This is a genomic window from Burkholderia sp. BCC1644, from assembly GCF_902833225.1.
GTDB lineage: Bacteria > Pseudomonadota > Gammaproteobacteria > Burkholderiales > Burkholderiaceae > Burkholderia.
The window spans coordinates 55,921-111,087 of record NZ_CADFEI010000020.1 but is presented as its reverse complement, the minus strand read 5'-3'; the positions used below and the strand labels follow the sequence as shown (position 1 = coordinate 111,087).

General features: G+C 67.9%; 56 protein-coding genes (2 of these 56 cut by a window edge). 21 read left to right on the top strand and 35 right to left on the bottom strand.

Annotated features, from left to right (window positions below; translation table 11 throughout):
- The 4 genes from gatA to HWX87_RS31105 form a co-directional block, all read left to right on the top strand.
- A protein-coding gene (gene gatA / locus HWX87_RS31120; RefSeq protein WP_176050807.1) for an Asp-tRNA(Asn)/Glu-tRNA(Gln) amidotransferase subunit GatA crosses the window boundary here: on the top strand, window positions 1-794 show its 3' portion. It extends 697 nt beyond the left edge of the window; 794 of the gene's 1,491 nt are visible here — the last part of the coding sequence; its start codon lies off the left edge, out of view; it ends in the stop codon at window positions 792-794.
- A 3-nt stretch (window positions 795-797) separates the two neighbouring features.
- Window positions 798-2,273 carry an Asp-tRNA(Asn)/Glu-tRNA(Gln) amidotransferase subunit GatB gene (gene gatB, locus HWX87_RS31115; RefSeq protein ID WP_176050806.1) on the top strand — a complete coding sequence of 492 codons (1,476 nt, stop codon included), beginning with the start codon at window positions 798-800 and terminating at the stop codon, window positions 2,271-2,273.
- A 118-nt stretch (window positions 2,274-2,391) separates the two neighbouring features.
- A complete protein-coding gene (locus HWX87_RS31110; RefSeq protein ID WP_176050805.1) occupies window positions 2,392-3,231 on the top strand; it encodes a polyphosphate kinase 2 family protein in 840 nt (279 codons plus the stop codon).
- A gap of 41 nt (window positions 3,232-3,272) precedes the next feature.
- A complete protein-coding gene (locus HWX87_RS31105) occupies window positions 3,273-4,046 on the top strand; it encodes an exodeoxyribonuclease III (RefSeq protein WP_176050804.1) in 774 nt (257 codons plus the stop codon).
- Between the two features lie 86 nt (window positions 4,047-4,132).
- Here the strand turns inward: HWX87_RS31105 and HWX87_RS31100 are convergent, their stop codons facing one another.
- Entirely contained in the window at window positions 4,133-5,185 is a 1,053-nt protein-coding gene (locus HWX87_RS31100; RefSeq protein ID WP_176050803.1) for an NAD(P)-dependent alcohol dehydrogenase, read from the bottom strand.
- A gap of 227 nt (window positions 5,186-5,412) precedes the next feature.
- Here HWX87_RS31100 and HWX87_RS31095 point away from each other — a divergent pair, with 227 nt between their 5' ends.
- The gene (locus HWX87_RS31095; RefSeq protein ID WP_176050802.1) at window positions 5,413-6,357 is read left to right on the top strand and encodes an AraC family transcriptional regulator; all 945 of its coding nucleotides are present in this window, start codon (window positions 5,413-5,415) and stop codon (window positions 6,355-6,357) included.
- A gap of 9 nt (window positions 6,358-6,366) precedes the next feature.
- Here HWX87_RS31095 and HWX87_RS31090 read toward each other — a convergent pair whose 3' ends face one another.
- From HWX87_RS31090 to argB, 7 genes are all read right to left on the bottom strand, one after another.
- Window positions 6,367-7,431 carry a M48 family metallopeptidase gene (locus tag HWX87_RS31090; protein ID WP_176050801.1) on the bottom strand — a complete coding sequence of 355 codons (1,065 nt, stop codon included), beginning with the start codon at window positions 7,429-7,431 and terminating at the stop codon, window positions 6,367-6,369.
- Window positions 7,421-8,842, bottom strand: a complete 1,422-nt coding sequence (locus HWX87_RS31085; RefSeq protein ID WP_176050800.1) for an AmpG family muropeptide MFS transporter — start codon at window positions 8,840-8,842, stop codon at window positions 7,421-7,423. The genes HWX87_RS31090 and HWX87_RS31085 overlap by 11 nt, the downstream gene beginning before the upstream one ends.
- 119 nt (window positions 8,843-8,961) lie before the next feature.
- A complete protein-coding gene (gene metW / locus HWX87_RS31080) occupies window positions 8,962-9,570 on the bottom strand; it encodes a methionine biosynthesis protein MetW (RefSeq protein WP_166962431.1) in 609 nt (202 codons plus the stop codon).
- A complete protein-coding gene (locus HWX87_RS31075; protein WP_176050799.1) occupies window positions 9,567-10,712 on the bottom strand; it encodes a homoserine O-acetyltransferase in 1,146 nt (381 codons plus the stop codon). Before HWX87_RS31075 ends, metW begins: the two co-directional genes overlap by 4 nt.
- Before the next feature lie 275 nt (window positions 10,713-10,987).
- Entirely contained in the window at window positions 10,988-11,653 is a 666-nt protein-coding gene (gene slmA / locus HWX87_RS31070; RefSeq protein WP_176050798.1) for a nucleoid occlusion factor SlmA, read from the bottom strand.
- Window positions 11,620-12,411 (bottom strand): pyrimidine 5'-nucleotidase, encoded by a 792-nt coding sequence (locus HWX87_RS31065; RefSeq protein ID WP_176050797.1) that lies wholly within the window; start codon window positions 12,409-12,411, stop codon window positions 11,620-11,622. Before HWX87_RS31065 ends, slmA begins: the two co-directional genes overlap by 34 nt.
- The gene (gene argB / locus HWX87_RS31060) at window positions 12,408-13,307 is read right to left on the bottom strand and encodes an acetylglutamate kinase (protein WP_006754950.1); all 900 of its coding nucleotides are present in this window, start codon (window positions 13,305-13,307) and stop codon (window positions 12,408-12,410) included. The genes HWX87_RS31065 and argB overlap by 4 nt, the downstream gene beginning before the upstream one ends.
- Before the next feature lie 293 nt (window positions 13,308-13,600).
- Between argB and HWX87_RS31055 the strand changes: the two genes are divergently transcribed.
- The 3 genes from HWX87_RS31055 to HWX87_RS31045 all read left to right on the top strand — a co-directional run bounded on the left by HWX87_RS31055 (window position 13,601) and on the right by HWX87_RS31045 (window position 15,881).
- Window positions 13,601-13,825, top strand: a complete 225-nt coding sequence (locus HWX87_RS31055) for a cysteine-rich CWC family protein (protein ID WP_176050796.1) — start codon at window positions 13,601-13,603, stop codon at window positions 13,823-13,825.
- Between the two features lie 69 nt (window positions 13,826-13,894).
- The gene (locus HWX87_RS31050; RefSeq protein ID WP_176050795.1) at window positions 13,895-15,325 is read left to right on the top strand and encodes an ATP-binding protein; all 1,431 of its coding nucleotides are present in this window, start codon (window positions 13,895-13,897) and stop codon (window positions 15,323-15,325) included.
- A 13-nt stretch (window positions 15,326-15,338) separates the two neighbouring features.
- Window positions 15,339-15,881, top strand: a complete 543-nt coding sequence (locus HWX87_RS31045) for a response regulator transcription factor (RefSeq protein WP_021156278.1) — start codon at window positions 15,339-15,341, stop codon at window positions 15,879-15,881.
- A 70-nt stretch (window positions 15,882-15,951) separates the two neighbouring features.
- On the opposite strand, the gene hslU is transcribed toward HWX87_RS31045, so the two are convergent.
- The 8 genes from hslU to dapF all read right to left on the bottom strand — a co-directional run bounded on the left by hslU (window position 15,952) and on the right by dapF (window position 24,128).
- Window positions 15,952-17,295 carry an ATP-dependent protease ATPase subunit HslU gene (gene hslU / locus HWX87_RS31040; RefSeq protein WP_176050794.1) on the bottom strand — a complete coding sequence of 448 codons (1,344 nt, stop codon included), beginning with the start codon at window positions 17,293-17,295 and terminating at the stop codon, window positions 15,952-15,954.
- Window positions 17,296-17,305: 10 nt separating this feature from the next.
- Window positions 17,306-17,842: an ATP-dependent protease subunit HslV gene (gene hslV / locus HWX87_RS31035; RefSeq protein WP_006483683.1), complete on the bottom strand. Its 537-nt coding sequence runs from the start codon at window positions 17,840-17,842 to the stop codon at window positions 17,306-17,308.
- Between the two features lie 236 nt (window positions 17,843-18,078).
- Window positions 18,079-18,495, bottom strand: coding sequence for an RNA polymerase-binding protein DksA (gene dksA / locus HWX87_RS31030; RefSeq protein ID WP_006477498.1), 417 nt, complete (start codon window positions 18,493-18,495; stop codon window positions 18,079-18,081).
- A gap of 496 nt (window positions 18,496-18,991) precedes the next feature.
- Complete coding sequence (locus HWX87_RS31025; protein ID WP_176050793.1) at window positions 18,992-20,071, bottom strand: GTP-binding protein; 1,080 nt, start codon at window positions 20,069-20,071, stop codon at window positions 18,992-18,994.
- A gap of 199 nt (window positions 20,072-20,270) precedes the next feature.
- Window positions 20,271-21,485 carry a class I SAM-dependent rRNA methyltransferase gene (locus HWX87_RS31020; protein WP_176050792.1) on the bottom strand — a complete coding sequence of 405 codons (1,215 nt, stop codon included), beginning with the start codon at window positions 21,483-21,485 and terminating at the stop codon, window positions 20,271-20,273.
- A gap of 76 nt (window positions 21,486-21,561) precedes the next feature.
- The gene (gene xerC, locus HWX87_RS31015) at window positions 21,562-22,482 is read right to left on the bottom strand and encodes a tyrosine recombinase XerC (RefSeq protein WP_176050791.1); all 921 of its coding nucleotides are present in this window, start codon (window positions 22,480-22,482) and stop codon (window positions 21,562-21,564) included.
- Window positions 22,483-22,495: 13 nt separating this feature from the next.
- A complete protein-coding gene (locus HWX87_RS31010) occupies window positions 22,496-23,221 on the bottom strand; it encodes a DUF484 family protein (protein ID WP_176050790.1) in 726 nt (241 codons plus the stop codon).
- 37 nt (window positions 23,222-23,258) lie between these two features.
- A complete protein-coding gene (dapF, locus tag HWX87_RS31005; protein ID WP_176050789.1) occupies window positions 23,259-24,128 on the bottom strand; it encodes a diaminopimelate epimerase in 870 nt (289 codons plus the stop codon).
- A gap of 236 nt (window positions 24,129-24,364) precedes the next feature.
- Between dapF and HWX87_RS31000 the strand changes: the two genes are divergently transcribed.
- Entirely contained in the window at window positions 24,365-24,667 is a 303-nt protein-coding gene (locus HWX87_RS31000) for a HigA family addiction module antitoxin (protein WP_166962459.1), read from the top strand.
- 30 nt (window positions 24,668-24,697) lie between these two features.
- Here the strand turns inward: HWX87_RS31000 and HWX87_RS30995 are convergent, their stop codons facing one another.
- Window positions 24,698-25,582 carry a lipid A biosynthesis lauroyl acyltransferase gene (locus HWX87_RS30995; RefSeq protein ID WP_176050788.1) on the bottom strand — a complete coding sequence of 295 codons (885 nt, stop codon included), beginning with the start codon at window positions 25,580-25,582 and terminating at the stop codon, window positions 24,698-24,700.
- A gap of 265 nt (window positions 25,583-25,847) precedes the next feature.
- Between HWX87_RS30995 and metK the strand changes: the two genes are divergently transcribed.
- The gene (gene metK / locus HWX87_RS30990; protein WP_006482984.1) at window positions 25,848-27,035 is read left to right on the top strand and encodes a methionine adenosyltransferase; all 1,188 of its coding nucleotides are present in this window, start codon (window positions 25,848-25,850) and stop codon (window positions 27,033-27,035) included.
- A gap of 107 nt (window positions 27,036-27,142) precedes the next feature.
- On the opposite strand, the gene HWX87_RS30985 is transcribed toward metK, so the two are convergent.
- The gene (locus HWX87_RS30985; protein ID WP_176050787.1) at window positions 27,143-27,484 is read right to left on the bottom strand and encodes a hypothetical protein; all 342 of its coding nucleotides are present in this window, start codon (window positions 27,482-27,484) and stop codon (window positions 27,143-27,145) included.
- Between the two features lie 352 nt (window positions 27,485-27,836).
- Here HWX87_RS30985 and HWX87_RS30980 point away from each other — a divergent pair, with 352 nt between their 5' ends.
- The gene (locus HWX87_RS30980; protein WP_176050786.1) at window positions 27,837-28,610 is read left to right on the top strand and encodes a phytanoyl-CoA dioxygenase family protein; all 774 of its coding nucleotides are present in this window, start codon (window positions 27,837-27,839) and stop codon (window positions 28,608-28,610) included.
- A gap of 150 nt (window positions 28,611-28,760) precedes the next feature.
- Here HWX87_RS30980 and HWX87_RS30975 read toward each other — a convergent pair whose 3' ends face one another.
- Window positions 28,761-28,967, bottom strand: coding sequence for a DUF3185 family protein (locus HWX87_RS30975; protein WP_176050785.1), 207 nt, complete (start codon window positions 28,965-28,967; stop codon window positions 28,761-28,763).
- A 191-nt stretch (window positions 28,968-29,158) separates the two neighbouring features.
- Here HWX87_RS30975 and mgrA point away from each other — a divergent pair, with 191 nt between their 5' ends.
- Window positions 29,159-30,202, top strand: a complete 1,044-nt coding sequence (gene mgrA / locus HWX87_RS30970; protein ID WP_176050784.1) for an L-glyceraldehyde 3-phosphate reductase — start codon at window positions 29,159-29,161, stop codon at window positions 30,200-30,202.
- A 111-nt stretch (window positions 30,203-30,313) separates the two neighbouring features.
- Here the strand turns inward: mgrA and HWX87_RS30965 are convergent, their stop codons facing one another.
- On the bottom strand, window positions 30,314-30,499 hold the full coding sequence (locus tag HWX87_RS30965) for a hypothetical protein (RefSeq protein WP_011353526.1): 186 nt from the start codon (window positions 30,497-30,499) through the stop codon (window positions 30,314-30,316).
- 302 nt (window positions 30,500-30,801) lie between these two features.
- Entirely contained in the window at window positions 30,802-31,689 is an 888-nt protein-coding gene (locus HWX87_RS30960; RefSeq protein WP_176050783.1) for a DMT family transporter, read from the bottom strand.
- A gap of 657 nt (window positions 31,690-32,346) precedes the next feature.
- On the opposite strand from HWX87_RS30960, the gene HWX87_RS30955 reads away from it, so the two are divergent.
- Window positions 32,347-32,559, top strand: coding sequence for a hypothetical protein (locus HWX87_RS30955; protein WP_011353523.1), 213 nt, complete (start codon window positions 32,347-32,349; stop codon window positions 32,557-32,559).
- A 56-nt stretch (window positions 32,560-32,615) separates the two neighbouring features.
- Window positions 32,616-33,638 carry a serine/threonine protein kinase gene (locus tag HWX87_RS30950; protein WP_176050782.1) on the top strand — a complete coding sequence of 341 codons (1,023 nt, stop codon included), beginning with the start codon at window positions 32,616-32,618 and terminating at the stop codon, window positions 33,636-33,638.
- 81 nt (window positions 33,639-33,719) lie between these two features.
- Here HWX87_RS30950 and HWX87_RS30945 read toward each other — a convergent pair whose 3' ends face one another.
- Window positions 33,720-35,162: a coniferyl aldehyde dehydrogenase gene (locus HWX87_RS30945; RefSeq protein WP_176050781.1), complete on the bottom strand. Its 1,443-nt coding sequence runs from the start codon at window positions 35,160-35,162 to the stop codon at window positions 33,720-33,722.
- Window positions 35,159-35,665: a hypothetical protein gene (locus tag HWX87_RS30940; protein ID WP_176050780.1), complete on the bottom strand. Its 507-nt coding sequence runs from the start codon at window positions 35,663-35,665 to the stop codon at window positions 35,159-35,161. Before HWX87_RS30940 ends, HWX87_RS30945 begins: the two co-directional genes overlap by 4 nt.
- Window positions 35,666-35,890: 225 nt before the next feature.
- Between HWX87_RS30940 and HWX87_RS30935 the strand changes: the two genes are divergently transcribed.
- The gene (locus HWX87_RS30935; protein WP_176050779.1) at window positions 35,891-37,531 is read left to right on the top strand and encodes a GMC family oxidoreductase N-terminal domain-containing protein; all 1,641 of its coding nucleotides are present in this window, start codon (window positions 35,891-35,893) and stop codon (window positions 37,529-37,531) included.
- 29 nt (window positions 37,532-37,560) lie between these two features.
- Here the strand turns inward: HWX87_RS30935 and HWX87_RS30930 are convergent, their stop codons facing one another.
- From HWX87_RS30930 to fliF, 6 genes are read right to left on the bottom strand one after another with little or no spacing between them, the layout of a single operon-like run.
- On the bottom strand, window positions 37,561-38,919 hold the full coding sequence (locus HWX87_RS30930) for a flagellar hook-length control protein FliK (RefSeq protein ID WP_176050778.1): 1,359 nt from the start codon (window positions 38,917-38,919) through the stop codon (window positions 37,561-37,563).
- 31 nt (window positions 38,920-38,950) lie between these two features.
- Window positions 38,951-39,409: a flagellar export protein FliJ gene (gene fliJ, locus HWX87_RS30925; RefSeq protein WP_176050777.1), complete on the bottom strand. Its 459-nt coding sequence runs from the start codon at window positions 39,407-39,409 to the stop codon at window positions 38,951-38,953.
- 5 nt (window positions 39,410-39,414) lie between these two features.
- Complete coding sequence (gene fliI / locus HWX87_RS30920) at window positions 39,415-40,959, bottom strand: flagellar protein export ATPase FliI (RefSeq protein ID WP_176050776.1); 1,545 nt, start codon at window positions 40,957-40,959, stop codon at window positions 39,415-39,417.
- Window positions 40,953-41,636 (bottom strand): flagellar assembly protein FliH, encoded by a 684-nt coding sequence (gene fliH, locus HWX87_RS30915; protein ID WP_059232943.1) that lies wholly within the window; start codon window positions 41,634-41,636, stop codon window positions 40,953-40,955. The genes fliI and fliH overlap by 7 nt, the downstream gene beginning before the upstream one ends.
- Window positions 41,629-42,624 carry a flagellar motor switch protein FliG gene (gene fliG, locus HWX87_RS30910; protein ID WP_176050775.1) on the bottom strand — a complete coding sequence of 332 codons (996 nt, stop codon included), beginning with the start codon at window positions 42,622-42,624 and terminating at the stop codon, window positions 41,629-41,631. The genes fliH and fliG overlap by 8 nt, the downstream gene beginning before the upstream one ends.
- Window positions 42,614-44,377 (bottom strand): flagellar basal-body MS-ring/collar protein FliF, encoded by a 1,764-nt coding sequence (gene fliF, locus HWX87_RS30905; RefSeq protein ID WP_176050774.1) that lies wholly within the window; start codon window positions 44,375-44,377, stop codon window positions 42,614-42,616. Before fliF ends, fliG begins: the two co-directional genes overlap by 11 nt.
- A gap of 247 nt (window positions 44,378-44,624) precedes the next feature.
- Here fliF and fliE point away from each other — a divergent pair, with 247 nt between their 5' ends.
- The 6 genes from fliE (at window position 44,625) to HWX87_RS30875 (ending at window position 48,680) form a co-directional block, all read left to right on the top strand.
- On the top strand, window positions 44,625-44,969 hold the full coding sequence (gene fliE, locus HWX87_RS30900; RefSeq protein ID WP_034190274.1) for a flagellar hook-basal body complex protein FliE: 345 nt from the start codon (window positions 44,625-44,627) through the stop codon (window positions 44,967-44,969).
- 161 nt (window positions 44,970-45,130) lie between these two features.
- Window positions 45,131-45,565 (top strand): flagellar export chaperone FliS, encoded by a 435-nt coding sequence (gene fliS / locus HWX87_RS30895; RefSeq protein ID WP_176050773.1) that lies wholly within the window; start codon window positions 45,131-45,133, stop codon window positions 45,563-45,565.
- Complete coding sequence (locus tag HWX87_RS30890) at window positions 45,562-45,894, top strand: flagellar protein FliT (protein WP_176050772.1); 333 nt, start codon at window positions 45,562-45,564, stop codon at window positions 45,892-45,894. Before fliS ends, HWX87_RS30890 begins: the two co-directional genes overlap by 4 nt.
- A gap of 100 nt (window positions 45,895-45,994) precedes the next feature.
- Window positions 45,995-47,362: a flagellar hook-length control protein FliK gene (locus tag HWX87_RS30885; RefSeq protein WP_176050771.1), complete on the top strand. Its 1,368-nt coding sequence runs from the start codon at window positions 45,995-45,997 to the stop codon at window positions 47,360-47,362.
- Window positions 47,359-47,676, top strand: coding sequence for an EscU/YscU/HrcU family type III secretion system export apparatus switch protein (locus tag HWX87_RS30880; RefSeq protein WP_176050770.1), 318 nt, complete (start codon window positions 47,359-47,361; stop codon window positions 47,674-47,676). The genes HWX87_RS30885 and HWX87_RS30880 overlap by 4 nt, the downstream gene beginning before the upstream one ends.
- A 269-nt stretch (window positions 47,677-47,945) precedes the next feature.
- Window positions 47,946-48,680 (top strand): PepSY-associated TM helix domain-containing protein, encoded by a 735-nt coding sequence (locus tag HWX87_RS30875; protein WP_176050769.1) that lies wholly within the window; start codon window positions 47,946-47,948, stop codon window positions 48,678-48,680.
- A gap of 64 nt (window positions 48,681-48,744) precedes the next feature.
- Here the strand turns inward: HWX87_RS30875 and HWX87_RS30870 are convergent, their stop codons facing one another.
- From HWX87_RS30870 to HWX87_RS30845, 6 genes are all read right to left on the bottom strand, one after another.
- On the bottom strand, window positions 48,745-49,770 hold the full coding sequence (locus tag HWX87_RS30870) for an XdhC family protein (RefSeq protein ID WP_176050768.1): 1,026 nt from the start codon (window positions 49,768-49,770) through the stop codon (window positions 48,745-48,747).
- Between the two features lie 264 nt (window positions 49,771-50,034).
- Window positions 50,035-51,441: an amino acid permease gene (locus HWX87_RS30865; RefSeq protein WP_176050767.1), complete on the bottom strand. Its 1,407-nt coding sequence runs from the start codon at window positions 51,439-51,441 to the stop codon at window positions 50,035-50,037.
- Between the two features lie 231 nt (window positions 51,442-51,672).
- Window positions 51,673-52,329: a response regulator transcription factor RqpR gene (gene rqpR, locus HWX87_RS30860; protein WP_176050766.1), complete on the bottom strand. Its 657-nt coding sequence runs from the start codon at window positions 52,327-52,329 to the stop codon at window positions 51,673-51,675.
- 7 nt (window positions 52,330-52,336) lie between these two features.
- Complete coding sequence (gene rqpS / locus HWX87_RS30855; RefSeq protein ID WP_176050765.1) at window positions 52,337-53,152, bottom strand: quorum system sensor histidine kinase RqpS; 816 nt, start codon at window positions 53,150-53,152, stop codon at window positions 52,337-52,339.
- Window positions 53,153-53,568: 416 nt separating this feature from the next.
- Entirely contained in the window at window positions 53,569-54,339 is a 771-nt protein-coding gene (locus HWX87_RS30850) for a ferredoxin--NADP reductase (RefSeq protein WP_176050764.1), read from the bottom strand.
- A gap of 227 nt (window positions 54,340-54,566) precedes the next feature.
- Window positions 54,567-55,167: the 3' portion of a LysE family transporter gene (locus tag HWX87_RS30845; protein WP_176050763.1), read on the bottom strand. It continues 47 nt past the right edge of the window; only the last 601 of its 648 coding nucleotides appear in the window; the start codon falls outside the window, past its right edge; the stop codon is at window positions 54,567-54,569.

The window sequence follows — 55,167 nt, the reverse complement described above, 5'->3', positions numbered from 1 at the left end:
ACTCGACGAGCCTCGAGCGCGACGACGAAGATTTCACGCGCCACCTCGGCCAGCCGTGGGCAGCCGGCAACGACGCGGGCAAGCCGCTCGCGGGCCTGCGCATCGGTTTGCCGAACGAATATTTCGGCGAAGGCCTCGCCGACGACGTGCGCGCGACGATCGACGCCGCACTGAAGCAGTATGAAGCGCTCGGCGCGACGCTCGTGCCGGTGTCGCTGCCGAAGACGGAACTGTCGATCCCCGTGTATTACGTGATCGCGCCGGCGGAAGCGTCGTCGAACCTGTCGCGTTTCGACGGCGTGCGCTTCGGCCATCGCGCCGCGCAGTACGGCGACCTGCTCGACATGTACAAGAAGTCGCGCGCCGAAGGCTTCGGCCCCGAGGTGAAGCGCCGGATTCTGGTCGGCGCGTACGTGCTGTCGCACGGCTACTACGACGCGTACTACCTGCAGGCGCAGAAGATCCGCCGCATCATCGCGAACGATTTCCAGGAAGCGTTCAAGTCGTGCGACGTGATCATGGGCCCGGCGTCGCCGACGGTCGCATGGGATCTTGGCGCGAAGGGCGACGATCCGGTGCAGATGTATCTCGCGGATATCTACACGCTGTCGGTGAGCCTCGCCGGCCTGCCCGGCATGAGCGTGCCGTGCGGCTTCGGCGCGGGCGCGAACGCGAAGCGCCCGGTCGGCCTGCAGATCATCGGCAACTATTTCAACGAAGCCCGGATGCTGCAGGTCGCCGACGCGTTCCAGCGCGCGACCGACTGGCACAAGCAAGTTCCGGCAGGGGTGTAAGCAATGACTACGCAATGGGAAGTCGTTATCGGTCTCGAGACGCACGCGCAACTGTCGACCGTCTCGAAGATTTTCTCGGGCGCGTCGACGCAGTTCGGCGCCGAGCCGAACACGCAGGCCTGCCCGGTCGACCTGGCGCTGCCGGGCGTGCTGCCGGTGTTGAACCGCGGCGCGGTCGAACGCGCGATCCGCTTCGGTCTCGCGATTGGCTCGACCATCGCGCCGCGCAGCATCTTCGCGCGCAAGAATTACTTCTACCCCGATCTGCCGAAGGGTTACCAGATCAGCCAGTACGAGATTCCGGTCGTGCAGGGCGGCCAGATCACGATCCAGGTGCCCGCCAACGAGAAGGCCGGCAAGGCAGCGTACGAGAAGACCGTCAACCTGACCCGCGCGCACCTCGAGGAGGATGCGGGCAAGTCGCTGCATGAAGACTTCGCCGGGATGACGGGGATCGACCTGAACCGCGCGGGCACGCCGCTGCTCGAGATCGTCACCGAGCCGGAAATGCGCAGCGCGGCCGAAGCCGTTGCGTACGCGAAGGCGCTGCACGGTCTCGTCGTGTGGCTCGGCATCTGCGACGGCAACATGCAGGAAGGCTCGTTCCGCTGCGATGCGAACGTGTCGGTGCGTCCGGTCGGCCAGGAGAAGTTCGGCACGCGCGCGGAAATCAAGAACCTGAACTCGTTCCGGTTCCTCGAGGAAGCGATCAACTTCGAAGTCCGTCGCCAGATCGAGCTGATCGAGGACGGCGGCGAAGTCGTGCAGGAAACGCGCCTGTACGATCCGGACAAGCGCGAGACGCGTTCGATGCGCAGCAAGGAAGACGCGCACGATTACCGTTATTTCCCCGACCCCGACCTGATGCCGCTCGTGATCGGCCAGGACTGGATCGAGCGCGTGCAGTCCGGCATGCCCGAGTTGCCGGCCGCGATCCAGCAGCGCTTCGTCGACGAGTACGGCGTGTCCGCGTATGACGCGGGTGTGCTGACGTCGAGCAAGGCGATGGCCGCCTACTTCGAATCGGTGGTCGCGAAGGCCGGTGCGGCGAACGCGAAGATCGTCGCGAACTGGCTGATGGGCGACGTGTCGTCGCAGCTGAACCGCGACGGCATCGAGATCGACGCGATCCCCGTGTCGGCTGCGCAGCTCGCGCTGTTGCTGCAGCGCATCGCCGACGGCACGATCTCGAACAAGATCGCGAAGGAAATCTTCGCGACGATCTGGGACGAGAAGGCGACCGACGAAGGCGCGGCCGACCGCATCATCGACGCGAAGGGGCTGAAGCAGATCTCCGATACCGGCGCGCTGGAAGCGATCATCGACGAAGTGCTCGCGGCGAACGCGAAGTCGGTCGAGGAATTCCGCGCTGGCAAGGAAAAGGCGTTCAACGCGCTGATCGGCCAGGCGATGAAGGCCACGAAGGGCAAGGCCAATCCGCAGCAGGTCAACGAACTGCTGAAGAAGAAGCTCGGCTGAGCATGACCGCGCGCCAGAACCGCGCTTGACGGCGGGCCGCTCCGAACCAGTTCGGGGCGGCCCGTTGCGTTTGGTGGATGCGTTATCGTATGCACCACACCGTCCAACGGAGGAACGAATGGCGAAACAACCGTCGCTCGACGATTTCCGCGTGCCGTACAGCACGCGCGAGAAGGAAGCCGCCGCATTCAAGCTCGATGCGTTCGACCCGGCCGCGAAGCCGTTTTCGTCCGGCTCGAAGGACGCCGACCGCGAACGGCTGTCGGCCGTGTCGACCGAACTCGACACGCAGCAGGAGCGCCTGCACACGCAGCAGAAGAAGCGCGTGCTGCTTGTGCTGCAGGGGATGGACACCAGCGGCAAGGACGGCACCGTGCGCGCGGTGTTCCGCGACGTCGATCCGCTCGGCCTGCGGATCGTGCCGTTCAAGGCGCCGACGCCGATCGAGGCCGCGCACGACTTCCTGTGGCGCGTGCACGCACAGGTGCCGGCCGCGGGCGAGCTCGCGATCTTCAACCGCAGCCACTATGAAGACGTGCTCGTGCCGCGCGTGCTCGACCTGATCGACGCGAAGGAGTGCGAGCGCCGCTACCGGCAGATCCGCGATTTCGAGACGATGCTGTCCGAGAACGGCACGACGATCATCAAGTGCTTCCTGCACATCTCGAAGGACGAGCAGCGCGAGCGGCTGCAGGCGCGTATCGATGATCCGACCAAGCACTGGAAGTTCGACATCTCCGATCTCGATGCGCGCAAGCACTGGGACGCGTACCAGTCCGCGTACCGCGACGCACTCGCCGCGACGTCGGCCGAGCATGCGCCGTGGTACGTGATCCCGGCGGATTCGAAGACGCACCGCAACGTGATGATCGCCGAGCTGCTGCTGCGCGCGATGACCGACATGAAGCTGGAATTCCCGCCGCCGAAGCCCGAGCTCGAAGGCGTGAAGATCCGTTAAGCTGCCACCCTGTAAAAACATCGAATTGAACGGAACCCGACATGATGCGAGTGATTACCGCCAACCTGAACGGCATCCGCTCCGCCGCGAAGAAGGGCTTCTTCGACTGGCTCGGCGAACAGAACGCCGATTGCGTGTGCGTGCAGGAAATCAAGGTCTCGGCCGACGACCTGCCGGCCGAATTCGTCGAGCCGCACGGCTTCAAGAGCTATTTCCACCACGCCGAGAAGAAGGGCTACAGCGGCGCGGGCGTGTACAGCCGGCGCGAGCCCGATGACGTGATCATCGGCTTCGGCAGCAGCGAATTCGATTCCGAAGGGCGCTACGTCGAGGCGCGCTACGGCAAGCTGTCGGTCGTGTCGGTGTACGTGCCGTCCGGCTCGAGCGGCGAAGAGCGCCAGCAGGCGAAGTACCGCTTCATGGACGAATTCATGCCGCACCTCGCCCAGCTCAAGAAGAAGCGCGAAGTGATCCTGTGCGGCGACGTGAACATCGTCCACAAGGAAATCGACATCAAGAACTGGAAGAGCAACCAGAAGAACTCGGGCTGCCTGCCGGAAGAGCGCGAGTGGCTCACGAAGCTGTTCGACGATGTCGGCTACGTCGACGTGTTCCGCACGCTCGACCCGCGCGCCGAGCAGTATACGTGGTGGAGCAACCGCGGCCAGGCATACGCGAAGAACGTCGGGTGGCGGATCGACTACCAGATCGCGACGCCGGGCGTGGCCGGCACCGCGAAAAGCACATCGATCTTCAAGGACATCAAGTTCAGCGACCATGCGCCGCTGACGATCGACTACGACTACAAGAAGTGATTGGCGGCGCTGCGCCGCGTGCGCAGCCGCCGAATGCAAAACGGGCCGCATGTCCGACATGCGGCCCGTTTCGTTTGACGCGGCGCTTACTGCTTGATCGACGCCATGTCGATCACGAACCGGTACTTCACGTCGCTCTTCAGCATCCGCTCGTAAGCGGCGTTGATCTGCTGCATCGGAATCGTCTCGATATCCGACGTGATCCCGTGCTCCGCGCAGAAGTCGAGCATTTCCTGCGTTTCGGCGATCCCGCCGATCAGCGAGCCCGCGAGGCGGCGGCGCTTGAAGATCAGGTTGAACACTTGCGGCGACGGGTGATCGTGCTCCGGCGCGCCGACGAGCGTCATCGTGCCGTCGCGCTTCAGCAGGTGCAGGAACGGGTTCAGGTCGTGTTGCGCGGCGACCGTGTTCAGGATGAAGTCGAAGCTGTTCAGGTGCGCGTGCATCTGCGCTTCGTCCTTCGAGATCACGACTTCGTGCGCGCCGACGCGCTTGCCGTCCTCGATCTTCGACGGCGACGTCGTGAACAGCACGACGTGCGCGCCCATCGCGCGCGCCAGCTTCACGCCCATGTGGCCGAGGCCGCCGAGGCCGACGATGCCGACCTTCTTGCCGGGGCCGACGTTCCACTGCCGCAGCGGCGAGTAGGTCGTGATCCCCGCGCACAGGAGCGGCGCGGCGCCGGCCGGGTCGAGCGTCTCGGGCACGCGCAGCACGAACGCCTCGTCGACGACGAGCTGCGTCGAATAGCCGCCGAACGTGATGTCGCCCGTCACGCGATCCTGGCCGTTGTAGGTGCCGACGAAGCCGTTTTCGCAGTATTGCTCGAGGCCGTCCGCGCAGCTCGGGCAGGTGCGGCACGAATCGACGAGGCAGCCGACGCCGACCAGCTCGCCGACCTTGAAGCGCGAGACCTGCGCGCCGGTCGCGGTCACGCGGCCGACGATTTCATGGCCCGGCACGACCGGGTAGATCGTGTTGCGCCATTCGTTGCGCGCCTGGTGCAGATCCGAGTGGCAGACGCCGCAGTAGAGGACGTCGATCTGGACGTCGAGGTCGCGCAGCGCGCGACGCTGGAATTCGAACGGGGCGAGCGGCGACTGCGAATCGGTCGCCGCGTAGGCATAGGTTGTGCTCATGCGATGGGCTCCTTGTCCGGAACGGATCCGGCGAATCAGACTGCCGTCGCATCATGTGGCGATGCGGCGAGGCAGGACGTCATCGTACGGAGCGCGGCGCCGCGGCGAAATACACGAAGGTCTGGAAGATTTGCCTATTCCTCTTGAACTGCGCGCGAACTGCCGTTAAAACGCGTGCAAGGTGCTACATTGCGAGCCAGATTCTCTTGCCGGACAGGACCACGCCGATGAGCGTCCAGCCCCTTTTTGCCGATGCGGGCGACCGTGTGCAGCGCCGCATGATCGAGTTGCACACGCGCCTCGCGCCGAACGAAGGCGACACGTTCGCGGCGCTCGACGGCGTGCGCCTCTTTCGCGTGAGCCGTCCCGCGCCACGCATGCCCGTGCTGTACGAACCGAGCATCATCGTCGTGTGCCAGGGGCGCAAGCTCGGTTACCTCGGCGGCCGCTCGTTCGTGTACGACGCGCAGCAGTACCTGGTGCTGTCGGTGCCGCTGCCGTTCGAGTGCGAGACGTTCGCGAGCATGGACGAGCCGTTTCTCGCGATCTCGATCCGCGTCGACCTCGCGGTGATCGCCGAACTGGCGATCCTGCTCGACGAGACGCTCGGCGCGGCCGTCAGCGAACCGCTCGGTGTCTATTCGACGCCGCTCGACGCGCCGCTGGCCGACGCGGTCGTGCGGCTGCTCGAAACGCTCGCGTCGCCGCACGACACGCGCGTGCTGGGGCCCGCGATCATGCGCGAGATCGCGTATCGCGTGCTGACGGGCGAGCAGGGCGACGCGATGCGCGCGGCGCTCGTGCAGCAGCATCGCTTCGGCCGCATCGCGAAGGCGCTGCGGCGCATCCATGCGGAGCTGACGGCCGACCTCGATGTCGAGACGCTCGCGCGCGAAGCCGGGATGAGCCTCGCGGTGTTCCACGCGCAGTTCAAGCACGTGACGGCAACGTCGCCGATGCAGTACGTGAAGGCCGCGCGGCTACACCAGGCGCGGCTGATGATGGTGCAGGACGGTGTCGGCGCCGGCACGGCGGCCGCGCGCGTCGGCTACGCGAGCGCATCGCAGTTCAGCCGCGAGTTCAAGCGGCTGTTCGGCCGCAGCCCCGGTGACGAGGTGCGCTGGATGCGTGAAAGCGGTGTCCGCCCGGTCGCGGCCGACGTGGACGCGTAGCGCCCGGCGTCACCCGGCGGCGCGCCGGACGACTTTGCGCCGCTGCGCGCTGATGCCCGCATAGTCGGGCAGCGAGTCGACACGCTTGCCGATCGCCTTTGCATACAGCGGAATCAGGTCGGGCAGCCGGTTCAGCAGATCCTGGCGTCGCGCGGTGCTGTACGGGTGCGTGTAGATGAAGCCCGTCGCCTTGTTCGCGCGTGTCGCGACCGCGAGCTTGTCCCACAGCGTGATGGCCGCGCGCGGATCGAAGCCCGCGCGTGCGGCGATGTCGCCGCCGATCACGTCGGCTTCGGTCTCGTCGGTCGGCTCGTAGTGAAGCGATTGCAGGCGCTCGCCGAGATTCAGCGCCTGCGGCAGCGGATCGCCGACGCCGAACAGCGGCGGCAGCGCGGCCGCACGCAGCGACGTCTGCGACGTCGCGCTGAAGTTGCTGCGCGCGTGTTCGCGCAGCGCGTGCGCGATGCCGTGCGCGAGCAGCACGCCGAGCTCGTCGTCGTTCAGGCGGACGCGGTCGAGCATGCCGCCATACACGAGCACCTTGCCGCCCGGCAGGCAGGTCAGGCGGATGTCGCGCGAGCGGATCGCGTTGACGTCCCACGTCCAGCTCTTCACGCGATCGTTCCACTTCACCGAATACGGCGCGAGCTTCGCGACGATCGCGCGCAGGCGCTTCACGCGCGGCTGGTTCGCCGGCAGCAACCGGTTGCTGTCGGCGGCCGCCTGCACGATCTGCGTGTATTCGTTCGCGGTGAGCTGCTCGAGCAGCGGCGACGGGATCAGCGTGCGGAACGCGATTGCGTTGCCGTAGCGGACCTGCTGTTGCGGCGTCTGCGCATACGCCTTCGCCGGCACGGCTGCGCCGGTCGGCTGGGCGGCTTCGGCGGCGGACGGCGCGACGGGTGCGGTGGAAGCCGAAGGCGCGGGCGCGGTAGCGGGCGTGGCGGCTGGCGCTGAGCCCGCCGCCGTCGCGGCGGTGTCGGACGCGTGCGCGAACGTCGCGGCGAGTGCCGCGGCGCCGATGCCCAGCGAGGCCGCAACGCGCGCGACGCGGCGCAGGCGGCTACTGCGCACGGCTGGCCTCGCCGTTGCGTGCGGTGCCGTTCCACGGCGCGATCTTGAACAGCAGCAGCATGCCGGGAATCGCGAGCGCGGTACACACGATGAAGTAGTCGAACCAGCCGATCTTCGCGACGATGAAGCCGCTCGCGGCCGACGCGAGCGTGCGCGGCACCGACGCGAGGCTCGTGAACAGCGCGAACTGCGTGGCCGTATAGCGCGGGTCGGTCGTGCTGGCGATGTACGCGACGAACGCGGCCATCGTCAGGCCGGTCGTGAAGGTTTCGAAGCCATAGACCAGCGCGAGCGCGACGGTCATCGGGCTCAGATGCGGCGTGACCTCGAAGCCGAAGATCGACAGGAACGACGCGAGCGCGTGGCTTGCCGTGACCGTGAATTCGTAGAGCATCGCGAGCACCGGCGAGCTGGGGCCGACGTGCGCAAGCCACGCGAAGCCGAGCGTCGACACCATCTGCAGCGCGCCGAAGACCCACAGCCCGCGGCCGATGCCGATCTTCACGAGCCAGATGCCGCCGATGATGCCGCCGGCGACGCTCGCGACGAGCGCGGTGGTTTTCGCGACGATGCCGATCTCGGTGCGCGAGAAGCCGATGTCGAGGAAGAACGACGTTGACAGCGTGGTCGCCATCGTGTCGCCGATCTTGAACAGGAAGATGAACGCGATGACGAGCAGCGCACCGGCCCAGCCGTCGCGCTGAATGAATTCGCGGAACGGCAGCACGATGGCGTCGCGCAGGTTGCGCGGCGGCGCGCCGACCACTTCGGGCTCGCGCACCAGCAGCGTCATCAGGATGCCCGGCAGCATGAACGCGCCGGTGAGCGCGAACACGGCGTCCCACGGCATGTGGTCGGACAGGATCAGCGCCAGCGAGCCGGGAATCAGTGCGGCGAGCTTGTACGCATTCACGTGCACCGCGTTGCCGAGGCCCTGCTCGGTGTCGCGCAGCAGTTCGCGGCGATACGCGTCGATCACGATGTCGGAGCTCGCGCCGAAGAACGCGACGAGCGTCGTGAGCGCGGCCACCGTCCAGATCGAGTCGCGCGGCGACACGAAGCCGAGCGCGGCGATCGCGCCCGCGACCAGCACCTGCGTGAGCAGCATCCAGCCGCGCCGGCGGCCCGGCCGCCAGCCGGGCAGGCGCGGGATGTAGCGGTCCATCAGCGGCGCCCACAGGAACTTCCACGTATACGGGAACTGGATCAGCGCGAACAGGCCGATTTCCTTCAGGTTCACGCCTTCGGAGCGCAGCCATGCCTGCACGAGGTAGACGAGCGTGAACAGCGGCAGGCCCGACGTGAATCCCAGGAACACGCAGATCAGCATGTGCGTGTTCAGATAGGCTCGCCAGCCGGGGTGCTCCTCGTGAGCGGTGAGTGCGGGCGCCTCGTGTGGCGTTTTCGACATGGACTGGAACTGGGTAGCGTTGACTGATTGCGGCGGCAGCGCAGGCGGCGGCGCGGGTAGCACAGGAGCGCGGCCGCACGTGCGTGCGGGCCGTCGGCGTCCGTCAACGGCCCCCCGGCTCAGCTGCGCTTGACGCGATAGACAGCAAGACTACCACGCCAGTTCGCTCCCCATCGAATCGGCTGGCCTTCGTGCAGCACGACGCGGTCGAGGATCGTGACGCCGACTTCGGGCGCGAGCGCCTCGAAATCCTCGATCGTCAGTACCCGCACGTTCGGCGTGTTGTGCCACTGGTACGGCAGCGATTTCGACACGGGCATCCGGCCGTGCAGCACCGACAGCCGGTGCGACCAGTAACCGAAGTTCGGGAACGACACGATGCACTCGCGGCCGACGCGCGCCGTTTCGCGCAGGATCGCGGCCGTCTGGTGGATCGTCTGCAAGGTTTGCGACAGGATCGCGATGTCGAAGCTGTGGTCCTCGAACAGCCGCAGGCCGTCCTCGAGATTCTGCTGGATCACGTTGATGCCGTTCTTCGCGCTCGCGAGCACGCCCGCGTCGTTCAGTTCGATGCCGTAACCGGTGACGTCCAGCTCTTCCATCAGCAGCGCGAGCAGCGAGCCGTCGCCGCAGCCCAGGTCGAGCACGGTCGAGCGCGGCTCGACCCAGCGTGCGATCGTGCGGAAGTCCGCGCGCGCGGACAGGGAATTCAGCGCTTGCTGGTTCATGCGCCCACCTCGTTGGCGATTCGTTCGTAATACGCGCGGATCAGGTTGTGATAGCGCGCGTCGTCGAGCAGGAACGCGTCGTGGCCGTGCGGTGCGTCGATTTCCGCGTAGCTGACCGTGCGCTTGTTGTCGAGCAGCGCCTTCACGATCTCGCGCGAGCGTGCGGGCGCGAAACGCCAGTCGGTCGAGAAGCTCGCGATCAGGTACTTCGCCTGCGTGTGCGCGAGCGCGGCCGTCAGGTTGCCGTCGAACGCCTTCGCCGGGTCGAAGTAGTCGAGCGCGCGCGTGATCAGCAGGTACGTGTTCGCATCGAAGTAGTCGGCGAACTTGTCGCCCTGGTAGCGCAGGTACGACTCGACCTCGAATTCGACGTCGAAGCTGAAGTTGTACGCGTCGAGCGCACCGTCGGCGCGGCGCAGCGCGCGGCCGAATTTCTCGGCCATGTCGTCGTCGGACAGGTACGTGATGTGGCCGATCATCCGCGCGACGCGCAGGCCGCGCTTCGGCTTCACGCCGTGCGCATAGTAGTCGCCGCCGTGGAAGTCGGGATCGGACAGGATCGCCGAGCGCGCGACCTCGTTGAACGCGATGTTTTGCGCGGACAGCTTCGGCGTCGACGCGATGTCGATGCAGTGCGCGACGCGCTCCGGATACATCAGGCTCCACGCGAGCGCCTGCATGCCGCCGAGGCTGCCGCCCATCACCGCGGCGAAGCGCTCGATGCCGAACGCGTCGGCGACGCGCGCCTGCGCGTGCACCCAGTCCTCGACCGTGACGACCGGGTAGCGCGCACCGTACGGCTTGCCGGTCGACGGATCGACGCTCATCGGGCCGGTCGAGCCGAAACACGAGCCGAGATTGTTCACGCCGATCACGAAGAAACGGTTGGTGTCGAGCGGCTTGCCGGGGCCGACCATGTTGTCCCACCAGCCGGTGCTGCGCGGATCGTCCGCGTAGACGCCGGCGACGTGGTGCGATGCGTTGAGCGCGTGGCAGACGAGCACCGCGTTCGAGCGCGCGGCGTTGAGTTCGCCGTACGTCTCGACGACGAGCTGATAGTTGCCGATGACGCTGCCGCTTTGCAAGCGCAGCGGTTCGGCGAAGTGCATGGTCTGTGGAGCGACGATGCCGATCGATTCCATTCGTTCCGCCTTATGCCTTATGACTGGGCGGCTAAATGGTGTCGGCGAGGCGCGGAGTCGGAGGTGCGCGGCTGACGACCTCTTTAGCCGCATTTGTAGTGAACCGCCGGGACAAAGACACGATCAACGCCCCGGCCGGTTCGCGCGCCCGCAATCGAGTCAGCAAATCGGCGCGCTTCCGGCCTGCCGCCACGGGGGCGGCAAGTCGGCAAAGTATAGCGGAAATTGCGGGAGGCGGATTCCGGCGCGTGGCGCGGCATGCCGTCAGCGCCGCATCACTGCAGGATCAGCCGCAGATGCGCATCGGCCTGCTCGCCCGGCGGTTTCTGGAATCCGCCTTTCGCGAAGCGGTGCCACCGGCCGATCACATAGCTGACGAGCAGGCTCGCGCGCGCCGCAGGATCGTAGTCGGCCGGCAGGACGAACGGCGTCGCGCCGTCCTGCGGCGCATTCGCCTCCGTACGCGCGACCCGCAGGCACTGCTTGACGGTCGCCTCGATGCGGTCGAGCAGCTGGTTCACGCGCTCGGTGAGCCGCTCGTCCTCGCCGACCAGCGCCTCGCCGGTCAGCACGCGCGTCATCCCCGGGTTCTTCGCGGCGAAATTGAGCATCGTCAGCGCGATCGTGCGTGCCTGCAGCACGCCGTTCGGCTCTTTCGCGACGATCTGGTTGACGAGTCCGAACAGTGCCTGCTCGATGAACTCGATCAGCCCTTCGTACATTTTCGCCTTGCTGGTGAAGTGCCGGTACAGTGCGGCTTCCGATACCTCGAGCCGGGCCGCGAGCGCGGCCGTCGTGATTTTCTCGGGTTTCGGCGTTTCGAGCATCGCCGCGAGCGTCTGCAGGATCATGACGCGGCGCTCGCCCGGCTTCGGGCGCGGGCGGGAGGGTGTGGCCTGGCTTTCCGTTACGGCTTGGTCTTGCGGGTAAGTCGGCTGCATTTTTGTCGCCCCGATCGTGTGCCCAGTCGAAGCGATTTTAGCGAACGAATGCGCTGGTCGACATAGTGGGGACGCCCGGTAACCGGCAGATGGCCCGGCAAGTGGCCGGTGATCCATACCGTGCCGATGCCGAGACGCTTGTAGCGCTTCAGGTGGCCGCGCGTATCTTCGACGAGGATCGCGTCGGACAGGCGTGCATGCGCGGCGCGCAGCGTCCGGCGCAGCATCGTGTGATCGGGCTTCGCACGCCACGTGCGACGGTCGCGCATGTGCTCGATCGCGATCACGCGCTCGAACAGCCGCTCGATGCGCAGCTCGCGCAGCACCGCGCGCGCATAGTTCTCCGGCGCGTTGGTCAGGATCAGCTTGCGGCCCGGCAGCGCGGCGACGATGCGCGCGAGGCCGCGCTCGGCGCGGATCATGGCGGGCAGGTCGGAAAACGTGTGGACCACGCGCAGGAAGTCGTGCGGGTCGATCGGATGGTGGCGCGTGAGGCCGAGCAGCGCGGCGCCGTAGCGCTCGGTGTAGCCGGTGCGCAGGCGGTCGGCTTCGGCTCGCTTGACCTGCAGCGTGTCGATGATGTATTGCGTCATCGCACGGTTGATCTCGGGAAAGATCGCGTGCGATGCGTGGTGCAGCGTGTTGTCGAGATCGAACAGCCACACGGGCGAGCCGGCGCGCGGCCGGCTGCGCGAAATGCGCCGGCGTCGTAGCGGCGCCGGCAGATCGGGACGGGTGGTTTTGCGGCGTGCGCTCAATGCGAGCGGATCATCGTGCCGAACGGCTGCTCGGTCAGGATTTCCAGCAGCACCGAATGCTCGATCCGGCCGTCGACGATGTGCACCGACTTCACGCCGCTCTTCGCGGCGTCGAGCGCCGACGAGATCTTCGGCAGCATGCCGCCGGAGATCGTGCCGTCCTCGAACAGCGCGTCGATCTCGCGCGCGGACAGATCGGTCAGCAGGTTGCCGTCCTTGTCCATCACGCCGGGGATGTTGGTCATCATCAGCAGCTTCTCGGCGTTCAGCACGGTCGCGAGCTTGCCCGCGACGAGGTCTGCGTTGATGTTGTACGAGAGGCCGTCTTCGCCGAAGCCGATCGGCGAGATCACCGGGATGAACGCGTCGTCCTGCAGCGCCTTCACGACCGCCGGGTTGATCGCCTCGACTTCGCCGACCTGGCCGATGTCGATGTACTGGCCCGGGTTGTCGCGGTCCGGCATCAGCAGCTTGCGTGCGTGGATCAGGCCGCCGTCCTTGCCCGTCAGGCCCACCGCGTGGCCGCCGAAGTGGTTGATCAGCGTGACGATGTCCTGCTGCACTTCGCCGCCCAGCACCCACTCGACGACTTCCATCGTCTCTTCGTCGGTGACGCGCATGCCCTGGATGAAGGTGCCGGCCTTGCCGATCTTCTTCAGCGCCTGGTCGATCTGCGGGCCGCCGCCGTGGACGATCACCGGGTTGATGCCGACCAGTTTCAGCAGGATCACGTCGCGCGCGAAGCCCTGCTTGAGCCGTTCTTCCGTCATCGCGTTGCCGCCGTATTTGATGACCACGGTCTTGCCGTGGTAACGGCGGATGTACGGCAGCGCCTCGGCGAGGATTTCTGCTTTCAGCGTGGGGGCGATCTGCGAGAGGTCGATGGGCTCGGACATGGCGGCGGCTCTGGCTGGGAACGGTTGAAACACGGCGAATTGTACAGGAGTGGCGCAGCGCAGCATCGGGTTTTTGGGCGGGCCGGAACACCGGCGGCGCGAGGTGGCGCAGCGCGCGGCGGCCCGCCGGCTATGGCGCGGCGCGATTCCGGCGGCGGTGCGCGCTCGGTAGCGGCGGGGGGATGCGCTCGGGTTGGCGGCGGACGTCGGACGAGCGGCCGGCGTGCAAAATCCGCTCGCCGCGCTATGCTTGTCGCGTGGGGCGACTTCCCGCCCGTTTCCGCGATTGCGCCATGACCGATACCGCCGCCGACGCCCGTTCCGCTCCGCGCCGCGCGCGTTGCCCGCACTGCGGGCGCGGCTTCGACTGCGGCGCGCATACGCAGCCGTTCGACTGCTGGTGCGCGTCGATGCCGGTGCTGCCCGGCGGCGCCCAGCCGGCGGCCGGCGCGCGCTGCCGCTGCCCCGAGTGCCTCGCCGACGAGATCGCGCAGCGGATGGCCCGCGCGACGGGCTGACGGAACCGGCCCTGCGCGCCGATCCGGCCCCGCTGGAGGCGCCGCCCGCTAAACGGGTAAACTGCTCGGATGCAACGAATCACCACCACCGGGCGCGTCAACCTCAGTCACCTGTTCTGGCTTCGCAATCTTGCGATCATCGGCCAGCTCGTGACGATCGGTGTCGTGCAGACCTATTTCGGCGTGCATCTGCCGTTGCCAGCAATGCTGATGGTCATCGCGCTCGAAATCGTTTTCAACGCGCTGACCTGGGTGCGCGTGCTGCGCGCCCGGCCCGAGACCAATTTCGAGCTGCTCGGCCAGCTGTGGGTCGACCTCGGCGCGCTGTCCGCGCTGCTGTTCCTGTCGGGCGGCACGACCAACCCGTTCGTGTCGCTGTACCTGCCGTCGCTCGCGATCGCGGCGGCCGTGCTGCCGTGGCACCTGATGATCTGGCTCGCGGCGTTCGCGGTCGCGTGTTATGCGGCGCTCGGCTTCGATTCGGTGCCGCTCAACATGGACAATCCGGCGAACCTGTTCGACTACTACCGCACCGGCATGTGGGCGAACTTCATGGTGAGCGTCGGGCTGATCGCGTGGTTCGTCGCGCGCATGTCGAATGCGCTGCGCCAGCGCGATTCGGCGCTCGGCGAAGCGCAGCAGCATCTGCTGCGCGACGAGCGGGCCGTTGCGCTCGGCGTGCAGGCCGCCACCGTCGCGCACGAGATGGGCACGCCGCTGTCGACGATCGCGATGCTCGCCGAAGAGCTGCGCGACGCGGCACGCGCCGATCCGGGGCTGGCGCGCTACGAGGCCGACCTGAAGGTGCTCGAGGAACAGATGTCGCTCTGTACGTCGGCGCTCGCGCGCCTGCGCAGCCGTGCGAGCGCGCCGGCGAGCCGCCAGCCGGTGGACGACTGGCTCGACACGTTCGTCGAGCACTGGCGCCTGCGGCATCCGCATGTGCAGTTCGAGCTGCTCGGCGCGCGTCCGGCGGGCGTCGCGCTCGACGATACGGTCGCGGCCGGCCAGATCCTGACGATCCTGCTCGACAACGCCGCGCGTGCGAGCCCGCAGCGCGTGACGCTGGCCGCGAAGGTCGCGCACGGCGGCGCGGCCGACGAGATCGAATTCGAGGTATGCGACGACGGGCCCGGTATTCCGGCCTCGCTGCGCGAATCGCTCGGCGCGATGCCGGTCGACAGCACGCAGGGCGGGCACGGGGTTGGCCTGTATCTCGCGTTCAGTGCGGCCGCGCGGCTCGGCGGCGAGATCGAATTGTCCGATGTCACGCCGCGTGCGGCGGGCGGCAACGGGCGGGCCGGCGGTGCGGCAAATGGCCACGCCGCTGCCGTATCGGGCCCACGCGCGGGCCCACGCACGAGCGAACGTGCAGCCGAACGGACGGCCGGCACGCCGGACAGCCGCCCGGCCGCTGCCACTGCCGCGCGCGGCACGCGGGCCGTGCTGCGCCTGCCGGTCGTGCGCGTCGCGGCGCCGGCCGCCTCAACCAACACGTAGACGGAGAAACCACATGAGCGAGAACAATTTCCTGGTGATCGACGACAACGAGGTGTTCGCGGGCACGCTCGCGCGCGGCCTCGAGCGCCGCGGCTACGCGGTCCAGCAGGCGCATGACAAGGAGGCCGCGCTCCGGCTGGCCGCGGGCGGCAAGTTCCAGTTCATCACCGTCGACCTGCATCTCGGCGAGGATTCGGGCCTGAGCCTGATCGCGCCGCTGTGCGACCTGCAGCCCGACGCGCGGATCCTGGTGCTGACCGGCTACGCGAGCATCGCGACGGCCGTGCAGGCCGTGAAGGAAGGCGCCGACAACTACCTCGCGAAGCCGGCGAACGTCGAGTCGATCCTGGCCGCGCTGCAGACCAACGCGACCGAAGTGCAGGCCGACGAGGCGCTCGAGAACCCGGTCGTGCTGTCGGTCGACCGGCTCGAATGGGAGCACATCCAGCGCGTGCTCGCAGAGAACAACAACAACATCTCGGCGACCGCGCGCGCGCTGAACATGCACCGCCGCACGCTGCAGCGCAAGCTCGCGAAGAAGCCGGTGCGGCAGTAAGCGGCGCACCAGCGAAAACGGGCGACCCCCGATGAAGGGGCCGCCCGTTTCGCATCCGGCGCCGCGCGCGTTACAGCACGTAGCGCGACAGGTCTTCGTCCTGCGACACTTCGCCGAGTGCGCGCTCGACATACTTCGCGTCGATCGTCACGCGCTCGCCGGCATGGTTGCCGGCCGAGAACGACACTTCCTCGAGCAACTTCTCGATCACCGTGTACAGCCGGCGCGCGCCGATGTTCTCGGTCTTCTCGTTGACCGAGAACGCGATCTCCGCGAGGCGGCGGATGCCGTCTTCGGCGAATTCGAGCTGCACGTCTTCGGTCGCGAGCAGCGCCTGGTATTGCTTGACGAGGCTCGCGTCGGTCGCGTCGAGGATCGCTTCGAAGTCTTCCACCGACAGCGAGTCGAGCTCGACGCGGATCGGGAAGCGGCCCTGCAGTTCGGGGATCAGGTCGCTCGGCTTCGCGAGGTGGAACGCGCCGCTCGCGATGAACAGGATGTGATCGGTCTTCACCATCCCGTACTTCGTGTTGATCGTCGTGCCTTCGACGAGCGGCAGCAGGTCGCGCTGCACGCCCTGACGCGACACTTCGCCGCCGCTGCCTTCGTTGTTGCGCGACGTGATCTTGTCGATCTCGTCGAGGAACACGATGCCGTTCTGCTCGACGTTCTGCACGGCCTTCGTCTTCACTTCCTCGTCGTTCAGCATCTTCGCCGCTTCCTCGTCGGTCAGCAGCTTCAGCGCTTCCTTGATCTTCACCTTGCGACGCTGCTTCTTGCCGCTGCCGAGGTTCGAGAACATCGAGCGGATCTGCTCGGTCATCTCTTCCATGCCCGGCGGCGCCATGATGTCCATGCCGGCCGACGGCTGCTCGAGGTCGAGCTCGACTTCCTTGTCGTCGAGCTGGCCTTCGCGCAGGCGCTTGCGGAACGTCTGGCGCGTCGCGTTGTTGTCGTCGTTCGCGTGTTCGGCGTTGCCGCCGAAGCCCACCGCGCGCGGCTGCGGCAGCAGGATGTCGAGGATGCGGTCTTCCGCTTGGTCGGTCGCCTTGCTGCGCACCTTGCGCATCTCGGTTTCGCGCGTCTGCTTGACCGAGATCTCGATCAGGTCGCGCACGATGCTGTCGACGTCGCGGCCGACGTAGCCGACTTCGGTGAACTTGGTCGCTTCGATCTTGATGAACGGCGCATCGGCGAGCTTCGCGAGGCGGCGTGCGATTTCGGTCTTGCCGACGCCCGTCGGCCCGATCATCAGGATGTTCTTCGGCGTGATTTCCGTGCGCAGCGGGTCGGCGACCTGCTGGCGGCGCCAGCGGTTGCGCAGCGCGACCGCGACGGCCTTCTTCGCCTTGTTCTGGCCGATGATGTGCTTGTCGAGTTCCGAGACGATCTCGGCAGGGGTCATGGTGCTCATGGTGCGGTCCTTACTCGATCGTTTCGATGATGCGATTGTGGTTCGTGTAGATGCACATGTCGCCGGCGATCCCGAGCGACTTCTCGACGATCTCGCGCGGCGACAGGTCGGTGTTCTCGACGAGCGCGCGGGCCGCGGCCTGCGCGTAGGCGCCGCCCGAGCCGATCGCGCAGATGCCGCCTTCGGGGTCGAGCACGTCGCCGTTGCCGGTGATCACGAGCGTGGTGGTGGCATCGGCCGTGATCAGCATCGCCTCGAGGCGGCGCAGCATCCGGTCGGTGCGCCAGTCCTTCGCGAGCTCGACGGCCGCACGGGTCAGGTTGCCCTGGTGCTTCTCGAGCTTCGCCTCGAAGCGGTCGAGCAGCGAGAACGCATCGGCGGTGCCGCCCGCGAATCCGACCAGAACCTGGTTGTTGTAGATCCGTCGCACTTTCCGCGCGCCACCCTTCATGACGATGTTGCCGAGGGTTACCTGGCCGTCGCCGCCGAGCGCGACCTTGTCGCCGCGCCGGACCGAAACGATGGTCGTGCCGTGAAATTGCTCCATCTGCGTTCCTTGAGAAAAACGGGGAAGAGTCGGGCGGCGCGAGGCGCCGCCGCGTGAATCCGCAGTGCGCCGGGGAGCGGCCCGGCGCGCGTCCGTTTCATTTTAGGGCGGGCGCCGGGATATCAAGAGGCGGGGAGGCAAATCGGCAAGCCGGGAACCGGTGCCGGAAAAACAAAAAGCGCGCGGCAGGCCGCGCGCTTTCGGGAAGCAGCGTGTCTGAGCGGAACGCCGCTCGATCAGTCGCCGAACAGCTTCTGGCGCAACTCGCGGCGCTCCTGCGCCTCGAGCGACAGCGTGGCGGTCGGACGGGCGAGCAGCCGCGGAATGCCGATCGGCTCGCCGGTTTCCTCGCACCAGCCGTAATCGCCGGAATCGATGCGGGCGAGCGACTGCTGAACCTTCTTGAGGAGCTTGCGTTCGCGATCGCGCGTACGCAGCTCGAGCGCGTGCTCTTCCTCGATCGTCGCGCGATCGGCGGGATCGGGCACGATCACCGTCTCGCGCAGGTTCTCGGTCGTCTGGCCTGCATTCTTGAGGATGTCCGCCTGCAACTGTTCGAGCCGATTTTTGAAGAAGGCGAGCTGATCCTCATTCATGTAATCCTTGTCGCTCATCTTCAGGATTTCGGCTTCGGTCAAGAGTTTCTTCGTCATCTGCTTGCTTCTTCAATGTGCGGCAAATCGAGAGATATTGCCTGCACTTTGGGATTACCCGCAACCGCGCTTGCAATCATTTGCGATTTGCCGCCGCGGGGCCGAAAGCCTCTGGAAAACCGGTTCTCAAATACCAGGATAGGCCTGGCGCGGAGTTGCGCGCGCTGCGAACCGGTGTGCTGCGCGGCACATCGCATCGGCCGCGGCCGGGAGGCGGATTGGCGATCCGGCGCGGTTGCGATGCCCGGAAAACTGGTTCAGCAAGAACCGGGCCTGTTTGTTGCCGTACTCCAGCGGGCACGTATTGTAACTGAATCGCAAGCGGGCGCCGTATCGGGTCGATCCCCGTCGGCTGCGCCAATATCTAGAAAATATAACGCGCAAATCGCGAAAAAGCGATGACGGCGAAACCCTGCCCGAAAAGGGCGCCGCGCGGACGCCTCGGCCGCCGGGAAAGGCGGCCGGGCGACGCCGCGCGCGGCGGGCCCGGCGCGCGTCAGGCGAGGCAGGCGTCGAGGCCGTCGGTGATCAGGTCCTGCGGCAGATCGACGCCGATGAACACCATCTTGTTGGTCTTCTTCTCGACCGGCAGCCACTTCGCGGCGAGGTCGCTGCCCATCATCTGGTGCACGCCCTGGAACACGACCTTGCGGTCGACGCCCTTCATGTACAGCACGCCCTTGTAGCGCAGCATCCGCTCGCCGTAGATCTGCAGGATGCCGCCGAGGAAGTCTTCCAGCTTGTTCGGGTCGAACGGGCGGTCGTTGCGGTACACGAACGACTTGATCTTGTCGTCGTGGTGCGCGTGGTGGTGATGGTGGTGGCCGTGGTCGTGATCGTGCGCGCATTGACCGTGATCGTGGTCGCAACTGGCGTGATCGTGATCATGGTCGTGATCGTGGTGGTGATGCGCGTGATCGTCTTCGGCGAGGAAGTCCGGGTCGATCTCGAGCTTCGCGTTCAGGTTGAAGCCGCGCAGGTCGAAGATTTCCTTGATGTCGGCTTCACCGAAGTTCACGACCTTGATCGCGGCCTTCGGGTTCATGTGCATCAGGCGGTGCTTCAGGCCGGCGACGGTCTGGTCGTCGACCAGATCCGACTTCGTGATGAACAGGCGGTCGGCGAAACCGACCTGGCGCTGCACGACTTCGTGTTCGTCGAGTTGCGCGTTCGCGTGCTTCGCGTCGACGAGCGTGATGACCGCGTCGAGCAGGAAGTCGTCGGCGATTTCGCTGTCGATGAAGAAGGTTTGCGCAACGGGGCCCGGGTTCGCGAGGCCGGTCGTCTCGATCACGATGCGGTCGAAGTCGAGCTTGCCTTCGCGCTTCTTCGCGGCGAGATCGCCGAGCGCGCGGGCCAGATCGCCGCGGATCGTGCAGCAGATGCAGCCGTTGCTCATCTGGATGATCTGCTCGTTCGAATCCTGCACGAGAATTTCGTTGTCGATGTTCTCTTCGCCGAATTCGTTCTCGATCACGGCGATCTTCATGCCGTGCTGTTCGTTCAGGATGCGCTTGAGCAGCGTCGTCTTGCCGCTGCCGAGGAAGCCGGTAAGGATGGTGACGGGAGTGGCCATGTCGGTCGCCTGTGGTTCGTGAATCGGGGTCAAAACCAGGGTGTGCGTCGCGCCCTCGCACTGCGAGCCGGGGCGCACAACCATTTATTGAAACATACCTGTCAAGCCCCCGCCCGTCGTCCGAACGACAGGCGAAAGCGCGAATCCGCCGGGCGCAAGTTCGCGGCTGGCGGACGGTTACGCGCGTAGATCGGGGCGATCAGACGATTTGCAACAGCAGGCCCTTCAGATATTCGCCTTCCGGGAACGCGGCGAGCAGCGGGTGGTCGACGCCCGCGCCGAGCCGCTTCAGGATGCGCGCGTCGACCTTCGCGTCGGCGGCCGCGCCCGCGACGATCTTCTGGAACAGGTCCATGTCGATCGCCCCCGAGCACGAGTACGTGAACAGCAGGCCGCCCGGACGCAGCAGCTTGAAACCGCTCAGGTTGATGTCCTTGTACGCGCGCGCCGCGCGATCGACGCTGTCGCGGGTCGGCGCGAACTTCGGCGGATCGAGCACGATCAGGTCGAAACGCTCGCCTTCGTCGACGAGGCGGCGCAGCGTCTTGAACGCATCGGCGTCGAGCCAGGTCGCGCGTTCGGCGTCGAAGCCGTTGGCCACGACGTTCTGCTGCGCGAGCGCGAGCGCATCGCCCGACGAGTCGATCGACACGACGCGTTTCGCGCCGCCCTTGAGCGCCGCGAGCGAGAAGCCGCCGGTGTAGCAGAAGCAGTTCAGCACGTCGCGGTCGGCCGCGTACTGCGCAACCAGCGCGCGGTTGTCGCGCTGGTCGACGTAGAAGCCCGTCTTGTGGCCGTTCGGCACGTCGACGTGATAACGCACGCCGTTTTCGTTCGAGATCAGCGTCGCGGGCGGCGCATCTCCGGCCAGCACGCCGGTCGTCTGTTCGAGCCCTTCCTTGTCGCGGATCGACACGTCCGAGCGCTCGTACACGTTCGGGCAGCCGGTCGCGCCGGTGAGCGCCGCGACGATCGCGTCCTTCCACGCGTCGACGCCCGCGGCCATGAACTGGCAGACGAGCTGGCCGCGCGGCGCGGCGCCGGCTTCGGCGGTGTCCGCGACGTAGTAGTCGACGATCAGGCCCGGCAGCCCGTCGGCTTCGCCGAACACGAGCCGCACCGCGCCCGTACCGGACACCATCGTCGTGCGGTGCGCGACCGCGCGCTGCACGCGGCGCTTGAAGAAGGCGTGGTCGATCGGCTCGTTCTCGTCGAAGCTCCACACGCGCACGCGGATCTGCGATTCCGGGCTGTACGCACCGCGCGCGAGGAAGCGGCCGTCGTGCGCGCGCACGAGCACGGTCGCGCCGGGCGCGGGCTTGCCGTCGACGCGGTCGATCGCATTCGCGTAGACCCACGGATGGCGGCGCAGCAGCGATTTTTCCTTGGACGGCCTGAGGGTGACGGTTTGCATGATGAGATCGAAATGGGCCGCGCCGGAAGCCGACCGTGATCGGTCGCCGGGCGCGGCGGGTAACTCGGGAGGCGCGTCAGTCGCGCTTCTTCGCGCGCGGATGCGCGCTGTCGTAAATCTTCGCGAGGTGCTGGAAGTCGAGCGACGTATAGACCTGGGTCGCGGACACGCTCGCGTGGCCGAGCAGTTCCTGCACCGCGCGCAGGTCGCCGCTCGACTGCAGCACATGCGTCGCGAACGAGTGGCGCAGCACGTGCGGATGGACGTTGGCGGGGATGCCCGCGGTGAGCGCCGCGCGCTTCACGCGCTCGCGCACGACGCCCGGCGACATCCGGTTGCCGCGCACGGACACGAACAGCGGATGCGGGTCGTGCTTCACGAATTCGCCGCGCACCGCGAGCCATGCGTTCAGCGCGTCGATCGCCTTGCGGCCGACCGGCACCTTGCGCTCCTTGTTGCCCTTGCCGCGCACCGTGACTTCGGCTTCGGCGAGATCGAGCCAGCCGGTCGAACGGTAGCCGTCGGCCTGCGTGTACATCACGTCGAGCCCGATCAGCTCGGCGAGGCGCAGCCCCGACGAATAGAACAGCTCGAGGATCGCGTGATCGCGGATGCCTTCGGTCGTGCCGGCAAGCGGTGCGTCCATCAGCGCGGACGCGTCGTCGACCGACAGTGCCTTCGGCAGGGTTTTCGGGCGCTTCGGCGCGCGCACGGCGGCCACCGGGTTGGCGGGCATCTCGATGCGCTGCGCGAGCCAGCGGTAGAACGCGCGCCACGCGGACAGCCGGTGCGAGATCGACCGCGCGGACAGCCCGCCCGCATGCGCGCGCGCGACCGCGCCGCGCATGTCGGCGGCCGTCAGTGCGTCGAGCGGCCGGCCGGCCGCGATCTTCTTCAGCTCGTCGAGTTCGTGTGTGTACGCGCGCAGCGTATGTTCCGACAGCTGCCTGACGTGTTTCAGGTTCGACAGGTAGGCGGCGATCGGGTCGTCGGTCATCGCGTGCGGCGGATCAGTGCGGCAGCAGGCGCGTGAGCGCGGCGCTCGCGAGCGTTGCGATCTGCGCGAGGAAGTCGGTGGCCATCCCGTCGTGGAAGCGGCGCGGATCGGGCGAGCCGAGCACGAGCAGGCCGAATGCGGGCGCATCGGTGCCGGCGAGCGGCGTGCGCAGCGCGAGCAGCGCGACCGACGTGGCCGAACCGTCGCCGGCCGGTGCGGCTTCGGCGCCTTCCGCCGCATTCGCGGCCGGTGCGGCGACCGCGGGCGCGAGCCATTGCGCGGCTTCGAAGCCCGTGTTCGCGCCGCAGTACGGCGTCGACAGCCCGTTCGTGAAGAGGCGCACTTCCTCGCCGACCTGGCGGGCGAAGTCGGCTTGCGCGTAGGTGTCGGCGACGTCCCACACGCGCAGCGCCGTCTGCGGCACGTCGAACACGTCGGCGATGCCGTCGGCGATCGTGCGCGGCAGCGCGTACGGATCGCGCTCCGCGATCACGCGCGCGGTCCAGCGGCTGAACTTCGCGGACAGGCTGTCGTTCTCGTGGCCGTAGCGCACGAGTTCGGCGAGCCGGCGTTCGAGATGCTTGTTCTTGTCGCGCAGCATCTCCATCTGCCGCTCCTGCAGCGAGATCGCGGCCTTGCCGTGCGGGTTCGCGAGACGGATCGTCGCGAGCAGTTCGGCGTGCTGCGCGAAGAATTCGGGATTGGCGAGCAGGTAGTCGGCGACTTCGCGATCGTTCATGTGGCTGGAGCGTTCAGTTATCAAGGACGTTGCAGGGTCAGGCGTTCAGGTCGATCTCGCCTTCGAACACGGTCGCGGCGGGGCCGGCCATCATCAGCGCGGCGGTTTCGTCGCGTGTGCCGTCCCAGCCGATCGTCAGTGTGCCGCCGTGCGTGTGCACGGTCACGGGCGAATCGAGCAGGCCGCGCCGGATGCCGGCCGCGACCGCCGCGCACGCGCCGGTGCCGCACGCGAGCGTCTCGCCCGCGCCGCGTTCGTACACGCGCAGCTTCACTTCGTTGCGCGACACGATCTGCATGAAGCCGGCGTTCACGCGCTGCGGGAAACGCGCATGGAGTTCGATCAGCGGGCCTTCTTCCAGCACCGGATACGCCTCGACATCGTCGACGACCTGCACCGCGTGCGGATTGCCCATCGACACCGTCGAGATCCAGCGCGTGGCGCCGCCGACGTCGAGCGGCCACAGCGTGTCGCGGCCTTCGTGGCGGCCGTCGAGGCCCGCCGCGTCGAACGGCACCTGCGCCGGCGCGAACACGGGCGCGCCCATGTCGACGACGACTTCGCCGTTGTCCTGCAGCGTCAGCGTGATCAGACCCTTCATGACCTGCACGCGCACGCTGCGCTTGTCGGTCAGGCCGCGGTCGCTGACGAACTTCACGAAGCAGCGCGCGCCGTTGCCGCAGTGTTCGACTTCGCCGCCGTCGCAATTGAAGATCCGGTACTTGAAATCCGCACCGTCGACGGTCGGTTTCTCGACGAGCAGCAACTGGTCGGCGCCGATGCCGAAGTGGCGGTTGGCGAGTGCGCGTACCTGCGCTTCGGTGAGCGGCGGCAACGCGCGCGAATAGCCGTCGAGCACGACGAAGTCGTTGCCCGCGCCGTGCATCTTGGTGAACGAGAGTTTCACTGGGTCCGGAATTCCATGGCGAACAAGGCGGTCGGCACGGTGCGAACGGCCGGCGGCCACGCCGGGCGGCTTCGTTCGTCGTGCAGATCTCAACCGCAAATGATACATGCAGCCGACAGGGGCGTCCCGCGCGGGCGTTCCGGGCTTTTTCGTACTCGTTCAATTGATGATGCCAGCCGCAGATGCGTATTGTTTCGCTATACGCCCTGTAATCCTCCAGCGAGGTGATTCAAGCCATGACCCGCATCTTCAATCCGCCCCATCCGGGCGAAACGCTGCGCGACGACGTGCTGCCGGCGCTTGGCCTGACCGTCACCGAGGCCGCGTCGCAGCTGGGGGTGACGCGTGCCGCCCTGTCGCGGATCCTGCATGGCCATGCAGGCATCTCGCCGGAAATGGCGCTGCGCCTCGAGGCGTGGCTCGGCGAGGAAAATGGGGGGCGGGCCGATCTGTGGCTCGCGCAACAGTCGGCCCACGATCTGTGGCGGGCGCGCGCGAAGGGCGCGCCGAAGGTGGCACGAGCGCAGGCACGCGTATGACGGCACGCCTGCGAACGTCTTCCGGCAGGGTCAGTACAGGCTCGGCTCGCCGGGCGGGCGCGTCTTGAAGCGCTTGTGGACCCAGTAGTACTGCTCGGGCATCAGCGGGATCTGTTCCTCGAGGAATTCGTTCATCCGGCGCGCGTCGAGATCGTCGTCGCCGGTCGGGTAGTTGGCCCACGGCTTGAAGACCTTCAGCCGGTAGCCCTTGTAGTTGGGCAGCACTTCGCCGATAAAGGGCAGAACCTGCGCATGGCCGGTCTTGGCGAATCGGCCGACCGCCGTCAGCGTGCAGGCGGGTATGCCGAAGAAGGGCACGAACGTCGAGTTGCGCAGCCCGTAGTCCATGTCGGCGCCGAGCATCACCGGCTTGCGGTCGCGCAGCCAGCGCAGCACGGTGCGCGCGCTGTCGGCCCGGCTTGCGAGTTCCGCACCGAAGCGGCTGCGGCCGGCTTTGGCCGCGGCCTCGATTTCCGGGCTCTTCATCGGCGTATAGAGCGAGCCGCACGGGCGATCGAGAGCGAGATTGATCGCCATCGAGCCGGCCTCGATGCCGACGAAATGGAACCCGAGCAAGAGGGTCGGCGGCATGTCCGGATCGGTGAGGTCGACCTCGCTCTCGACCGTAAACAGCTTGCGGTAGGCCTGTTCCGACGCGAACCACTGGTAGCTGCGCTCGACGTAGCTGCGGATCGCATGGCGGAAATGCTGCCCCGCCACTTCCTCGCGCCGCGCGTCGCTCCAGTCAGGGAAGCAGAGTTTCAGATTGGTGTGTACGATGCGTTTTCGCCGGCTGGGGATCTGGTACAGCAGCCAGCCGAGACCATCGCCGAACCGTGCGGTCAGGCCGTACGGCAACAGGGCGAGCAGTTTCAGCAAGCCGATGGCGAGGTGCGTGCCTAGACGACCTAGCATGCGAAACCTCCATGGAACCGGCTGGCCGGCATGTCGAGAACAGGGTGGTAAGACAGCGGAAGATGCAGCACGGGCGGCGCTCTGTGACAATTCAGGAAAGCCGCTATAATACGGGCTTCGCCGAGTTAACTGACAACTTGCGGGGCGAAGCCGGCTGGTGCGACACGCGCTGCCCGGTCCTGGTAATCCGCTAAAGCGTCGCCGCTTCAGGCCCAACGAAGCTGGCTACGTGAAACCACCCGTAACCACACAGGAGCCTGAAAAAGTGGCAAACGATTATCTCTTCACGTCCGAATCCGTCTCCGAAGGCCATCCGGACAAAGTCGCGGACCAAATCTCGGACGCGATTCTCGACGCCATCCTCGAGCAGGACAAATATTCCCGCGTTGCGGCCGAAACGCTGTGCAACACGGGTCTCGTCGTCCTGGCCGGTGAAATCACCACGACGGCCAACATCGATTACATCCAGATCGCGCGCGACACCATCAAGCGCATCGGCTACGACAACACCGACTACGGCATCGACTACAAGGGTTGCGCGGTGCTCGTCGCGTACGACAAGCAGTCGCCGGACATCGCGCAGGGCGTCGATCGTGCACACGACGACAACCTCGACCAAGGCGCGGGCGACCAGGGCCTGATGTTCGGCTATGCGTGCGACGAAACGCCGGAACTGATGCCGCTGCCGATCTACCTGTCGCACCGCCTCGTCGAGCGCCAGGCCAGCCTGCGCCGCGACGGCCGCCTGCAATGGCTGCGCCCGGACGCGAAGTCGCAGGTGACGGTCCGCTACGTCGATGGCAAGCCCGATTCGATCGACACCGTCGTGCTGTCCACGCAGCACGCACCGGACATCGAACTGCCGGCGCTGCGCGAAGCCGTGATCGAGGAAATCATCAAGCCGACGCTGCCGGCCGACCTGATCAAGGGCGACATCAAGTTCCTCGTGAACCCGACCGGCCGGTTCGTGATCGGCGGCCCGCAGGGCGATTGCGGCCTGACCGGCCGCAAGATCATCGTCGACACGTACGGCGGTGCCGCACCGCACGGCGGCGGCGCGTTCTCGGGCAAGGATCCGTCGAAGGTCGACCGTTCAGCTGCGTATGCAGGCCGCTACGTCGCGAAGAACATCGTCGCCGCCGGCCTCGCGTCGCGCGCGCTGATCCAGGTGTCGTACGCAATCGGCGTCGCCGAGCCGACCTCGGTGATGGTCAACACGTTCGGCACGGGCCGCGTGTCGGATGCAGTGATCACGAAGCTTGTGCGCGAGCATTTCGACCTGCGTCCGAAGGGCATCATCAAGATGCTCGACCTGCTGCGTCCGATCTACGAAAAGACCGCTGCCTACGGCCACTTCGGCCGCGAAGAGCCGGAATTCTCGTGGGAAGCGACCGACAAGGCGCTCGCACTGGCCGAAGCGGCTGGCGTCGAGCCGACGGCACGCGTCGCGTAAGCGTCGTTCGCCCGCAAAGAAAAACCCCGGCTTGCCGGGGTTTTTTTATGGGTTCCGGTCGCCGGCGCAACGGCGGCGATCGTCGCGGGTCGTGCCCGCCGGCGCGTTCAGCGTGCGCCGAACCCGAACCAGCCGTTGCTGGCCGCGAGGCGGCGCGGACGGTTGACGCGGCGCTGGGGCCCAAGCGCACGGCGCAGCGCGAGCGCGCGCAGCGACGACGGCTTCTGCAGCAGCGAGCGCAGGCCGGTACGGCGTGCGAACGCCTGCGCGCTCATCATCGAGAAAAATGCGTGGAACCACGCACGGATACCGTCCAGCCGGCTGTGTGCGGGCGCACGCTCGGCCAGTGCCTGCGTGCGGGCGCGGTGATGGCGCAGCGAGCGGGCAGGAGCGGGCGGCACGACGCGCTTCGCAGCGCGGCTGAGACGGGAAGTCAGACGGAATGGCATGTGAACGATGCTTCGCTTGTATGGATGGCGCCCTTGGGAGCGCACTGGTATGAACGGCCTCGGATGGCGCAACGGATCTTACCGAAACTCGCTGCGCGCCGCGCCCGCCAGAATTGACAGGCCGCGACAGGCTACAGGGGATTCATGACGGGCAAAAGTCGCGATAAACCCTTGTGCCACAAGGCGTGTGCCGCATACCGCCTGTCGGTGAGGCAGGTGTCGCGACGAACAGTTCCCTTGCGCCGGATCAAATCAGCGATTGGCATGCCCCTGCGCACGACAATGGTGCTGTTCGCGGCATCCGGCGCCGATTTACAATCGTCACATTCACACAATAAACGTCTGGCATCCCATGTCGTCTCCATTGCAGTCGGAATCGATCCGCGCGCAAGTCGCGGAATTGCGCGAGCGCGGCTTCGTCGTCGCGCGTGGCCTCGTCAGCGAGCAGCAGTGCGCGACGCTCAGGCAGATCGCGGAGCGCCAGTTGCGTGAGGCCGCCGAGCCGATCGAATTCGAGGCCGACCTGCGCTACCCGGGCGCGCCCGAGTCGAAGCATGCGCCGGGCGGGCACACGGTGCGGCGGCTGCTCGATGCGTACTCGCGCGATCCGGCGTTCGCCGAGCGCGCGATCGCGCCCGAAATCGGCGCGTGGATGCGCGAGTATTTCGGCGAAGAGCCCGTGCTGTCGCGCGCGCATCACAACTGCATGATGACGAAGCATCCCGCGTACGGCAGCCTGACGGGCTGGCATCGCGATTTCCGCTACTGGTCGTTCGCACGCCCGGACATGGTGTCGGTGTGGCTCGCGCTGGGGCCGGAAACCAACGAGAACGGCGCGCTTTGGCTCGTGCCGGGTTCGCATACGGCCGAATTCGGGCCGGAAGCGTTCGACGATGCGAAGTTCTTCCGCGGCGACCTGCCGGAGAACCGCAAGATGATCGACGCGGCCACGTGCCCGTCGCTGCAGACGGGCGACGTCGTGTTCTTCCACAGCAACACGCTGCATTCGGCCGGGCAGAACCGCTCCGACCAGGTGAAGTTCTCGCTCGTGTACACGTATCACGGCGCGAGCAACCGGCCGGTGCCCGGCACGCGCTCGGCGTCGAAGCAGGAAGTGCAGTTCTAGGCGTGAATCGGGCAGCGCGGTGACGCCGCGATGCCAAGGCGATGCGGCGCATCGCCGGCGAACGAAGCAACGGGCGGCCTGGCCGCCCGTTTCGTTTGGCGCGGCCCGATCGGTCGACGCGGGCCGTGCGTACGTCGTGCGGCTAGGCGATCAGCGCTTGCCGCCCGGCATCGCGAGGCCGATCAGGCCGACGAACGATGCGACGGCGCCGCCGACGATCAGCAGGATCGTCTTCGTCGCGGGTGAACCGGTAAAGAAGCGCGACACGTTGTCGTTGATCGAATGGAACGACTGGCCGCCGAAGTACAGCAGCGCGACGCCGCCGACGAGCAGTGCAACCGAGATGACCCGGGACATACCAACCTCGCTGAAACGGTGATTCGAGACGCCGCAGTGTAGGCGACGACCGCGGTCGCGTCCATCGCCTTGCCCGCCGTGCGCGCGCGGGCCGCTTTCGTTACCATAGTCGTCGTATGACTCCTTCGCCGTCGCCGCGCCGTGCGCGCGGCAAGCGCGTCCCTTCCCCGATGTCCTGACGGAACAGACTCATGGCCTACGAAGCAGCTTCCGAACGTTATGCCGGCATGCAATACCGCACCTGCGGCAAATCCGGGCTCAAACTGCCCGCCCTGTCGCTTGGCCTGTGGCACAACTTCGGCGACTCGACGCCGATCTCGACGCAGCGCGAAATCCTGCGCACCGCGTTCGACCTCGGCATCAACCACTTCGACCTCGCGAACAACTACGGGCCGCCGTACGGCAGCGCCGAGACCAACTTCGGCCGGCTGCTGAAGGAGGATTTCCGGCCGTATCGCGACGAACTGCTGATCTCGACGAAGGCCGGCTGGGACATGTGGCCGGGGCCGTACGGCAGCGGCGGCGGGTCGCGCAAGTACGTGCTCGCGAGCCTCGACCAGAGCCTGCAGCGGATGGGGCTCGACTACGTCGACATCTTCTATTCGCACCGCTTCGATGCGCACACGCCGCTCGAGGAAACGGCGGGCGCGCTGGCCGCGGCCGTACAGCAGGGCAAGGCGCTCTACATCGGCATTTCGTCGTATTCGGCCGCGAAGACGCGCGAGATGGCCGAACTGCTCGCGCAGTATCGCGTGCCGCTGCTGATCCACCAGCCGTCGTACAACATGCTGAACCGCTGGATCGAGAGCGACCTGCTCGGCACGCTCGACGACGTCGGCGCGGGCAGCATCGCGTTCACGCCGCTCGCGCAGGGGCTGCTGACGTCGAAGTACCTGAACGGCGTGCCGGCCGACGCGCGCGTGAACAAGCCGGGTGGCGGCTCGCTGAAGCAGGATCACCTGAGCGCGGACAACCTCGAGCACGTGCGCAAGCTCAACGCGATCGCCGAACGGCGCGGGCAGAGCCTTGCGCAGATGGCGTTGGCGTGGGTGCTGCGCAATGGCCGCGTGACGTCCGCGCTGATCGGCGCGAGCCGCGCGGAGCAGGTACGCGAAAACGTCGGCGCGCTGAAGAACCTCGAATTCTCGGCGGAGGAACTCGCGGAGATCGATCGTTACGCGACCGAAGGCGGCATCAATCTGTGGGAAAAGCCGTCCACCGACCAGGCGATCTGACCGGGAGTCGATACGGCATGCGAAACAATATCGCGTGCCGTATCGCGGGCTTGCGGACAGCACATCGCATCGCTGCGCTGCAGCGATGCGCGTGAGACGCCGACAGTCGCGCTAGATCAGCGCGGGCAGCCCTTCAACGAGCAATACCGCGACGCCGACGCCGAGGATGACGCCGAGCACGCGTAGCAGGTTGTGACGGAATTCGGTTGCGCACGGTACCGCGCCGAGAAATAGCGCTCCGGCCAGCGCCATCGGAATCAACAGGATGAAGTCGCCGATCGTGAAGTAGGTCGTCATGCGTGTCTCCAGGTCTTGACCGAAGCCAGCGTGTCAGCGCTTGATTCGGCCCCATGCCGGGTGTTTCTAGTGTTGGTCCGACCCGTTTGCGAGCGGGCCGGTCAATTCGAGTATAGGCAACCGGCGGCGCTTTTCGCTATCCGAACCATTAAAAATCAGCGGAAAGCCGCGCGAATCACGCGTTTTTCCCGCGAGTTCGACGAACGCCTTGCATGCATCTTTCCCGTTCCTTTCGATTTGCGCGAAATGGTCGCATGTGTCGTGGCGGGCCGCCGCACCCGCAGGCGCGGCGGCCCGTCCGCTTACGCGCGCCCGGGTTGCGCGCGGGTGGCCGACGCGCGGAACACGAGCGCGAGCCCGGCGATGATCGCTCCCATGCCGGCGAGCGCGAGCGGCTCCGGCCGGTTGCCGAGCCACACGGCATCCATCAGCGTGGTGACGACGGGCACGAGATAGAACAGGCTCGTCACGTTGACGAGATCGCCGCGCTGCATCAACCGATAGAACAGCAGTTGCGCGATCACCGAAATCACGATGCCGAGCCACAGCAGCGGTACGACGAATGCCCAGCTCGTCTCGAACGACACCGGTCGGAACGGCACGATCGCGACGCACAGCGCGAGGCCGATCGCATTCTGCAGCGGCAGCACGTCGGCGGGCGCCGCGCGTACGCGTTTTTGCAGCAACGAGCCGGCGGTCAGCGCGACGAGTGCGGTGAGCGCGCATGCGATGCCCGCAGCCGACAGGCCGCCCGCACCGCCGCCCGCGCCACGGCACACGACGAGCGCGAGCCCGGCCAGCGACAGCGCGAGACCCGCGACGCGCACCGGCTGCCAGCGTCGCTCGACGATCGCGAGCGTGAGGATCGGCTGGACGCCGAGGATCGTTGCGAGCACACCGGGCGCGATTCCGCGCTCGAGTGCGAGCAGGTAGAAGATCGAATAGCCGCCCATCATCAGCAAGCCGGTCAGCGCGGCCATGCGCCGCTCGCCGCGCGGCGGCAGCCAGCGTTTGCGCATGACGGCCAGCGCGAGCAGCACGAGCGAGGCGAGTGCGAAGCGTGCGGTGAGAAAGGCGAACGCGGACGCGTGACGCAGACCGAGTTCAGAGAAGATCGCGCCGCTGCTCCACAGCAGCACGAAGAGCGACGTCGCGCCATGCGCGGCAAGCGCGCGTTTGAACGAAACCATGTGAATCCACCTGTCGAACGGATCGGAACGTTCCATTCGCGCGCGCAGCAACATGCGGTGCGTCACGATGCACGCACTGAAGCCAACGGGGGCGAATGGAAGACGAAACGGAAGCCGGCTGGTCAGCCGGCGCGCACCGCCGGAGGGGGCGGCGCGGCGCCGACGAGCGGCGGTGCGACAGGCGGGGGCAGGACCGACGGATGCGCGCACGCCTGCGGCCGCGAGTCGAACTGCGGCCGGGATTTTGCGAGGGCGGACGTGAGCGGATGCATCGTGTCGGAATGCGATTGAACGCGAATGAAGGCCAAAGGTACCGCAAGGCAACCATCGAGCGCAACCACCGTCGGCGGCTGCGCAGCGCGAACGACGCGATGCGTCGATCACGTGCGCGCCGCGGCGCCGGGCGCTTTCGGCGGGCAGTCACATTCGACAGGGTATGATGGGGGTAACCGGGCGGGCAAGTGCCTGCCCGGCGCAGTGGTTGATTGGAGACATTCGACGAATTCGCGGCGCTTCGCCTGCTTCTTCTTCTTTTCGCGCTTCGATAAACCGTGAACAATGGGATTACGCGCAACGCTCCGCCGAGGGCGGCGCGGATCGCGCATTTGCCAGCCCGCCAGCGGGCCGGGTTTCAAGATTCAAGAGTGGGGAACCATCATGCATGTCGGGTCGATTGTCTGCACTACCCATATCGCTGTGCCGAAGGGCGCGCGCGGCATCGTCCAGCGCGTTCTGGGCGACATGGCCATGGTGACCTGGTACGCGGGCGTGCCGGGTGAGTCGAAAGAACTCAACACCGAGCCGTTCTTTCTCGAGGACCTGATCGACACCGGCGAATCCGTACTGCCGGCCGGCGCGGCGCTTCACTAAGCGCGCTTAGCACCGGACGCTCGTCTTTCGGTCCGGCTGGCGGCACAATGCGGGGCATGACAGACGCCACTTCCGCTCCCGCTTCTCCCGCCAGCCCGCCGTTCGCCGGCCTCACGCCCGAGTGCGTGCTCGACGCGCTCGACAGCGTGCTGATACCGGCCGGCCTGCGCACCGACGGGCGCCTGCTCGCCCTCAACAGCTACGAAAACCGCGTCTACCAGGTCGGCATCGAAGACGGCCCGCCGGTCGTCGCGAAGTTCTATCGCCCGGCGCGCTGGTCGGACGACGCGATTCTCGAAGAGCATGCGTTCGTCGCCGAACTCGCTGCGCGCGAGATTCCGGCGGTGCCCGCGCGCGCATTCGACGGTCGCACGCTGCACGCGTTCGACGGCTTCCGCTTCTCGGTCTTCGAGCGGCGCGGCGGTCGCGCACCCGATCTCGACCGCCGCGACACGCTCGAATGGCTCGGCCGCTTCATCGGCCGGATTCATGCGGTAGGCGCGACCGAGCCGTATGTCGCGCGTCCCGTGCTCGACATCAATACGTTCGGCCATGAGCCGCGCGACTACCTGCTCGCGCACGATTTCATTCCGGATGACGTACGACCGGCGTACGAGACGGCCGTCAGGCTCGCCCTCGAAGGCGTCGAGGCCGCGTTCGAGCGCGCGGGCGACATCCGCCTGCTGCGCACGCACGGCGACTGCCATCCCAGCAACGTGCTGTGGACCGATGCCGGCCCGCATTTCGTCGACTTCGACGACAGCCGGATGGCGCCGGCGGTCCAGGATCTGTGGCTGCTGCTGCCGGGCGATCGCGAAGGCGCGTCGCGCGCGCTGGCCGACCTGCTCGCCGGTTACGAGGATTTCTGCGAATTCGAGCCGCGCGAGCTGCATCTGGTCGAAGCGCTGCGCACGCTGCGGCTGATCCACTACGCGGCATGGCTCGCGCGACGCTGGGACGATCCCGCGTTTCCGGCTGCATTCCCGTGGTTCAACACGCATCGTTACTGGGAAGCGCGCGTGCTCGAGTTACGCGAGCAGATCGGCGCGATGCAGGAAGGGCCGCTCTGGCCCGTGTGACGGCACGCGCGGCATCCACGCCGCGCGGCGGACTGGCGCGGGCCGCCGCGCGATGCGCGCGGCCCATCCGGTGCGACTACCTCAGAACTTCATCATCAGCTTGATCACCGCGGCGAAGCGCTTGCCGTACGGCGGCGCGATCAGGCCGCGCGTGTTCAGCCGCGCCTGCGTGAGCACGGGCTTCATCTTCGAGAACGTCACGAAGCCGTCGTAGCCGTGGTACGCGCCCATGCCGCTTGCACCGACGCCGCCGAACGGCAGGCTGCCGCATGCGATGTGCATCAGCGCTTCGTTTATCGTCACGCCGCCCGAGATCGTTTCGCGCATCACGCGATCGATCGTGCCGCCATCCTCGTCGAACAGGTAGAGCGCGAGCGGACGCGGGCGCGCATTCACGTACGCGATCGCCTCGTCGAGCCGCTCGTACGGCACGAGCGGCAGCAGCGGCCCGAAGATTTCTTCCTGCATCAGTTGCGATGCGGCCGGCACCTGCGTGACCGCGCACGGCACGAAGCGGCGCGACGCGGGATCGGACTGGGCGTCGGACAGCGGATGCAGTTGCGCGCCGGCCGCCTGCGCGTCGCTCGCGAGTTGCTGCAGGCGCGCGTAGTGACGCGGCGATACGATCGTCGTGTAGTCGCCGTTCGCCGACAGGTCCGGATACATCTTCGCGAAGCGTGCCCGCGCGCGCTCGATGAACGCGGCTTCCATCCCGCGCGGCAGCAGCACGTAGTCGGGCGCGATGCAGGTCTGGCCCGCGTTCAGCGTCTTGCCGGCGACGATCGCATCGACGGCCGCATCGAAGCGTGCGTTCGGGCCGACGATCGCCGGCGACTTGCCGCCGAGCTCGAGCGTGACGGGCGTCAGGTTGTCGGCGGCCGCGCGCATCACGTGGCGGCCGACGTGCGTCGAACCGGTGAACAGCAGGTGATCGAACGGCAGCCCGCTGAATGCGGCGCCGACCTCCGCATCGCCGTTCACGACCGCGACGTGGTCGCGCGTGAAGGTCTTGCCGATGAGCTGCTCGAACAGGGCCGACGTGCGCGGCGTCAGTTCGGACATCTTGATGATCGCGCGGTTGCCGGCCGCGAGCGCGCAGATCAGCGGGCCGGCCGCGAGCAGCACCGGATAGTTCCACGGCACGACGATGCCGACCACGCCGAGCGGCTGCGGAATCACCTTCGCGCGCGCCGGGCGCAGCCACTTGTTCATCGGCTTGCGGATCGGCTTCATCCAGCGCTTGCCGTGCTTCAGCGCGTCGTCGATCTCTTCCTTCGCCATCCAGATTTCCGACAGCAGCACTTCCTGCTTCGCGCGATGGCCGAAATCGGCACTGATCGCTTCGGCCAGTGCATCCGCGTGGTCGATCAGCATCGTGCGCAGCGCGCGCAGGTGCTGCACGCGCGTTTCCCATGCGGGATACGGCGCGCGCAGGTACGCCGCGCGCTGGTCGCGCAGCAACGCCGTCAGCGCGTCGGCCGACGGCAGTGCTTGCGGGGCCAGTTCGGGCAGGTCGTTCTTCATGTCGTCTCCTCCAGTTGGGCCTGGCTGGTCGGCCGGCCGTCACGCCGCACGCGCACGCTCGGCGAGCGCGGCGACGCGGATCGGGTGATGCGGGTCGCGCGGCGCGGGGCCGGATGCGACGTGTGCTCGAAAACCGGTTGCAGCGTGCGGCAGGCGTCGCATCCGCGCGACGGTGTACGCGTCGGGAAACCGTGTCGCGGCGCATGGACATGCAACGCGAGGCGACTGTTGCCGGGCGCGCGACGCTGCGGCGCGACTGCCCGCTGTTGCACCGAAGCAGGGCAGCGCGACGGGTCGATCAAATCGTGCCGCAGCGTATCGCGCCGCCGCGGCGGCAAACCATCCAAACGGTCGGCGACGACGCGTGCCGTTCGATTTCGATCGACTGCGCGCATGATGCCGAGCATCGCCGCGAGCGCAGCCGTTTGAAATGAAATGCGGGTCACGTGCGCTGCATCCGGAAAACCTGGCCGGCACACGGCCTGCAGAACCTGGCGCTGCATCGTCGTCCCTCCCGTTTCGCGACGAATCGGCTTCTCGTGGCCGACGTATTGCGCGAAGCGAATCGATACATCTTAAATTTAGTTCACGCGGGCGTTTAGAGGAATCGCTCTTGAATCCGCGCGCCGCGCGCGCGGCGGCCATTCCTACAATGCCCGAACATTACAAGAGGGGACGCGGTCGCGCGGCGGTGCCGGGCGCCTTCCATGACACGACGGAGACGTGACATGCAATACGACTACATCATCGTCGGCGGCGGTTCGGGCGGGTCGAGCCTGGCAGGCCGTCTCGCCGATGCCTGCCCCGATGCGACGATCGCGCTGATCGAAGCCGGCTCGCATACGGAGCGCAACCTGCTCGTCAACATGCCGGTCGGCATCGCGGCGCTGGTGCCGTTCAAGCTCGGCACGAACTACGGCTACGAGACGGTGCCGCAGCCGGGCCTTGGCGGGCGACGCGGCTACCAGCCGCGCGGGCGCGGGATGGGCGGGTCGAGCGCGATCAACGCGATGATCTACACGCGCGGCCACCCGGGCGACTACGACGAGTGGGCGCAGCTCGGCGCGACGGGCTGGGGCTGGCAGGACGTGCTGCCGTATTTCCGCCGCGCGGAAGGCAACGAACGCGGCGCGGATGCGTGGCACGGCGCGGACGGCCCGCTGTCGGTGTCGGATCTGCGCTTTCGCAATCCGTTCTCCGAACGATTCATCCAGGCCGCGCACGCGGCCGGCTATCCGCTGAACGACGACTTCAACGGCGCGACGCAGGAAGGCGTCGGCTTCTACCAGGTCACGCACCGCGATGGCTCGCGCTGCAGCGTGGCGCGTGCGTATATCTACGGCCGCAACCGGCCGAACCTGCACGTGATCACCGATGCGACGGTGCTGCGCGTCGGCTTCGACGGCAAGCGCGCGGTCGGCGTCGCGGTATCGCGCAACGGCCGCGTCGAGACGCTCGGCGCGCGCGCGGAAGTGATCCTGTCGGCCGGCGCGTTCAATTCGCCGCAACTGCTGATGTGTTCGGGGATCGGTCCGGCCGAGCAACTGCGCCGGCACGGGATCGCGGTCGTGCAGGATGCCCCGGACGTCGGTGCGAACCTGATCGACCACATCGACTTCATCATCAACACGCGCGTGAATTCGTCGGAGCTGGTCGGCGTGTGTCTGCGCGGAATCGCGAAGATGACGCCCGCGCTCGCGCGCTATTTCTCGAGCCGCACGGGGATGATGACGAGCAACGTCGCGGAGGCCGGCGGCTTCATCAAGAGCGATCCGTCGCTCGAGCGTCCCGACCTGCAGCTGCATTTCTGCACGGCGCTCGTCGACGACCACAACCGCAAGATGCACTGGGGGTTCGGCTATTCGCTGCACGTGTGCGCGCTGCGGCCGTTCAGCCGCGGCACGGTCGCGCTCGCGACCGGCGATGCGCGCGACGCACCGCTGATCGATCCGCGCTTCTTCAGCGATTCACGCGATCTCGATCTGCTCGTGCGCGGCACGCAGGCGATGCGCCGGATCCTGTCGCAGGCGCCGCTTGCGTCGCAGGGCGGGCGCGAGCTGTACACGCGGGCAGACCAGAGCGAAGCCGAGCTGCGCAAGACGATTGTCGAGCATGCCGACACGATCTATCACCCGGTCGGTACCTGCCGGATGGGGGCGGATGCGCGCGCGGTCGTCGATCCGCAACTGCGCGTGCGCGGCGTCGAAGGGCTGCGTGTGGTCGATGCGTCGGTGATGCCGACGCTGGTCGGAGGGAACACGAATGCGCCGTCGGTGATGATCGGCGAGCGCGCGGCGGACTTCATCGTCGCGGCGCGCAAGGGTAGCGTGCCGCGCGGCGAGGCGGCTGCCGCGGTGCACGGCCGCTGAGCGCGGCGCGCGCACGGCAGCGGCCATGCTCAGGCAAACGTATCGACGAGGCCGGCGCGGCTCACGCTCGCGGCGGCCGGTGCGGATTGCGCAACGTCGGCCGGTGCATCGACGGCTGACGATCCGCCGTTCCCGCGCCGCGACGACTGGCCGCCAGCGAAGGTCTGTTGCGGGTTCTGCTGCTGGGACGCGAAGCCGCCGTCGCTGACGGTGGTGCTGCCGAGCCCGAGCCCGCCCGCTTCCATCGCCTCGCGCAGCTTCGGCAACGCGGCTTCGACGGCCTCGCGCACCTGCGCGTGCTGCGATACGAACAGCGCGTGCGCATGGTTGTCCGCGACGCGCAGCACGACCTGCAGCGGCCCGAGATCGGGCGGGTTGAGCGTCAGCTCGGCGCTCTGCTGGTGCGCATTCGACAGGAACACGACCTTCTGGCTCAGTGCGTCCGTCCAGTCGGCGGTGCCGACGTGCGGCGCGAGCGCGTGCGCGTTGGCCGCGGCGATCGCACTTGCGGCCGGCGACAGCTGCAGGTTGGCCTGCGCGGCGGCCGCGGCCGTTGCCCCGGCCGCGAGCGTCGCGCTGGCGGCCGGATCGGTCGCGTCGCCGGCGGCCGCGAGTGCGTGCTGAGCGCCGGACTGCGCGTTCGCGTCGGCCTGCAGCGCCTGCGGCGTGGCCTGGGTCGTCGTCTGCTGGGTGGCGAGCGCGCCTTTCGCATCGGCGAGCGACCGGTCGAATGTCGGCACCTTCGGCGTCAGCGGTGCGGCGGCGGTCGAAGCGGTCGCTGCGGGTGCGGAAGTCGTCGCGGCGGCGGACGCGCCGGTCGCCGGCATCGCGATCGCGCCCGCGCCGCCCGTCAGCTTGGCGAGCGCGGCTTGCAGCGCGTCGCGGCTCGACGTCGGGTCGAGCGGCTGGGCGGCTGCATCCTTGGCGGCGTGATCGGCCAGCGTCGCCGTGGCGTCGGGCTGGCCGGACACGGCCGTCTTTTGCGCCGCGTTGGCGACAGCGGCAGCGGCGGTGGCCGCATCGGCCGGTGCCGCATTGTCCGTGCGTGCCTGCAGCTGTGCCTGCAGGGCCGCGGCGGCCGCGAGCGCGGCGGCGTCCGGATTGGTCGTCGCGTTCGCGTCGTCGGTCGACGTGTCGTCGTCCGTGCCGGACGGCTTCGTGCCGGTGGACGGCTTCGACGCAGCCTGCGTCGTCGAGGCATCGGGCGTGGCGGTATTCGACGTGTCGCGACGCGTGACGACGCTTTGCTTCAGCGTCTGCGCGAACGGCACGGCGGTCGCGGTCGCCGACGCATCGTTGCCGGCGGCGGACGAACCCGAGCCGCGGGCGGCCTTGAGTGCGGCGCTGGCGGTGTCGAGCAGCGCGCCGAGCAGGGGCAGGGGAGGCATGACGGTTCTCTCGTTCGAATGCGGTGGTCGGTTACGACGAGCGGGCCGCGTCGGCCCGCATGCGCAGGATCTTCGCGGCGTGTTCGTCGGCGTCGCGCTGTTCGCGCCGGGCCTCGCGCGTCGCTTCCTGCGCGACGCCGCGCGCCTGCAGGATTTCATACGAGCCGACGGTGCGTTTCTTTTGCTGCCAGTTCGGGCGCGCTTCGTCGATGCGGACTTCGGCGGCGGCCAGCACGTTGCGCTGCTGCGCGATCGCCGCGTCGAGCGTGTCGATGAACGCCTGGAAATTGCGCCAGTTGCCGGCAGGCATCCCGTGTTGCGCGGACTGAGCGAAGCGCGCGTGATATTCGTCGCGGTAGCGCAGCAACGCGTCGAGCTGTTCGGCGGCCGAGGTGCGGTCGCGCTGCGCGGCGCCGAGCTGCTTCGCGGCCGAATCGAGGTCGTCCTGCGCGCGGTCGAGCAGCAGTTGAAGGGGAAAGCTGTGAGCCATCGGGATCAGCCTCCGTAAGCGTCGAACAGCGCATCGAGCGCAGAGAGGCTCGATGCGAACGGCGCGCATTCGCGAAAGCCCTGCTGCAGGAATGCCTCGATGCGCGGGTAGAGCGCGATCGCGCGGTCGAGCTGCGCGTCGCGGCCGGGTGCGTACGCGCCGACCGCGATCAGGTCGCGATTGCGCTGGTAGCGCGACAGCATCTGCTTGAACTGCCGCACGTGGTCGAGATGGCCTTCGTCGATCAGCGCCGTCATCGCGCGGCTGATCGACGCCTCGATGTCGATGGCGGGGTAGTGGCCGGCCTCGGCGAGCGCGCGCGACAGCACGATGTGGCCGTCGAGGATCGCGCGCGCCGAATCGGCGATCGGGTCCTGCTGGTCGTCGCCTTCGGTCAGCACCGTGTAGAACGCGGTGATCGAGCCGCCGCCTTCCGGCCCGTTGCCGGTGCGCTCGACGAGCGCGGGCAGCTTCGCGAACACCGACGGCGGATAACCCTTGGTCGCGGGCGGCTCGCCGATCGCCAGCGCGATCTCGCGCTGCGCCATCGCGTAGCGCGTCAGCGAATCCATCAGCAGCAGCACGTGCTTGCCCTGGTCGCGGAAATACTCGGCGAGCGACGTCGCGTAGGCGGCGCCCTGCATCCGCAGCAGCGGCGACACGTCGGCCGGCGCGGCGACGACGACCGAGCGCGCGAGCCCGTCCTCGCCAAGGATCTGTTCGATGAATTCCTTCACTTCGCGGCCGCGTTCGCCGATCAGCCCGATCACGATCACTTCCGCGCTCGTATAGCGCGCCATCGTGCCGAGCAGCACCGACTTGCCGACGCCGGAGCCGGCGAACAGGCCCATCCGCTGGCCGCGGCCGACGGTGAGCAGCGCGTTGATCGCACGCACGCCGACATCGAGCACGTGGTGGATCGGTTCGCGCTCGAGCGGGTTGATCGACGGCGCCGACAGCGGCGCATCGATTTTTGCCGCGAGCGGGCCGAGGCCATCGAGCGGGCGGCCCGACGCGTCGACGACGCGCCCGAGCATTTCCCAGCCGACCGGCAGCCGCTTCGCGCCCGCGAGCGGATCGGCGACGGGCGCGCTTTCGAGCGGCCACACGCGCGCGCCGGGCAGGACGCCCGCGACATCGGTGGTCGGCATCAGGAACAGGCGGTCGCCGGCGAAGCCGACGACTTCGGCTTCCGCATGCGGCAGCGTGCTGCCGGGCGGCAATTCTATCGTGCATTCGGCGCCGACCGACAGGCGCAGCCCGATCGCTTCGAGCACGAGGCCGGCCGCGCGCGTGAGGCGCCCGCACGGCCGCAGCGGCAGCGCGCGGTGGCTGCGCGCGGCGAGTCCGTTCAGGTGCGTGCGCCAGTGCGCGAGATGGGGATTGTGCGGCGCGCGCGGCGCGGCGCCGGCGGTGTCGGCGGCCGTGTGCGGCGTCGCATCGTGTGCGGGGTCGTGCGCGGCAGCCGGGCCGAACGACGCGAGCGCGAGCTCGCGCTCGAGCGGCGTCATGCCGTCGTGTGCGAGCGCCTCGGGCGGCCGCGTTACCACGTGCTCACCTTGCCGATCGCGGCGGCGACGCGCTGCCAGCGCGTGGACAGCGTCGCGTCGACCTCGCCGGTCGCGGCGTGCGCACGGCAGCCGCCGCGCTCGATCGACGCGTCGGTGCGCACGTTCCAGCCGAGCGTATCGAGATCGTCCTGCAGATAGGCTTCGACGACCGGCAGGTCGGCCGGATTCACCGCCAGATGCGGCGCGCCGGACAGCGCGGGCTCGGCCGCGAGCACGTCGCGCACGGCCGCGACCAGCGCGGCCGGGTCATGCTTCACGTGCTGGCGCACGACCTGCTGCGCGATGTCGAGCGCGAGTTGCGCGATGTCGGAGGCGAGATCGTGTTCGACGGTCGAGACGGCTTCGCGGAACGACGCGGCGAGCGCCGCGAGCTGCGCAGCCTGCTCGCGCGCGTCGGCCTGGCCGGCCTCGAAACCCTGTTCGCGGCCCTGCTCGAAACCGGCCTGGTAGCCGAGCGCCTGGCCTTCGACGTGGCCGGCCGCATGGCCCTCGGCGTGCGCGGCGTCGCGCACGCGCTGCAGTTCCTCGGCGAGCGCGGCGGCAGCGGCCGCCGCGTCGTCGGGCGGCGGCGGGGGCGGCGGCGGGTCGAACGACGCCATCTCCCACCGCTGGTATGCGGTGAGGGTGCCCACGCGATCGCTCGCCGAATCAGACATAGGCGTCTTCCGCCTTGCCGCCGATCACGATCTGGCCGCTCTCGGCGAGATTGCGCACGATCTGCAGGATGCGGCGCTGCTGCGTCTCGACTTCGGACACGCGCACCGGGCCGCGCGCGTCGAGATCCTCGGCGAGCAGTTCGGCCGCGCGCTGCGACATGTTCGCGAGGAACTTCTGGCGCAGCGCGGGCGGCGCACCCTTCAGCGCGATGATCAGCGTTTCCGACTCCACTTCCTTGAGCACCATCTGGATCGCGCGATCCTCGAGCTCGAGCAGGTTCTCGAACACGAACATCTGGTCGACGATCTTCTGCGCGAGATCGGCGTCGTACTGGCGCACGCTTTCGAGCACGCCTTCTTCATGCACGCTCGTCATGAAGTTCAGGATCTCGGCCGCGGTGCGGATGCCGCCCATCGGGCTGCGTTTCAGGTTGTCGCTGCCGGATAGCAGGCCCGTCAGCACGTCGTCGAGTTCGCGCAGCGCGGCCGGCTGGATGCCGTCGAGCGTCGCGATCCGCAGCATCACGTCGTTACGCAGCCGCTCGGTGAAGCACGATGCGATTTCCGACGCCTGGTCGCGGTCGAGGTGCACGAGGATCGTCGCGATGATCTGCGGATGCTCGTTCTTGATCAGTTCGGCCACGGCGCCCGAGTCCATCCACTTCAGGCCCTCGATGCCGCTCGTGTCGCTGCCCTGCAGGATGCGGTCGATCAGTACGCCGGCCTTGTCCTCGCCGAGCGCCTTCGTCAGCACCGAGCGGATGTACTCGCTCGAATCGAGCGACAGCGCGGTGTGCTGCTCGGCTTCCTTCGCGAACTCCTGCAGCACGTCCTCGACCTGCTCGCGCGTGACGTTCTTCAGCGCGGCCATCGCGGCGCCGATCTTCTGGACCTCGCGCGGCGCGAGGAACTTGAATACCTGCGCGGCCTCTTCCTCGCCGATCGACATCAGCAGCAGCGCGCTCTTGGTCAAGCCTTCAGCGTTCATCGGACACCCAGTTCTTCACGACGGTGGCGACGATCTTCGGATCCTGGCGGGCGATCGTGCGCGCGTAGTCGAGGTTGCGTTCGTAACGGTTCTTCTCGGTTTCGAAGCCGAGCAGCATCGGGTCGGGCTCCTCAGTCTTGGCCAGCGCGGGCAGGCCGTCGAGCGCGACCGGATCGTCCGGTGCCGCGAGCGCCGGCGCGGCCGGCTCGGGCGGCGGGAACGCGCGGCGCATCGCCGGGCGCACGAACATGAAGTAGAGCGCCGCCGCGGCCGCCGCGATGCCGAGCCACTTCGCGGCTTCCTTCGCCATCGCGATCATGTCGGGCTGGCGCCACCACGGCAGGTCGGCGTACGGGTCGGCGACGGTCGAGAACGCGCTGTTCACGACGTTCACCGAGTCGCCGCGCTTCTCGTCGTAGCCCATCGCGTCCTTCACGAGCTGCTCGACCTGCGCGAGCTTCGCGGGCGGCAGCGGCTGCATCGTCACGTGGCCCTTCGCGTCGGCGACCGGCTGGTAGTTGACGACGACCGCGACCGACAGCCGTTTCACGTTGCCCATCGGCTGTTCGAGGTGACGGATCGTCTTGTCGACTTCGTAGTTGGTCGTCTGGTCCTTGCGGTCGCTGACCGGCGTCGTCTGCGGCCCGTTCTGGCCGTTGCCGGCGACGATCGGCGCGGAAGCCGGCTGCGGCGGCGTGTTCGACAGCGCGCCCGGCACGCCCGATGCGCCACCCTGCGCGAGTTCGGTCGCGCTGCTGGTCTGCTGGCTGCGGATCGCGGATTGCTGCGGATTGCCGTTCGGGCCGTAGCTTTCCGACGTCTGCTCGATCTTCGAGAAATCGAGGTCCGCGCTGACCTGCGAACGCGCGTTGCCGGCGCCGAAGATCGGCGCGAGGATCGCGTCGATGCGCTTCTGCGTGTTGTGCTCGACCTGCTGCACGTACTTGAGCTGGCTCGCGTCGAGGCCGGAGGCGGACGCGGTCTGGGTCAGCAGGTTGCCGTCCTGGTCGACGATCGTGACGTTCTTCGCGGGCATGTCGGGCACGCCGGACGACACCATCCGCGTGATCGCCTGGACCTGGCCCTCGTCGAGCACGCGGCCCGGGTAGAGGTCGACGAACACCGACGCGCTCGGCGCTTCCTTGTCGCGCACGAACACCGACGGCTTCGGGATCGCGAGATGCACGCGCGCGCCGCGCACGGCATTGATCGATTCGATGGTGCGCTGCAGCTCGCCTTCGAGCGCGCGCTGGTAATTGATCTGCTCGGCGAACTGGCTGATGCCGAATTTCTGGTTGTCCATCAGCTCGAAGCCGACCGAGCCGCCCTTCGGCAGCCCCATCGCGGCGAGCTTCAGGCGCGTTTCGTGGACCTGGTTCGACGGCACGAGGATCGCGCCGCCGGCATCGGCGAACTTGTAGGGAACGTTTGCCTGCTGGAGCGCGGTAATGATCGCGCCGCCGTCGCGGTCCGACAGGTTGCTGTACAGCACGCGGTAGTCGGGCGCGCGGCTCCACAGCACGAGCGCGATGATCGCGGCGATCGCGAACGCGACGACGATCAGGAACGGCAGCTTCGGGTTGCCCTTCATCCGCGAGATGCCGGGAATGCGTTCCGCGAAGCCGCCCAGCCCGAAATCAGCGCCGGCGACGCCCGCGCCCGGCAACGCGGCGGCCGCGGCGGCGCCTGGCGCCGGGCTGGCGAGGCCCGCGCGGGCGTCGGGGTTGATCAGCGAGTTGGCCTGCGAATCCATGCGTCGAGTTTCTCCGGAGCGGGACCACTGAGCTCGCTCGGGCGAGCGGGCGGACAATGACACGATGCGATTATCGTGATCCGCGCCGCACTCCGATCGACCGAAAAGAGCGGGGTTTCCCCCGTACTTTCTCGGCTTTGACGCGCGGCGCGCTGCTATCCTTTTTCGCGATCCGGCATGGTGCGCGTGGTGCGGCGCCGGCGGATCCGCCCGGTGCGTCCGGGTCTTCTCTAAGTCTGGGGACAGCATGACTGCGAACGTCAGCGGAATCGGTTCGGTGTTGCAACAGATGCAGTCGATGGCCGCGCAGGCGTCCGGCGGCGTCGCGAGCCCGACGGCGGCGCTTGCCGGCTCGGGTGCGGCGACGGCCAGCACGTTCGCGAGCGCGATGAAGGCGTCGCTCGACAAGATCAGCGGCGACCAGCAGCACGCGCTCGGCGAGGCGAAGGCGTTCGAGGTCGGCGCGCCGAACGTGTCGCTGAACGATGTGATGGTCGACATGCAGAAAGCCAACATCGGCTTCCAGTTCGGGCTCCAGGTCCGCAACAAGCTCGTGAGCGCCTACAACGACATCATGCAGATGTCGGTGTGACAGGCGTGCCGGGCGGGGCCGGCGAGCCGGCTTTCCGCGCCCGGCGGCGGCCGCGTGCGCCTAAAGCTTTTCAAATCCCTTCCGATAACTCCGGAGAAGGCCGCGCCGTGCGACGCACGGTGGCGGCGACCGTATAGCCAAGGCAGAACAAGGAGAAGCGCATGTTTTCCCCAGGACACGCTGGAGCCAGTGCATACGCGCGTGTCGGCGTCGAGACGGGGGTGATGGGCGCCTCCCCGCACCGGCTGATCGCGATGCTGTACCAGGGCGCGCGGCAAGCGATCGCGCTGGCGCGCATGCATTTGCAGCAAGGTAACGTGCCCGCGCGCGGCGAAGCGATCGGCAAGGCGATCGGGATCGTCGAGAGCGGCCTGCAGGCGTCGCTGAATCGCGACGCGGGCGGCGAGATCGCGGAGCGGCTGTACGCGCTGTACGCGTATATCGGCCGGCGCCTGCTCGACGCGAACGCGCAGGCGAGCGACGCGATGCTGGTCGAGGTCGACGGGCTGCTCGCGACGCTCGAGGAAGCATGGACGGGCATCGCCCCGGAAGTCGCGCGGATGGCCGCGCAACAGGCAGCGGAAGCATCACGATGAATCACAAGGCCGAATACTTCGCACGTTACGAGGCGCTCGCTGCCGTGTCGGGGCGCATGCTGTGCGCCGCCCGCGGCGCCGACTGGAGCGCGTTGCCGGGGTTGCAGGCCGAATTCATGCAGCTTGTCGACGGGCTGAAGGAAGCCGATCCGGGCGTCGCGCTCGACGAATCGGATCTCGGCCGCAAGCTCGACCTGATCCGCCGCATCCTGGCCGACGACGCGGCGATCCGCGATCTCGCGAGCCCGGACGTCGCGCGGCTGTCCGCGCTGTTCGAGGCGCGGCGCTCGACCAAGGTATTGACCGATCTCTACCGCGCGCGCGGGTAGGGCCCGTTTCCGGGGAGACGGACGCGCTGTACCCGTGGGCGGCACCGGCGTGCCGTGCCCGGATTCGCAACGATGTGGCTGAGGTGAGCAGGCTCCGATCATGACCGGTATCGACACCGTTGCGGCCGCGCTGCTGGCGAGCCGCCTCGACAGCCTGCTGACCGACACCGTATCGGCGCCCGCCGGCGGCGGCGCGACCGCGCAGGTCGGCACGCCGGGCGCCGGCGCGTCGTCCTCGCCTCAGGCCGGCAGCCCGCCGGCCGCGCCGCCGGCCTCCACGCAGACGGCGCTGTCCGATGTCGGACGCGTGCTCGACGCGATTTCGCGCGCGGGCGGCGATGCGACGCCCGCGATTGCCGGGCGCACGCCGCTGCTGGCCGATCCCACCGTGCTGCTGACCGATCCGGCCGTGCCGGCGCCCGTTCCCGCGACACCGACGTCGGCGGCCTCCGCCCCGGCCACGTCGTCTCCGCCTGCCTCCGCCGCGGCATCGTCCGCCGCGGCCGCACGCGAAGCGGCCGCGCCGCTGCCGGTCGCCGCGCTGCGTGCGGCGCTCGCGCAGGCCGTGAGCGAGAGCGGCCTCTTCTACGAATCCCATCTGGCGCAGTGGCTGGCCGGCCAGCGTCCGCTCGCGGCGCTGATGCGCGAGCCGCAGGCGCGCCTGACGGCCGCGCTCGCGCCGGCCGACCGCGATGCGTTGCCGCCCGGCGCGACCGACCTGCTCGACGAACTGCTGGCGCAGCGTCCGCCGCTACCCGCGACCGCGCGGGCGGCCGTGCAGCCGGGCACACCGGCCCAGGGCGGCGCGCCGGCCCGCGACCCCGCGCAGGCGATGCCGGCGGCGGCCCGGCAGGGTGCATCGTTGCCGCCCGAAACCGCCGATCCGCTGGCCGCGCATGCCGACACGCGCTGGACGCCCGCGCGGGCCGACCTGGCTGCCGCGTCGTCCGATCCGCAGGCGCAGACGCTCGCGACCGTCCATCCGGCCGCCGTACCGATCGTCAGGCAGCAGCTCGATGCGCTCGCGACCGACCAGTTTCGCTGGACCGGCGAGGCCTGGCCGGGCGCGCGGCTCGACTGGACGATCGAGCCCGACGAGCCGGGCAACCGTGGGCAGCGTGGCGGTGGCGATGACGCGGGCGACGGCATCGCCTGGCGCACGCGCCTGACGCTGACGCTGCCGTCGCTAGGCACGGTCGATGCGGAACTCGTGCTGAACGGCACGCAACTCGTCGCGCGGCTGCGCGCGAACCAGACGGGCGCCGACCGCCTCACGCGAAACGAGGCGGCGCTGCGGCAGCGGCTCGAGGGATCGGGGCTCAAGGTCGGCGGACTGTCGATCCGCGCGGTCGACGACGGGCCGGACGGCTTCGACCTGTTCGCGGCCCAGGTGGCGGCCGCCGCGTATGCGCGCGGGGCGGCCAGCGCCGAGCCGACGCAGGTGGCCGACGACGAGGCGCCGCGATGAGCATGACGTCCCGCAAGCGCGCGGCCGCGCTCGTCTACGATCCGAAGGGCGGCGATACGGCACCACGCGTGGTCGCGAAGGGTTACGGCCTGCTCGCCGAGATGATCGTCGCGCGCGCCCGCGATGCGGGGCTGTACGTGCATACGGCGCCGGAGATGGTGTCGCTGCTGATGCAGGTCGATCTGGACGACCGGATTCCGCCGCAGCTCTATCAGGCCGTCGCCGATCTGCTCGCGTGGCTGTACGCGCTCGACCGCACCGAGCCCGAGCCGGACGACGCCGCGCCGCGCTTTCCGCTGCCGCCGCTGCGCTGAAGGGGCCCGCGTCGCGCGGCTTCTTACGAAATGCTGTCTCGGCCTTGCAAGGTCGTTCTGGCGGCATATGCCGTCTATCTGCCGGCATTTCATCGCAACGTGCGCACATCGACTGCATTCCTCCGCTAACCCGGCCTGCCGCCGGGAAGCGTGACCGATTGAGCCTGCAATAGATTTATGTAATGATATCCATTCTCATTTTCATATTGCCCGGCCGGCTCGCACACATTGCGCGCCGGCCGTTGTTTTGAACGAATGGATACTTTCGCGTGAACGCGCCTGAAACGATCGACCCGCCCAAGACGGGCATGCCGCGCGCCGGCGTCACCGTGCTGCACCCGGCGGGCCGCCATCTGAGCGACGACGAACTGGCCGCGCGCCGCCAGCGCTCGCGCCGCGCCACCTTCATCAAGTGGCTGCGCAAGGTGCACGGCTGGGTCGGGCTGTGGGGCGCGGTGCTCGGGCTGCTGTTCGGCGTGACGGGCGTGTTGCTCAATCACCGCGCGCCGCCGCTGAAGATTTCGACCGGCGAGCCGCAGGTCGAGGAGATGCAGATCGCGTTGCCGAATCCGGTGCCGAAGACGCCCGCCGCGATGACGAAGTGGCTGCAGCAGGAACTGCATTTCGACGGCAAGCCGGGCCGCATGCGCAAGGAGCCCGCGCAGGCCGTCGCGTGGGGCGACAAACGCGTGATGCAGCCCGAGCACTGGCAGTTCGGCGTGTTCGGCCCGCACCAGAACCTGCAGGCCGAATACTGGGTCGGCAACGGCTACGTGTCGGTGAAGCGCACGGGCAATACGTTCCTGACGACGCTGAACAACCTGCATCGCGGCGTCGGGATGAACCTCGGCTGGGTGCTGCTGATGGATACGATCGCGGGGTCGCTGATCCTGCTGTCGCTGACCGGCGTGCTGCTGTGGACCGAGTTGAACAAGCGTCGCACGGTCGGTGTCGTGCTGGTGGTCGGTTCGGTCGCCGCGGCGCTGGCTGCCGGCCTGACCTGATCGGATTGGCGCGCGCGCCAGGCTGCCGGCGGCGCGAACCGGATGGGCGGCGCGCCGCGGCGGATCAGAGCCCGCAGGCCGCGCCGCTGTTCGCCGCGATCTCGCGGGCGGCCTTCGCGCCTTCGACCTGCAGGATCGTCGGCAGCGACACGTGATTCTTCGCGGCGGTGATCTCGGCGAGGATCGAGATCGCGATTTCCGGCGGCGTCCTGCTGCCGATGTAGATGCCGGCCGGCCCGTGCAGCCGGCCCAGTTCCGCTTCGTTCAGGTCGAATTCGCGCAGCCGTTCGCGCCGCGCCGCGTTGTTGCGCCGCGAGCCGAGTGCACCCACGTAGAACGCGGGCGTCTTCAGTGCCTCCATCAGGGCAAGATCGTCGAGCTTCGGATCGTGCGTCAGCGCGATCACGGCCGAACGCGCGTCAAGTTTCATGTCGAGCACCGTATCGTCGGGCATCGTGCGCACGACGCGCGTGCCCGGCACGTCCCACGCATCCGTGTATTCCTCGCGCGGATCGCACACCGTCACCTGGTAGTCGAGCCCGACCGCGATCTGGCACAGATAACGCGACAACTGGCCGGCGCCGATCACGAGCATCCGGTAGCGCGGCCCGTGGATCGTCACGAGCCGCTCGCCGTCGAACGCGAGCCCGTCGGCCGCCTGCGCGGGCGACAGCGACGCGCGGCCGGTCGCGAGCGTCATCGTGCGCGTGACGAGGCGGCCGGCCTCGACTTCCGCGCATAGCGCGGTTATTCCGCTGTCGCGCGTGAGCGGCTCGAGCACGAGCTGGATCGTGCCGCCGCACGGCAGCCCGAAGCGGTGCGCTTCCTCGGCCGTCACGCCGTACTTGAGCGCTTCCGGGCGCGCGTCGGCCGCGATCCCGCTCGCGTGCACGCGAGCGATCAGGTCGTCCTCGATGCAGCCGCCGGACACGGAGCCGACCACTAGGCCGTCCTCGCGCACCGCGAGCATCGCGCCCTCGGGGCGCGGCGACGAGCCCCACGTCTTCACGACCGTCACGAGCAGCACGCGGCGCCCTTCTTCGAGCCAGCGCGCGCTGGATTTCAGTACATCGAGATCGACGCTTTCCATCATCTTTTCCTGTTGCCGGACGGCCCGTTGCAGAGACCGTCGTTTGATGGCGGGATTATGAACCGCGCGGCGCGCGTGTGCAGGCGGCGTGCAAAACGTGCGCGCAAATCCGCAGGATCGGGCAAGACATCGCGACGATCGGACAGCGCGCGATCGCGGGAGCGGCGCAGCGGCCGGTTCGGGGGAGGCGGTTGCCGCGCGGGGCCGGTGGCGGCCCCGCGGGGTGTCGCGTCATCGCGCGCGGCATGCGCGCGACGACGGCGTTCAGTGCGCGTCGTGGTTGCCGTGCGCGAGCTTCGAGTGGTGGCGCGAGTACAGGAAGTAGATCACGAGGCCGATCACGAGCCAGATGCCGAATGCGGCCCACGTGACGGGCTGCAGGTTCAGCATCAGGAACAGGCACGCGGCGACCGCGAGGATCGGCACCACGGGCACGCCCGGGCAGCGGAACGCGCGCGGCAGGTCGGGATGCGTGCGGCGCAGCACGAGCACCGCGATCGACACCATCGAGAACGCCGCGAGCGTGCCGATGTTGATCAGCTCGGCGAGCACGTTGAGCGGCACGAGCGCGGCGATCAGGCCGAAGAACAGGCCGACGAGCCAGGTCGTCAGGAACGGCGTGGCGTAGCGCGGGTGCACGCGCGACAGCATCGCCGGCAGCAGCCCGTCGCGCGACATCGCGAAGATCACGCGCGTCTGGCCGTAGCTCATCACGAGGATCACGGTCAGCATGCCGAGCACCGCGCCGAGATCGATGAAGCCCGCGACCCACTTCTCGCCGGCGACCTGCAGCGCGTACGAGATCGGGTGCGAGATGTTCGCGTACTGGGCCGACGGCACGATGCCGGTTGCGACCGCGGCGACCGTCACGTACAGCACCGCGCACACCGCGAGCGACGCGATGATGCCGATCGGCAGGTCGCGTTTCGGATTCTTCACTTCCTCGGCCGCCGACGACACCGCGTCGAAGCCGATGAACGCGAAGAACATCACGGCCGCCGCGCCGAACACGCCGTTCCAGCCGTGCGGCATGAACGGCTTCCAGTTGGCAGGCGTCACGTGGAACACGCCGACCGCGATCACGAGCAGCACGACCGACACCTTGATGAACACCATGATGTTGTTGATGCGGGTCGATTCGCGGATGCCGATCGACAGCAGCGTCGTGATCACGATCATCACGAGGAACGCGGGCAGGTTGAACCACGTGTCGACGCCCGGCACCGCGCCGGGCGCGGCCGTCAGCACGGTCGGCAGCGACAGCCCGAAACCCTGCAGCAGCGACTGCAGGTAGCCCGACCAGCCGACCGACACGGCCGACGACGCGAGGCCGTACTCGAGCATCAGGTCCCAGCCGATGATCCACGCGACGAGCTCGCCGAGCGTTGCGTACGAGTACGTGTAGATCGAGCCGGCGACGGGGATCGTCGACGCGAATTCCGCGTACGACAGCGCCGCGAGGCCGCACGCGATCGCGGCGATCACGAACGACAGCATCAGCGCGGGGCCGGCCTGCACGGCGCCGGTGCCGGTCAGCACGAAGATGCCGGTGCCGATGATCGCGCCGATGCCGAGGAAGGTGAGGTCGATCGCGCCGAGCGCTTTCTTGAGCCCGGCGGCGTGCGCGCCGGCGATCATGCGATCGACGTTTTTCTTGCGGAAGAGAGACATTGCGGATGAATCGCCAGCGCGCGCAGGCGCGGGGGCGCTGACTGAGTGAAAACCCGTAATTTTAGCCGATTTGACGAACAAGACCCGCTGCGGCGCAGCGGCGCGTCGCGGAATCGTCCGATAAAACAAGCGCTTGCGCTTGATGCGGGCGGCAGTTGACGGAGACGCGGCGTGCGCCGCGTCATGGAATCGGACGAATCCGAGGTAGCGCGCGCAGGCGGGTCGGGCCGGTCAGGCGCCGGCCGCGGGCGCCATGTCGACGAGCCGGTTGCTCATCACGTAGAACGTGAGTTCCGCGTTGTTCGACAGCCGCATCTTCTCGAGCAGCCGCGACCGGTACACGCTCACCGTCTTCACGGACAGCGACAGCGTGTTCGCGATGTCGGTGAGCCGCTTGCCCGACGCGAGCATGCAGAGCGTCTGGAATTCGCGGTCGGACAGCTTCTCGTGCGGCAGCGGTTCGTTCTCGAACGACACGTATTCGGCGAGCGCCTCGGCCATCGCGGGGCTCACGTACTTGCGGCCGGCCGCGACCTGCTGGATCGCGCCGATCATCTGCGCGGCGTTGACCGTCTTCGACAGGTAGCCGGCCGCGCCGGCCTTCAGCGCGCGGACCGCGTACTGGTCCTCGCGGTACATCGAGAACATCAGCACCGGTGTGCGCGTCAGCTTGCGCTTGAGGCGCTTGAGCACCTCGATGCCGTTCGTGTCCGGCAGCGAGATGTCGAGCAGGATCACGTCGAATTCCTGTTTGTCGACGGCTGTCATCGCGTCGCCGCCGGTTTCGGCTTCGGTGACGTCGCGCGCGATGCCGCGGTCGATCAGCAGCTGGCGAATCCCTTGCCGGACGATCGCGTGATCGTCCACGAGCAGGATGTTCAGGCTCATGACGACCTCACGAAAGCGACGCGCGGCGGGCCGCGACGGGCACCGCGAGCAGCGAATCCCACGCGAAGCGCGCGGTGACGCGCGTGCCGTGGCCGGTTTCCGGCGTGGCCGTCTCGAAGCTGCCGCCGAACGCTTCGCAGCGGGCGCGCATGCCGGCGAGGCCGTAGCCGCTGCGGCGGCTGCGGGCGAAACCGGTCCCATCGTCGGCGACAATCAGTGACAGATGCGTGCCGTCGGTGACGATCCGCACGTCGACCGACGTCGCGCGGGCGTGCTTCGCGACGTTCGACAGCGCTTCCTGCGCGACGCGGAATAGCGCGAGTGCGCTGGCGCCGGCGATCTGCGTGAGGCGCGCGTCGGCCGCACACACGAAGCTCGTGCGCAGGCCCGTGCGAGCCGCGTGCGTGTCGATCCAGGACGACAGCGCGCCGATCACGCCCGCGTCGAGCGCCGGCGTGTCGCGTTCGTCGATCAGCCGGCGATTCGCGTCGGTGGCGGCGTCGAGCGCCTGCTGCGCCAGCTCCAGCGCACGCAGGCAGCCGTCCGGCGCATCGGCCGGCAGCCACGTTTGAACGTTTGCGAGCGCGAAACGCGCAGCGGTCAATTCGGCGCCGAGCCCGTCGTGCAGCTCGCCGGCCAGATGGCGGCGGGCTGCTTCGTCGGCGGCGAGCAATTGGGCGGACAGGGCTGCGATCCGTGCGGCGGAGGCGTCGCGTGTCGACGCGGTGTCGGCAACGGGCGGAGTAGCGGCGCAGCTGTGCACACGCTGCCGCGACGGGAACGGGGCGTGGGCGCCCGAGGGCGCGTTAAGCGACGTATCCATGACTCTCCCTGCTGTCAGAAAGCGGTTCAGACACCGGCTGGCTGCGTGGATCGGCTGCCGTTTCGATGACGGTCGCCGCCTGGGAATCGCTCCATGCCGAGGTAACAAAAGTTACACCTTGTAACACTTGCATCCGACCCTTCCACTCTCATTCAAACGGCAACCACGCGCGGCGAATAATATCTCAAAATTTCTGAAAAGGTCATGTCGGGCGGACATTTAAGGGTAAATGTGAATAATCGGAATGAACGTGTTGTAGGAAAAACACTGACACCCGAACACCCGGCGGTGACGTATCCAAATGTAACTATTTGAGATGAGATGGTCCCAGTTTGTTACGAATTCGCCAAGTAGGGACGAAAAAAAACCGGAGCTTTTGCTCCGGTTCTTGATGCCGCACAAATTTCGGGGGCAGATCAGTCCACGAATGCGCGCTCGATCACGTAGTGGCCCGGCGCGCTGTTCTTGCCTTCGACGAGGCCGGCCTGCTTCAGCAGGTCGGTCGTGTCCTTCAGCATCGCGGTGCTGCCGCACAGCATCACGCGGTCGTTTTCCGGCGAGAACGGCGGGACGTCGAGATCCGTGAACAGCTTGCCCGTCGCGATCAGGTCGGTGATCCGGCCTTCGTTGTCGAACGCTTCGCGCGTGACCGTCGGGTAGTAGACGAGCTTGTCCTTGATGATGTCGCCGAGGTACTCATGGCCCGGCAGGTCGTGCTTGATGAAGTCCATGTACGCCAGCTCGCCCTTCAGGCGGCAGGTGTGCGTCAGGATCACCTTGTCGAAGCGTTCGTAGATCTCCGGATCGCGGATGATCGACATGAACGGCGCGAGGCCCGTGCCCGTCGACAGCATCCACAGCGTCTTGCCCGGCAGCAGGTTGTCGGCGACCAGCGTGCCCGTCGGCTTCTTGCCGATCAGCACCGTGTCGCCCACCTTCAGGTGCTGCAGGCGCGACGTCAGCGGGCCGTTCTGCACCTTGATGCTGAAGAATTCGAGATGCTCTTCGTAGTTCGGGCTGACGATCGAGTAGGCGCGCGCGAGCGGCTTGCCGTCGACCTCCAGGCCGACCATCGTGAATTCGCCGTTGTTGAAGCGCAGGCTCGCCTCACGGGTGCAGGTGAAGCTGAACAGCGTGTCGGTCCAGTGATGGACGGATTGGACGGTGGCGGTGTCGTATTTGCTCATGGCTTTGAAAACGGACGCGCGTAGCGGACGCGTGTAACGGGCCCAAAAATGGGCAAAAAAACCGAGTGCGACGGCCCGATCGCGGATCGGCCGGCCGGCGCGTCGGACACGCGCCTTCTCGATGACAGACGTTTGAGGAACTCGTTATTTTACCCTGTTGGCGCGGATCGCGGGCTTGACCCCCGTGGCTGCGCGGATTTGGCGCAACAAATCCTTGCAAAAAGCTTTCATCGATCGGCTGCGAGTTTCGCGCCGAGACCGACGAGCGCGACGCCGCACAGCGCGTCGAGCGGGCGCCGCACGCGCCGGTAGCCGCGCTGCGCGCGGGGGCTCGCGAACAGGTACGCGACGCACGAATACCAGCCGGCCGACAGCACGCCGATCGTCACCAGCACCGCGCCGTTGAACCACAGCGGCACGTGCGCGGGCAGCATCGCCGCGAACACGCTGGTCCAGAACGCACACGATTTCGGGTTCGTCAGGCACGTGAACAGGCCGCTGCGATACGCGCGCAGGTAGTCGCGCGCATGCGGTGCGGCCAGCGGCGCGGCGGCGTCCGGCGCATCGGCCGGCGCCGCGTCGCGGCGCACGCCCGAGCGCAGCAGCTTGAAGCCGAAATACACGAGATACACGGCGCCGCCGATCCGGATCGCCTCGTACAGCCATTCGACCTGATGCAGCACGGCCGCGAGGCCGAGCATCGCGAGCGTCGCCCACGCGACCGACGCGGTGCCGACGCCCAGCGCCGACGCGGCGCCCAGGCTGCGGCGACCCGCGAGCGACAACTGCGAAATCATGAAGAAATTCGGGCCGGGCGTGATCGCCGCG

Bases quoted from the DNA above. Each gene is read 5' to 3' on its own strand.
- gatB (WP_176050806.1), top strand. From the start codon at position 798: ATGACTACGCAATGGGAAGTCGTTATCGGTCTCGAGACGCACGCGCAA.
- HWX87_RS31110 (WP_176050805.1), top strand. From the start codon at position 2,392: ATGGCGAAACAACCGTCGCTCGACGATTTCCGCGTGCCGTACAGCACG.
- HWX87_RS31105 (WP_176050804.1), top strand. From the start codon at position 3,273: ATGATGCGAGTGATTACCGCCAACCTGAACGGCATCCGCTCCGCCGCG.
- HWX87_RS31100 (WP_176050803.1), bottom strand. From the start codon at position 5,185: ATGAGCACAACCTATGCCTACGCGGCGACCGATTCGCAGTCGCCGCTC.
- HWX87_RS31095 (WP_176050802.1), top strand. From the start codon at position 5,413: ATGAGCGTCCAGCCCCTTTTTGCCGATGCGGGCGACCGTGTGCAGCGC.
- HWX87_RS31085 (WP_176050800.1), bottom strand. From the start codon at position 8,842: ATGTCGAAAACGCCACACGAGGCGCCCGCACTCACCGCTCACGAGGAG.
- metW (WP_166962431.1), bottom strand. From the start codon at position 9,570: ATGAACCAGCAAGCGCTGAATTCCCTGTCCGCGCGCGCGGACTTCCGC.
- HWX87_RS31075 (WP_176050799.1), bottom strand. From the start codon at position 10,712: ATGGAATCGATCGGCATCGTCGCTCCACAGACCATGCACTTCGCCGAA.
- slmA (WP_176050798.1), bottom strand. From the start codon at position 11,653: ATGCAGCCGACTTACCCGCAAGACCAAGCCGTAACGGAAAGCCAGGCC.
- argB (WP_006754950.1), bottom strand. From the start codon at position 13,307: ATGTCCGAGCCCATCGACCTCTCGCAGATCGCCCCCACGCTGAAAGCA.
- HWX87_RS31055 (WP_176050796.1), top strand. From the start codon at position 13,601: ATGACCGATACCGCCGCCGACGCCCGTTCCGCTCCGCGCCGCGCGCGT.
- HWX87_RS31050 (WP_176050795.1), top strand. From the start codon at position 13,895: ATGCAACGAATCACCACCACCGGGCGCGTCAACCTCAGTCACCTGTTC.
- HWX87_RS31045 (WP_021156278.1), top strand. From the start codon at position 15,339: ATGAGCGAGAACAATTTCCTGGTGATCGACGACAACGAGGTGTTCGCG.
- hslU (WP_176050794.1), bottom strand. From the start codon at position 17,295: ATGAGCACCATGACCCCTGCCGAGATCGTCTCGGAACTCGACAAGCAC.
- hslV (WP_006483683.1), bottom strand. From the start codon at position 17,842: ATGGAGCAATTTCACGGCACGACCATCGTTTCGGTCCGGCGCGGCGAC.
- dksA (WP_006477498.1), bottom strand. From the start codon at position 18,495: ATGACGAAGAAACTCTTGACCGAAGCCGAAATCCTGAAGATGAGCGAC.
- HWX87_RS31025 (WP_176050793.1), bottom strand. From the start codon at position 20,071: ATGGCCACTCCCGTCACCATCCTTACCGGCTTCCTCGGCAGCGGCAAG.
- HWX87_RS31020 (WP_176050792.1), bottom strand. From the start codon at position 21,485: ATGCAAACCGTCACCCTCAGGCCGTCCAAGGAAAAATCGCTGCTGCGC.
- xerC (WP_176050791.1), bottom strand. From the start codon at position 22,482: ATGACCGACGACCCGATCGCCGCCTACCTGTCGAACCTGAAACACGTC.
- HWX87_RS31010 (WP_176050790.1), bottom strand. From the start codon at position 23,221: ATGAACGATCGCGAAGTCGCCGACTACCTGCTCGCCAATCCCGAATTC.
- HWX87_RS31000 (WP_166962459.1), top strand. From the start codon at position 24,365: ATGACCCGCATCTTCAATCCGCCCCATCCGGGCGAAACGCTGCGCGAC.
- HWX87_RS30995 (WP_176050788.1), bottom strand. From the start codon at position 25,582: ATGCTAGGTCGTCTAGGCACGCACCTCGCCATCGGCTTGCTGAAACTG.
- HWX87_RS30985 (WP_176050787.1), bottom strand. From the start codon at position 27,484: ATGCCATTCCGTCTGACTTCCCGTCTCAGCCGCGCTGCGAAGCGCGTC.
- HWX87_RS30980 (WP_176050786.1), top strand. From the start codon at position 27,837: ATGTCGTCTCCATTGCAGTCGGAATCGATCCGCGCGCAAGTCGCGGAA.
- HWX87_RS30975 (WP_176050785.1), bottom strand. From the start codon at position 28,967: ATGTCCCGGGTCATCTCGGTTGCACTGCTCGTCGGCGGCGTCGCGCTG.
- mgrA (WP_176050784.1), top strand. From the start codon at position 29,159: ATGGCCTACGAAGCAGCTTCCGAACGTTATGCCGGCATGCAATACCGC.
- HWX87_RS30965 (WP_011353526.1), bottom strand. From the start codon at position 30,499: ATGACGACCTACTTCACGATCGGCGACTTCATCCTGTTGATTCCGATG.
- HWX87_RS30960 (WP_176050783.1), bottom strand. From the start codon at position 31,689: ATGGTTTCGTTCAAACGCGCGCTTGCCGCGCATGGCGCGACGTCGCTC.
- HWX87_RS30955 (WP_011353523.1), top strand. From the start codon at position 32,347: ATGCATGTCGGGTCGATTGTCTGCACTACCCATATCGCTGTGCCGAAG.
- HWX87_RS30950 (WP_176050782.1), top strand. From the start codon at position 32,616: ATGACAGACGCCACTTCCGCTCCCGCTTCTCCCGCCAGCCCGCCGTTC.
- HWX87_RS30945 (WP_176050781.1), bottom strand. From the start codon at position 35,162: ATGAAGAACGACCTGCCCGAACTGGCCCCGCAAGCACTGCCGTCGGCC.
- HWX87_RS30940 (WP_176050780.1), bottom strand. From the start codon at position 35,665: ATGCAGCGCCAGGTTCTGCAGGCCGTGTGCCGGCCAGGTTTTCCGGAT.
- HWX87_RS30935 (WP_176050779.1), top strand. From the start codon at position 35,891: ATGCAATACGACTACATCATCGTCGGCGGCGGTTCGGGCGGGTCGAGC.
- HWX87_RS30930 (WP_176050778.1), bottom strand. From the start codon at position 38,919: ATGCCTCCCCTGCCCCTGCTCGGCGCGCTGCTCGACACCGCCAGCGCC.
- fliJ (WP_176050777.1), bottom strand. From the start codon at position 39,409: ATGGCTCACAGCTTTCCCCTTCAACTGCTGCTCGACCGCGCGCAGGAC.
- fliH (WP_059232943.1), bottom strand. From the start codon at position 41,636: ATGTCTGATTCGGCGAGCGATCGCGTGGGCACCCTCACCGCATACCAG.
- fliG (WP_176050775.1), bottom strand. From the start codon at position 42,624: ATGAACGCTGAAGGCTTGACCAAGAGCGCGCTGCTGCTGATGTCGATC.
- fliF (WP_176050774.1), bottom strand. From the start codon at position 44,377: ATGGATTCGCAGGCCAACTCGCTGATCAACCCCGACGCCCGCGCGGGC.
- fliE (WP_034190274.1), top strand. From the start codon at position 44,625: ATGACTGCGAACGTCAGCGGAATCGGTTCGGTGTTGCAACAGATGCAG.
- fliS (WP_176050773.1), top strand. From the start codon at position 45,131: ATGTTTTCCCCAGGACACGCTGGAGCCAGTGCATACGCGCGTGTCGGC.
- HWX87_RS30890 (WP_176050772.1), top strand. From the start codon at position 45,562: ATGAATCACAAGGCCGAATACTTCGCACGTTACGAGGCGCTCGCTGCC.
- HWX87_RS30885 (WP_176050771.1), top strand. From the start codon at position 45,995: ATGACCGGTATCGACACCGTTGCGGCCGCGCTGCTGGCGAGCCGCCTC.
- HWX87_RS30880 (WP_176050770.1), top strand. From the start codon at position 47,359: ATGAGCATGACGTCCCGCAAGCGCGCGGCCGCGCTCGTCTACGATCCG.
- HWX87_RS30870 (WP_176050768.1), bottom strand. From the start codon at position 49,770: ATGGAAAGCGTCGATCTCGATGTACTGAAATCCAGCGCGCGCTGGCTC.
- HWX87_RS30865 (WP_176050767.1), bottom strand. From the start codon at position 51,441: ATGTCTCTCTTCCGCAAGAAAAACGTCGATCGCATGATCGCCGGCGCG.
- rqpR (WP_176050766.1), bottom strand. From the start codon at position 52,329: ATGAGCCTGAACATCCTGCTCGTGGACGATCACGCGATCGTCCGGCAA.
- rqpS (WP_176050765.1), bottom strand. From the start codon at position 53,152: ATGGATACGTCGCTTAACGCGCCCTCGGGCGCCCACGCCCCGTTCCCG.
- HWX87_RS30850 (WP_176050764.1), bottom strand. From the start codon at position 54,339: ATGAGCAAATACGACACCGCCACCGTCCAATCCGTCCATCACTGGACC.